42 protein-coding genes and 3 pseudogenes are annotated in these 49630 nt (G+C 73.0%); 21 read left to right on the plus strand and 24 right to left on the minus strand.

The genetic code is table 11. The features are described 5' to 3' along the window. Positions 1-287: 287 nt before the first annotated feature. A complete protein-coding gene (locus ACFXI4_RS40160; protein WP_385001271.1) occupies positions 288-914 on the minus strand; it encodes a hypothetical protein in 627 nt (208 codons plus the stop codon). A 795-nt stretch (positions 915-1709) separates the two neighbouring features. On the opposite strand from ACFXI4_RS40160, the gene ACFXI4_RS40165 reads away from it, so the two are divergent. Beyond that, complete coding sequence (locus ACFXI4_RS40165) at positions 1710-2168, plus strand: Crp/Fnr family transcriptional regulator (RefSeq protein WP_385001274.1); 459 nt, start codon at positions 1710-1712, stop codon at positions 2166-2168. 72 nt (positions 2169-2240) lie between these two features. Here ACFXI4_RS40165 and ACFXI4_RS40170 read toward each other — a convergent pair whose 3' ends face one another. Genes ACFXI4_RS40170 through ACFXI4_RS40195 form a run of 6 tightly spaced genes read right to left on the minus strand, consistent with a single transcriptional unit; the run spans position 2241 to position 7719 of the window. Next, on the minus strand, positions 2241-2720 hold the full coding sequence (locus ACFXI4_RS40170) for a hydrogenase maturation protease (RefSeq protein WP_385001277.1): 480 nt from the start codon (positions 2718-2720) through the stop codon (positions 2241-2243). Then, complete coding sequence (locus tag ACFXI4_RS40175; protein WP_385001280.1) at positions 2717-4048, minus strand: Ni/Fe hydrogenase subunit alpha; 1332 nt, start codon at positions 4046-4048, stop codon at positions 2717-2719. The genes ACFXI4_RS40170 and ACFXI4_RS40175 overlap by 4 nt, the downstream gene beginning before the upstream one ends. After that, positions 4045-4926 carry an oxidoreductase gene (locus tag ACFXI4_RS40180; RefSeq protein WP_385001283.1) on the minus strand — a complete coding sequence of 294 codons (882 nt, stop codon included), beginning with the start codon at positions 4924-4926 and terminating at the stop codon, positions 4045-4047. Before ACFXI4_RS40180 ends, ACFXI4_RS40175 begins: the two co-directional genes overlap by 4 nt. Positions 4927-4928: 2 nt before the next feature. Continuing rightward, entirely contained in the window at positions 4929-5744 is an 816-nt protein-coding gene (locus ACFXI4_RS40185) for an FAD/NAD(P)-binding protein (RefSeq protein ID WP_385001286.1), read from the minus strand. Next, complete coding sequence (locus tag ACFXI4_RS40190; RefSeq protein WP_385001289.1) at positions 5741-6919, minus strand: 4Fe-4S dicluster domain-containing protein; 1179 nt, start codon at positions 6917-6919, stop codon at positions 5741-5743. Before ACFXI4_RS40190 ends, ACFXI4_RS40185 begins: the two co-directional genes overlap by 4 nt. After that, positions 6916-7719 (minus strand): hypothetical protein, encoded by an 804-nt coding sequence (locus ACFXI4_RS40195; protein ID WP_385001292.1) that lies wholly within the window; start codon positions 7717-7719, stop codon positions 6916-6918. Before ACFXI4_RS40195 ends, ACFXI4_RS40190 begins: the two co-directional genes overlap by 4 nt. 320 nt (positions 7720-8039) lie before the next feature. On the opposite strand from ACFXI4_RS40195, the gene ACFXI4_RS40200 reads away from it, so the two are divergent. The 6 genes from ACFXI4_RS40200 (at position 8040) to ACFXI4_RS40225 (ending at position 15377) form a co-directional block, all read left to right on the plus strand. Then, complete coding sequence (locus ACFXI4_RS40200; RefSeq protein WP_385001295.1) at positions 8040-9554, plus strand: DUF1254 domain-containing protein; 1515 nt, start codon at positions 8040-8042, stop codon at positions 9552-9554. Between the two features lie 121 nt (positions 9555-9675). Then, the gene (gene acsA / locus ACFXI4_RS40205; RefSeq protein WP_385001298.1) at positions 9676-11532 is read left to right on the plus strand and encodes an acetate--CoA ligase; all 1857 of its coding nucleotides are present in this window, start codon (positions 9676-9678) and stop codon (positions 11530-11532) included. Continuing rightward, entirely contained in the window at positions 11529-12530 is a 1002-nt protein-coding gene (pdhA, locus tag ACFXI4_RS40210; RefSeq protein WP_385001301.1) for a pyruvate dehydrogenase (acetyl-transferring) E1 component subunit alpha, read from the plus strand. Before acsA ends, pdhA begins: the two co-directional genes overlap by 4 nt. Continuing rightward, entirely contained in the window at positions 12527-13579 is a 1053-nt protein-coding gene (locus ACFXI4_RS40215) for an alpha-ketoacid dehydrogenase subunit beta (RefSeq protein ID WP_385001304.1), read from the plus strand. The genes pdhA and ACFXI4_RS40215 overlap by 4 nt, the downstream gene beginning before the upstream one ends. Then, on the plus strand, positions 13576-15096 hold the full coding sequence (locus ACFXI4_RS40220; RefSeq protein ID WP_385001307.1) for a 2-oxo acid dehydrogenase subunit E2: 1521 nt from the start codon (positions 13576-13578) through the stop codon (positions 15094-15096). The genes ACFXI4_RS40215 and ACFXI4_RS40220 overlap by 4 nt, the downstream gene beginning before the upstream one ends. 5 nt (positions 15097-15101) lie before the next feature. Further along, positions 15102-15377 (plus strand): acyl carrier protein, encoded by a 276-nt coding sequence (locus tag ACFXI4_RS40225; RefSeq protein ID WP_385001310.1) that lies wholly within the window; start codon positions 15102-15104, stop codon positions 15375-15377. A gap of 20 nt (positions 15378-15397) precedes the next feature. Here ACFXI4_RS40225 and ACFXI4_RS40230 read toward each other — a convergent pair whose 3' ends face one another. Both ACFXI4_RS40230 and ACFXI4_RS40235 read right to left on the minus strand, forming a co-directional pair. Next, the gene (locus ACFXI4_RS40230) at positions 15398-16072 is read right to left on the minus strand and encodes a CBS domain-containing protein (protein ID WP_385001313.1); all 675 of its coding nucleotides are present in this window, start codon (positions 16070-16072) and stop codon (positions 15398-15400) included. 190 nt (positions 16073-16262) lie between these two features. Beyond that, a complete protein-coding gene (locus ACFXI4_RS40235; RefSeq protein ID WP_385001386.1) occupies positions 16263-17138 on the minus strand; it encodes a universal stress protein in 876 nt (291 codons plus the stop codon). A gap of 718 nt (positions 17139-17856) precedes the next feature. Between ACFXI4_RS40235 and ACFXI4_RS40240 the strand changes: the two genes are divergently transcribed. Both ACFXI4_RS40240 and ACFXI4_RS40245 read left to right on the plus strand, forming a co-directional pair. Next, the gene (locus ACFXI4_RS40240; protein ID WP_385001316.1) at positions 17857-18330 is read left to right on the plus strand and encodes a hypothetical protein; all 474 of its coding nucleotides are present in this window, start codon (positions 17857-17859) and stop codon (positions 18328-18330) included. A gap of 280 nt (positions 18331-18610) precedes the next feature. Continuing rightward, positions 18611-19015 (plus strand): Hsp20/alpha crystallin family protein, encoded by a 405-nt coding sequence (locus tag ACFXI4_RS40245; protein WP_385001319.1) that lies wholly within the window; start codon positions 18611-18613, stop codon positions 19013-19015. Between the two features lie 67 nt (positions 19016-19082). Here the strand turns inward: ACFXI4_RS40245 and ACFXI4_RS40250 are convergent, their stop codons facing one another. The 9 genes from ACFXI4_RS40250 to ACFXI4_RS40290 all read right to left on the minus strand — a co-directional run bounded on the left by ACFXI4_RS40250 (position 19083) and on the right by ACFXI4_RS40290 (position 26925). Further along, entirely contained in the window at positions 19083-19703 is a 621-nt protein-coding gene (locus tag ACFXI4_RS40250; RefSeq protein WP_385001322.1) for a V-type ATP synthase subunit D, read from the minus strand. Next, positions 19700-21163 carry a V-type ATP synthase subunit B gene (locus ACFXI4_RS40255; RefSeq protein ID WP_385001325.1) on the minus strand — a complete coding sequence of 488 codons (1464 nt, stop codon included), beginning with the start codon at positions 21161-21163 and terminating at the stop codon, positions 19700-19702. The genes ACFXI4_RS40250 and ACFXI4_RS40255 overlap by 4 nt, the downstream gene beginning before the upstream one ends. Beyond that, entirely contained in the window at positions 21160-22881 is a 1722-nt protein-coding gene (locus ACFXI4_RS40260) for a V-type ATP synthase subunit A (RefSeq protein WP_385001328.1), read from the minus strand. Before ACFXI4_RS40260 ends, ACFXI4_RS40255 begins: the two co-directional genes overlap by 4 nt. Further along, entirely contained in the window at positions 22878-23387 is a 510-nt protein-coding gene (locus tag ACFXI4_RS40265; protein ID WP_385001330.1) for a hypothetical protein, read from the minus strand. Before ACFXI4_RS40265 ends, ACFXI4_RS40260 begins: the two co-directional genes overlap by 4 nt. Next, complete coding sequence (locus tag ACFXI4_RS40270; RefSeq protein ID WP_385001333.1) at positions 23384-23617, minus strand: V-type ATP synthase subunit F; 234 nt, start codon at positions 23615-23617, stop codon at positions 23384-23386. Before ACFXI4_RS40270 ends, ACFXI4_RS40265 begins: the two co-directional genes overlap by 4 nt. Then, the gene (locus tag ACFXI4_RS40275; RefSeq protein ID WP_385001336.1) at positions 23614-24030 is read right to left on the minus strand and encodes an ATP synthase subunit C; all 417 of its coding nucleotides are present in this window, start codon (positions 24028-24030) and stop codon (positions 23614-23616) included. Before ACFXI4_RS40275 ends, ACFXI4_RS40270 begins: the two co-directional genes overlap by 4 nt. A gap of 4 nt (positions 24031-24034) precedes the next feature. Beyond that, complete coding sequence (locus tag ACFXI4_RS40280) at positions 24035-25453, minus strand: V-type ATPase 116kDa subunit family protein (protein ID WP_385001338.1); 1419 nt, start codon at positions 25451-25453, stop codon at positions 24035-24037. Then, positions 25440-26372 carry a hypothetical protein gene (locus ACFXI4_RS40285; RefSeq protein WP_385001341.1) on the minus strand — a complete coding sequence of 311 codons (933 nt, stop codon included), beginning with the start codon at positions 26370-26372 and terminating at the stop codon, positions 25440-25442. Before ACFXI4_RS40285 ends, ACFXI4_RS40280 begins: the two co-directional genes overlap by 14 nt. 115 nt (positions 26373-26487) lie before the next feature. Further along, positions 26488-26925, minus strand: coding sequence for a hypothetical protein (locus ACFXI4_RS40290; RefSeq protein ID WP_385001344.1), 438 nt, complete (start codon positions 26923-26925; stop codon positions 26488-26490). A 167-nt stretch (positions 26926-27092) separates the two neighbouring features. On the opposite strand from ACFXI4_RS40290, the gene ACFXI4_RS40295 reads away from it, so the two are divergent. Both ACFXI4_RS40295 and ACFXI4_RS40300 read left to right on the plus strand, forming a co-directional pair. Next, positions 27093-27938, plus strand: coding sequence for a CBS domain-containing protein (locus ACFXI4_RS40295; RefSeq protein WP_385001347.1), 846 nt, complete (start codon positions 27093-27095; stop codon positions 27936-27938). A 17-nt stretch (positions 27939-27955) separates the two neighbouring features. Further along, on the plus strand, positions 27956-28882 hold the full coding sequence (locus ACFXI4_RS40300) for a universal stress protein (protein ID WP_385001350.1): 927 nt from the start codon (positions 27956-27958) through the stop codon (positions 28880-28882). A 52-nt stretch (positions 28883-28934) separates the two neighbouring features. Here the strand turns inward: ACFXI4_RS40300 and ACFXI4_RS40305 are convergent, their stop codons facing one another. After that, positions 28935-30119, minus strand: a complete 1185-nt coding sequence (locus tag ACFXI4_RS40305) for a site-2 protease family protein (protein ID WP_385001353.1) — start codon at positions 30117-30119, stop codon at positions 28935-28937. A gap of 228 nt (positions 30120-30347) precedes the next feature. Between ACFXI4_RS40305 and ACFXI4_RS40310 the strand changes: the two genes are divergently transcribed. After that, positions 30348-31031, plus strand: a complete 684-nt coding sequence (locus tag ACFXI4_RS40310; RefSeq protein ID WP_385001356.1) for a CBS domain-containing protein — start codon at positions 30348-30350, stop codon at positions 31029-31031. Positions 31032-31082: 51 nt separating this feature from the next. Here the strand turns inward: ACFXI4_RS40310 and pflA are convergent, their stop codons facing one another. From pflA to ACFXI4_RS40325, 3 genes are all read right to left on the minus strand, one after another. Next, a complete protein-coding gene (gene pflA, locus ACFXI4_RS40315) occupies positions 31083-31820 on the minus strand; it encodes a pyruvate formate-lyase-activating protein (protein WP_362727478.1) in 738 nt (245 codons plus the stop codon). After that, complete coding sequence (gene pflB, locus ACFXI4_RS40320) at positions 31817-34078, minus strand: formate C-acetyltransferase (protein ID WP_385001359.1); 2262 nt, start codon at positions 34076-34078, stop codon at positions 31817-31819. The genes pflA and pflB overlap by 4 nt, the downstream gene beginning before the upstream one ends. A 104-nt stretch (positions 34079-34182) precedes the next feature. After that, entirely contained in the window at positions 34183-35106 is a 924-nt protein-coding gene (locus ACFXI4_RS40325; protein ID WP_385001362.1) for a carbamate kinase, read from the minus strand. A gap of 451 nt (positions 35107-35557) precedes the next feature. Between ACFXI4_RS40325 and ACFXI4_RS40330 the strand changes: the two genes are divergently transcribed. From ACFXI4_RS40330 to ACFXI4_RS40370, 9 genes and pseudogenes are all read left to right on the plus strand, one after another. After that, entirely contained in the window at positions 35558-36022 is a 465-nt protein-coding gene (locus ACFXI4_RS40330) for a cyclic nucleotide-binding domain-containing protein (RefSeq protein ID WP_362729657.1), read from the plus strand. A gap of 40 nt (positions 36023-36062) precedes the next feature. Further along, positions 36063-36743: a CBS domain-containing protein gene (locus ACFXI4_RS40335; protein WP_385001365.1), complete on the plus strand. Its 681-nt coding sequence runs from the start codon at positions 36063-36065 to the stop codon at positions 36741-36743. A 78-nt stretch (positions 36744-36821) separates the two neighbouring features. Further along, positions 36822-37523 carry a response regulator gene (locus ACFXI4_RS40340; protein WP_385001368.1) on the plus strand — a complete coding sequence of 234 codons (702 nt, stop codon included), beginning with the start codon at positions 36822-36824 and terminating at the stop codon, positions 37521-37523. Between the two features lie 937 nt (positions 37524-38460). Then, positions 38461-40083, plus strand: a complete 1623-nt coding sequence (locus ACFXI4_RS40345; protein ID WP_385001371.1) for an oleate hydratase — start codon at positions 38461-38463, stop codon at positions 40081-40083. 314 nt (positions 40084-40397) lie between these two features. Beyond that, positions 40398-43082, plus strand: a complete 2685-nt coding sequence (gene ppdK / locus ACFXI4_RS40350; RefSeq protein WP_385001374.1) for a pyruvate, phosphate dikinase — start codon at positions 40398-40400, stop codon at positions 43080-43082. 53 nt (positions 43083-43135) lie between these two features. Then, the gene (locus ACFXI4_RS40355) at positions 43136-43828 is read left to right on the plus strand and encodes a CBS domain-containing protein (protein ID WP_385001377.1); all 693 of its coding nucleotides are present in this window, start codon (positions 43136-43138) and stop codon (positions 43826-43828) included. 732 nt (positions 43829-44560) lie between these two features. Further along, positions 44561-46657 carry a SpoIIE family protein phosphatase gene (locus ACFXI4_RS40360; RefSeq protein WP_385001380.1) on the plus strand — a complete coding sequence of 699 codons (2097 nt, stop codon included), beginning with the start codon at positions 44561-44563 and terminating at the stop codon, positions 46655-46657. Positions 46658-46898: 241 nt separating this feature from the next. Further along, a pseudogene (locus ACFXI4_RS40365) lies at positions 46899-47096 on the plus strand (IS5/IS1182 family transposase); the annotation flags it as partial. 127 nt (positions 47097-47223) lie between these two features. After that, complete coding sequence (locus tag ACFXI4_RS40370) at positions 47224-47673, plus strand: pyridoxamine 5'-phosphate oxidase family protein (RefSeq protein WP_385001383.1); 450 nt, start codon at positions 47224-47226, stop codon at positions 47671-47673. A 703-nt stretch (positions 47674-48376) separates the two neighbouring features. Here the strand turns inward: ACFXI4_RS40370 and ACFXI4_RS40375 are convergent. Both ACFXI4_RS40375 and ACFXI4_RS40380 read right to left on the minus strand, forming a co-directional pair. Then, positions 48377-49268 (minus strand): annotated as a pseudogene (locus tag ACFXI4_RS40375) (SDR family oxidoreductase). 178 nt (positions 49269-49446) lie between these two features. Further along, positions 49447-49630: pseudogene (locus ACFXI4_RS40380) on the minus strand (hypothetical protein); the annotation flags it as partial.

Consider the following 49630-nt stretch of genomic DNA (forward strand, 5'->3'; position numbering starts at 1 on the left):
GTCGCAGCGCTCCTCGATCACCAAGGGCTCCCCGAACCGTCGTACGACCGCTGCCTTCATGGTGGTCCTCTCCTCTGTTCCTGGTCAGCCGTGGGAAGCGACGGCTGCGGGTGCGGTGGCGTGGTGCAGGACGGGGTGGGTGACGGGCCCGACGTACCGGCCCGTTCCCAGCCTCGGGTCGGGGGGCCTGCGCGGGCAGGGGCCACAGGTCCCGCGCAGGGACCGTTGGACCCCCAGGAACGGCTCCGGGGGCGGCACCGGCGGCGGTCCCGCCCCCCGGTGGGCCTTCAGCGCAGCCACCCGTTGGTACGGACGAACGGCAGCCGGGCCCACACCCGCCCCAGGCCGAGGGCGTCGCCGGCGGCCGTCAGGGCCAGGACGATCAGGACCACGGCGTAGACGAGGTGGTAGTCGGCGAACGGGTTGGTGGACATGCTCGCGGAGCCGTCCGAGAGGTGCTTGGCGGGTGGCCACTCGGCCGTCCACATCAGCGCCATCATCACGGTGCCCGCGACGGCGGCGAGCCGCAGTGCGACCCCCGCGACCAGAGCGAGGCCGACGCCGAGCAGGCCGAGCATGAACAGCCAGTCGGCCCAGGTGTCCCCGGCCCAGGAGTGGAAGGTGGACTCCAGCGGGCCGGCGGCGACACCGCTGAGGAAGCCCTTGGTCGGCGAGCCACCGTCGATCCAGCCCTTGCCGGCGGGGGTGGCGTAGCCGAAGCCGAAGGTCTTGTCGAGGAAGGCCCACAGGAAGACGAACCCGGTGAGCAACCGCAGGGAGGCGAGGGCGTAGGCCCGCGCGGCCCGGATGTCGGTCGTCGCCGCCGCTGACTCGGAGGCGGAGGCGGTCCGGGGCCGGCGGAAGGACGGCAGGTGGAAGCCGGAGCCACGGTGAGGGTGCTCGTGCACGGCCATGGTGGTGATCCCTTCAGGGAGTCGGGGGACGGTCCGTTCGCTGTCTGACGCCCATCACTCTCATGGTCCGCGAACGGCCACGCCGGATGCCGAACGTCCGCACCCGTTGGGCTGAACGGCCCCGTCCGCCGGGACTGATCGGCATGTGCACGGCGTCTGGTGGTCGGTGGTGAGGTCTGCGGACACCGCGCCGTGCACGCCGTCCTTCCTGAACGCCGGGTCGCGGGGGGACCCCACGGCACCGTGAACTTGCCCGGTGCACGGCCTGGGCGAAGCCCTCGCTCACCTTCCGCGGTCACGGGTCCGACTGCTCCGACCCTTCGTATCGGCCTCGTCCCTCTCTTCCATCGCCGCCGCCCGCTCCGGCGCGTCGGCGCCGGCGTTCCTTCCTCCCCTCGCGGACGCGCTGCGCTGCACGCGGGCGCCCGGACCCCGGGGCTCTCCCGCGCCGGAACCCGCGGACCGTCGGGTATGCCGCCCGGCCGTCGCCGCGCTCCTCTCGTCCCGTGCCGCATCAGGGCCGATCGGCCCTGGTGAGGGAGGGCGTGATGTGCTGTGCTGGTAGTGGCGGGAAGGACCGTGGAGGACGCGGAGAAGCGGTCGGGAACCGTGCACCGCGCAATCCGGATCCGCGAGAAGTGGAAGCCCTTCCCGCCCCTGGCATGCCTGCCGGAGGCGGGTAGCGCACGTCCGGCGCCCCGCGCGTGACCCGGAGAGTCGCCTCCCGGCCGCTGGCGCCGGGACGCGGATGCGGCCAGGCTGGAAGGAGACGCCCCGCCGAAGGGAGCCTGCGCGATGGCCGCCGCGACCACGACCACGAGGGCTCTGGAGCCCGAGCACCGCGAGCGGCTGATGCGGCTCGCCCGTGAGGTCTCGTTCGCGGCCGGGACCCGGCTGTTCGAGGAGGGCCTGCGTGCCGACCGCTTCTGGGTGGTACGCACCGGGGCCGTCGCCCTCGACCTGCATGCGCCCGGCCACCGCCCCGCCGTCATCGAGACTGTCGGGCAGGGGGAACTCGTCGGCTGGGCCTGGCACTTCCCTCCGTACCTGTGGCATCTGGGCGCCGAGGCGATGAGCCCCGTGCGGGCCTGGGAGTTCGATGCGGGCCCGGTCCTGGAGACCTGTGCCCAGGACGCCGGGTTCGGCCAAGCGATCGCGACCTGGCTCGGGCAGGTGCTCGCCCAGCGATTGCAGGCCTCCCGGATCCGTCTCCTCGACCTGTACGCCCCCTACGGAGGCGGCGGGCTGACCTGACCCCCGGGGCTGGGTCACCGGCCGGCCGCACACTCCCCCGCGTTCCGGCCCGGGCCGGAAGACCCGCCGCCCCTACGGCTCCTGGCACCGCTCGTACGCCTCTCGCACGGAGGTCATCACGCGGTCGGTGAGATCGGGGAGGGCGGAGCGCACGGCCGCGCTCAGCCGTGCGCCGAGTCGGACGTCGGCGACCTCCACGGCGTGCACCACGAACCTCGGCGGCACGCGGCCGAGGGCCTCCGCCAGCGCGAGGCAGTCGCCCAGACCGAAGGCGTGCGTGCTCGCCCGGGCCCGTGAGTGCCCGGCGGCCTCCGCCGCTGTCAGCGTGTGCACCGCACCGGGCCGCGCCGGCTGGGTACGGAGGGCCTCCACGATGATCACGGCATCCGCGTTCCGCCACAGGTCGAGGAGTCTCGCGGGCTCGCCGTCGCTGACCGCCAGCACGGTGCCGTCGGGAACCCGGCCCCGCAGTGCCTCCACGACCGCCGGGCCGATCCCGTCGTCACCGCGCAGCGGGTTGCCGACGCCGGCCACCACGACCCGGCCGGTCATACGCGGTCCACGGTCACGTCGAGGAAGTGGGCGGCGCAGGAGATGCAGGGGTCGTGGTTGCGGATGGCCCGCTCGCACAGGTGGGTGAGTTCCTCGTCGTCGGCCGTGGGTCCGCCCCGGTCCAGGCGGGACTGCACCGCCCTGCGGACGTCCTCCTCGATGGCCGTCTGGTTCTGGGCGGTCGGCGGGATGATGCGGGCCCCGGTGAGCGTTCCGTCCCCGGTGAGGGCGTAGCGGTGGTACAGCAGGCCCCTGGGCGCCTCGGTGGCTCCCACGCCGACGGCCTCCCGCGGCGGGACCTCGACCGCCGGGCGGGGAGGCCGCTCGTATCCGTCGATGATCCGCCGGGCTTCCTCGACCGCCTGTACGATCTCGACCGCGCGTACGACGATGCTCCGGAACGGGTTGTCGCAGACCACGCCCGCGGCCGGATCGCCCAGCCCGGCGTCCCGTGCCGCACCGGCCGCCACGGGATGCAGCCAACGGCCGTTGATCGCGTACCTGGCCAGTGGGCCGGTCAGGAACCGGCGGCCGTCCAGGGTGGCGGTGAGGGCCGTGGAGTGCGGGACCTGCTCCTCCCGGACGTGCTCCTCGAAGTCGGATAGGGGGAACTCGCGCGGCGCCGGGTCCATCACCGTGGGCGTCCCGGAGTCGATGGCGTAGCGGCCGGGATTGCTCAGCGCGAACAGGGCGTGGTCGCACACGGCGTCGGGAAAGTCGAACGCCGCCACCCAGCGGACGGTCTCCAGCGCGTCCTGCAGGGCCTGCCGCAGCCGGTCCGCCAGGGGCCGGAGTTCCTCCGGTGCGGGGGTCCGGTAGAAACCGCCGATCCGGACGTTCACCGGATGGACAGGGCGGCCGCCGAGCTGTTCGATGATCGCGTTGCCGGTCTGTTTGATCCGCAGGCCGCGCTCGACGGCCGCGCGATGGTCACGGGCGAGTTCCACCACGTCCGCGCGACCGAGGAAGTCCGGTGCGTGCAGGAGGTGGATGTGCAGGGCGTGACTCTCGATCCACTCGCCGCAGTACAGCAGGCGGCGCAGATCGGCGAGGGGCCCGTCCACCGTCACTCCGCAGGCGTTCTCGATCGCCTGGCAGGCGCTCATCTGGTAGGCGACCGGGCAGATGCCGCAGATTCGGGAGGTGATGTCGGGGGGCTCGGCATGGCCCCGTCCGGTCAGGAGGGCCTCGAAGAAGCGCGGCGGTTCGTAGATGCGCAGCCTCGTCCCGGTGACCGAACCGTCCTGGACGTGGAGGTGGAGGGCCGCTTCGCCCTCCACCCTGGCCAGCGCGTCCAGCCGCAGGACGCGGGTTCCGCGAGGGTTCATGCGGGCCTTTCGGGGCGGGTTTCCGAGCCGGTCCGTGAGCCGTGCCGCTCCCCGGCCGCGAGTTCGGGTACGCAGGCATGTTCCGGCGCCGTGGCGTTGAAGGTGTGGAAGACACGCTGGATGTCCCGCTCGCTCATCCCGTCGCGGTGCAACTGGGCGACCATGGACCGCAGATTCGGCTGTTCCGCCGGTCCGAAGCAGCCGTAGCAGCCGCGTCCGTAGGCGGGGCAGATCGCGCCGCAGCCCGCATGCGTGACCGGGCCCAGACAGGGGGTGCCGTGCGCCACCGTGACGCACGTGGTGCCGCGCCTCTTGCACTCGAAGCAGACGCTGTGGCTCGGGATCCCGGGTCTGCGTCCGGCCAGGTAGGCGGTGATGACTTCGAGGAGCTGGCGGCGGTCGATGGGGCAGCCGCGCAGCTCGAAGTCGACCGGGACGTGAGCCGAGACCGGCGTGGAGGTCCCGAGCGTGGAGATGTACTCCGGGCGGGCGTAGACCGCGGCGAGGAACTCGTCGATGTCGGCGAAGTCGCGCAGGGCCTGGATGCCCCCGGCGGTGGCGCACGCTCCGATGGTCACCAGGTACCGGGAGACACTGCGGACGTGCCGGATCCGCTCGGCGTCCTCGGCGGTGGTGATCGACCCTTCGACCAGGGAGAGGTCATACGGCCCCCGGCCAGCCAGCCGGGCGTGCTCCCCGCCGGTGCCGCCCTCGGCGGAGGTCATCTCCAGGAAGTGGTCGATCCGTATCCGGTCGGCGAGGCCGAGCAGCTCGTCCTCGCAGTCGAGCAGGGTCAGCTGACAGCCGTCGCAGGAGGCGAACTTCCACACGGCGAGCGTGGGCCGGGGGCGGGGGGCAGGTCCGGGTCCGGTGACCATGTTCACAACTCCCTTACCAGGAGCAGGTGCTCCGCGCGGTCGTAGCCGACGACGGGCCCGTCCCGGCACAGCAGGAGCGGGCCGAGCTGGCAGTGGCCGCAATGGCCGGTGGCGCAGCGCATGTTCCGTTCCAGGGAGACCTGGACGCGGTCCGGGGCCAGGCCCCGGGCCACGAGGTCGCGGGCTGTGTGGCGCATCATCACCTCGGGCCCGCACACCAGCGCGCGGGTCCGTTCGGGGCGCAGGTCGAGGCGGCCCAGGAGCGTGGTGACCACGCCGACCGCCACGTGCCGGCCGGGACCTGGGCGGTCGACCGTCACGGCCACCTCCGCCGGGCCGCGCCAGCTCTCGATCTCGTCCCGGTAGACCAGGTCGGCCGGGGTACGGGCGCCCACCAGGACCGTGAGCCGACCGTAGCCGTCCCGCCGTTCCAGGACGGCGCGCACGACCGGCCGCAACGGGGCCAGTCCGATTCCTCCGGCGATCACCAGCAGGTCCTGCCCGGCCGCCGCCAGGTCCCAGCCGACGCCGAACGGCCCCCTGAGGCCGACGGAGTCACCCGGGCGCAGCCGGTACAGAGCCGCGGAGACCGCGCCCACGGCGCGCACGGTGTACACGAGGCCGCCCCGGGGGCCGTGCAGCGCGCTGACGGAGACGGGCACCTCACCGACCCCGAAGGCGTAGATCATCGCGAACTGTCCCGGCGCGAACGGCGGGAGACCGCGCCCGGTCGGCACCAGCTCGATCGAACGGGTGTCGGCGGTCTCCGCCCGCGAGCCGACGACCCGGTACGGCAGTGGTGGCGCCACGCCGGTCACGATGACTCCGCCGCCGGTCCCCCGGACCGTGTCCAGTCGTGCAGGGCGGCGGCCTCCTCGGTGATGTCGATCCCGACCGGGCACCAGACGATGCAGCGGCCGCAGCCCACACAGCCGGACGAGCCGAACTGGTCGTACCAGGTGCCGAGTTTGTGGGTCATCCACTGCCGGTAGCGGCTGCGCGGGGAGGCACGGACCGGGCCGCCGTGCAGCTGGGAGAAGTCCAGGTCGAAGCACGAGTCCCACAACCGCCAGCGCTCCGCGTGGTCGCCGGTGAGGTCGGTGACGTCCTCGGTGGTGGTGCAGAAGCAGGTGGGGCACACCATGGTGCAGTTGCCGCAGGTCAGACACCGTCCGGCGACGTCGTCCCAGCGAGGCGCGTCGAGCGTCGCGGCCATCAGCTCCCGCAGGTCGGCCTCGGGCATGGTGCGGCCCATGCGGTCCGCGGCGGCCGCGACACCCGCGCGGGCCGTCTCACGGGTGTCCGGATCGGCTCGACGGGTCGGCAGTTCGGCCAGGATCCCGGCGCCTTCCGCGCTGCCGCTGCGGATCCAGAACCGGTGCCCGTCCTCGTCCACCACCTCGGTCATGACCAGGTCGTAGCCGGGACCGGCGGCGGGACCGGTGCCCATCGAGACGCAGAAGCAGGTGGCACCCGGCTCCGTGCACTCAACCACGATCAGCAGTGCTCCGCCGCGCCGTCCCTCGTAGCCGGGGTCCCGGTGCGCCCCACCGGTCAGCACCCGGTCCTGGACGGCGATGGCCCGCAGGTCGCAGGGGCGCACGCCCAGGAAGGCGTAGCGCGGCGGCACGGGCCGGTCGGCCGTGACGACCAGTCCGTCCGGCGACCGGTCGGCGCTCCACTCCCGCACCCGGGGCGGGTGCAGGAACGGCTTCCAGGCCTGCGGGCCCGCGGCGTGCGCGAAGGCAGCGCCGTCGGGCCGCTCACGCAGCCGATAGCGCCCGGCCTCCAGCTCGACGCCCCAGCCGTACGGCAGTTCACTGGCCGACCGCAGCTCGGCCAGGACGATCGCACCGTCCCGGACCGTAGGCCCCACCACCGTGAAGCCGCGTCCGATCAGCACGTCGACCAGCACTGCCATGCCGTCCTTGGTCAGGACAGAGCCGTCGGGCGCGGGGGCCGGGGAGGCGTTGGCATCGGCGTCGGCGGTCATGACCGGCCTCCTTCGGCAGCCTGGGTGCCTGCCCGTCCTGGCGAACGCAGCAGCGGGTGCGGCCGTGCGGCTCGTGCGAGGAGCCGGACGACGTCGCCCCTCGGCAACCCTTCCCCGGTCATCGTCTCAAGCGCCCGGCAGCCGTGCCACCGTGGCGTCGGGCCGTGCGGGACCGAGTCCCCGCCGCGGCGGCAGCCGTCCGGCCTCGCGGAACCGGACGGCTCCAGGCGCTGGAACCCACGCCCGGCGGGCAGGCGTACGAGGCGTCCGGGCGGCATTCCGGCCGCCTGCTCGCCGGGACGCGGGTCAGCCGTGGCGCTGGTAGTTGTTCTCGTACTCGTCGAGGAGGAGACGACTTCGTGGATCTCACGGCCCTTCAGGAAGACCCACCCGGTGGTACGCCCCACGGTGAGCCGTGTGCAGGCCGGCCGCCGGGTGCTGAGGAACGTCCGCAGGTCGGGAACGTGGACATCGGCCACGGAGTGCATGGCGATGCCCGCCACGGAGGTGACGCGTCCTGCGTCCCGGAGCTGCGCGGTGGCTGCGTCCATGAGTGCCCGACGCGGCCCGTTCATCCACACGGCGTCTCCGTGGAACTCCGCCGCCGGCGCCGCGGGGTCGAGGGCGCGGAACTGCTCCTCGGTGAAGGCGACCGGGAGGCCGAGCGTGTTGTGGACGTCCCCGGTCGCTCCGGGTCCGTCGGCGTCCTTCGTGAAGACGACGATCTCGGCATGGGGCACGCCGTGGAGATTCTCGTACGTCCTGGTCACCGGATCCTGGCGGGCCGGTGTCGAAGGCATGGGGCCACTCGCTTTCGGCGATACGGCGCCTCCGGGTGATCCGCGTGCCCCTGACGCCGAGTGGCGCCGGAGGCCGACGGTCTCGCCCCGTTTCCGAGAACGTAACCACCTGTCCGCCTTCCCGCCCCCGACGGCTGCACCGTACGGCCGGACGAGTGACGTTCACGCCCCCGCGGGAAGGCCGGCCACTCGGGTGGGGTGGCCGGACTTCTCCGGCTGCGCCGACCGCCGGAACGGGGGAAGATGGCCGCCTGGGGAGCGACAACACGGCCGGGGTCCGAGACCCTGCCCTCGACGCGGTTGAGCGAAGTGGTGCCGATATGCCCGAGACATCGCAGAACCCGGCCTGGCGCCGGATCTCCGAGGACGTGGCCGGCGCAGCCGTCACGGTGGCACGGGCCGCCGGGCACGCGGCCCTTCATCCGAGGTCCGCGATCGCGCACGCCCGGCGTCTGCCCGACATCGTGCCCGTCCTCGGTCAGGCGGTGAAGCCTGTCCTGACCGGGCGCGTGGACGACTGGCGTGGCGAGTACGCCTACACACTGGGACAGCAGGCGTTCGTCTACGGGTTTCCGTACATCTACAACGCCAGGCTGAGGCACGACTGGGTGACGCGACCACGCAACCCCGCGACGGTTCCGTACGCGGCCGTCGACCATTTCTGGCACGCCGAGCGGCTGCTTGACGCGACCTACCGCGACGGCGGATGCCCCAACAACGACACCCTGTACTCGACGGCCTGGGTGAACCTCGGCTCTGAGCCCGTCGTCCTCTCCCACCCGGACATGGGTGACCGGTACTTCACCTTCGAGCTGGTGGGGATCACGTCCGACAACTTCGACTACGTCGGCCAGCGCACCACCGGATCGGACGCGGGCAGCTTCGCCCTGGTCGGTCCGCAGTGGCAGGGAAGTCTTCCCGCCGGGGTACGCCGCCTGAAGGAGGCCCCCAGCCCCTGGGTCCTCGTCCTCGGGCGCACCCTCGTCAACGGCCCCGACGACGTGCCACGCGTCCGGGAACTCCAGGAGCAGTACCGGCTGACCCCGCTCAGCCTGTACGGCAGACCGGACGCGGAGGTCCCGGAGAGCCGTGACGTCCTGACGCCGGTCCTGGCGGAGGACGATCCCCTCGGACCCTGGAAGACGCTGAACGCGATGCTGGACGAGAACCCTCCGCCGTCTCACCACCAGGTGCTTCTCGAGCAGTTCGCCCAGATCGGCATCGGTCCCGGCCTCGACGTCGAGGCCCAGCCCGACGCGGTGAGACGAAGCCTGATCCGGGCCGCCACCGTCGGCGTGCCCCTGCTCAGACAACAGATCCTCAGCGGTGACTGGGCCCACCTCGTCCACGGCTGGCGCTACCCTCCCCCGCAGATGGGGCGCTTCGGCGACGACTTCCTCAAACGCGCCGCCGACCAGTCACTCGTCGGCGTCGCCGCCAACGACCCCGCCGAGGCCGTCTACCTGCTCAACTTCGACGACGCGAACGGCGCCAAGCTGGCCCCCGAGGGCCGGTACGAGCTGCATTTTCCCGGCGACGCCCTGCCACCGGTCGACGCGTTCTGGTCGCTGAGCGCCTACGGGGAGGACATGAACCTCATCGCCAACCCGGCCGACCGCTACTCGGTGGGCGACCGCAGCGCCGGCCTGCGATGGGACGATGACGGCGGACTGACGCTCCACCTGCAGAGCGAGCCGCCCGGACCGGGCAGGGAGGCCAACTGGCTGCCCACCGCGAAGAAGGGTGCCTGGTTCGTGGCCCTCCGCATGTACCGGCCCCGCCCCGAGGTGATCGACGCGACCTGGGAGTGTCCCCCGCTGACCCGCGTCGCCTGACGACTCGGCCCGCGCGCCCGCGAGGCTCTCGGGGGACCCCCGAGAGCTCGGTTGTCCCCCCGGTGCGGGAGAGGGCGGCCGGACGGATGATCGAAGGAGGCCCGAAGGAAGGAGGGGCCGCATGCGCGGGGAGACCGTCCGGAAGGACACACCGCCCCGGGTCGCCCCCAACCTGCTCGACTACGAAGCGGAGTGCGCGGGCTTCTCGTGGTCGCGGGCACGGGACGCACTGCGTGGGCTGCCCGGCGGACGAGGGCTGAACATCGCTTACGAGGCCGTGGACCGGCACGCGGCGACGGAACGCGCGGCGGCGGTCGCGCTGCGCTGTGTCGGCCGGGACGACTCCGTGACGTGCGTGACCTACGGGGAACTGGCCCGTGCCACGGCCCGGTTCGCCCATGTGCTCCGACGGCTCGGGACCGGTCGGGGCGAGCGGGTGGTCACGCTGCTCGGGCGGTGTCCCGAGCTGTACACGGTGGTCCTGGGGACGCTGAAGAACTCCAGCGTCGTGTGCCCGCTGTTCTCCGCATTCGGTCCGGACCCGGTCGCGCAGCGGCTGCGGCTGAGCGATGCCCGGGTCCTGGTCACCACGGCGGAGCTGTACCGCAGGAAGGTCTCGGGCCAGCGCGACGCCCTGCCCGGTCTGCGGCACGTGCTGATCGTCGGGGGCGGCGCGGACACCGCGGACGGCACGCTCTCCTTCGACGCCCTCATGGCCGACACGGACGACACCTTCGTCATCGCGCCCACCTCCCCGGACGACATGGCCCTGCTGCACTTCACCAGCGGCACCACGGGTACCCCGAAGGGCGCGGTGCACGTGCACGAGGCCGCCGTCGCGCACTACGTGACCGCGCGGTACGCCCTCGACCTGCATCCGGACGACGTGTACTGGTGCACCGCCGACCCCGGCTGGGTCACGGGTATGTCCTACGGGATCGTCGCCCCGCTCATGCACGGGGTGACGGTCGTCGTGGACGAGGGCGAGTACGACGCCCGCCGCTGGTACCGGATCCTCGCCGAGCAGCGGGTGAACGTCTGGTACACGGCGCCGACGGCACTGCGCATGCTGATGCGGACGACACCCCGCACCGGGCCGTACGACCTGCCCCGCTCGTTCGACCTGAGCGCGCTGCGGTTCATCGCCTCGGTCGGCGAGCCCCTCAACCCTGAGGCCGTGCTGTGGGGGCGGGACGTGCTCGGGCTGCCGGTGCACGACAACTGGTGGCAGACCGAGACCGGCGCCATCATGATCGCCAACTTCGCCGCCTGCGACATCCGCCCCGGCTCGATGGGACGTCCGCTGCCGGGCGTGGAGGCGGCCGTACTGCGGCGCGGCCAGGACGGCCGGGCCGAGGTGACGGACGGGCGCGTCACCGTGCTGGTGGAGCCCGGCGTGGAGGGCGAGCTGGCGTTGCGGCCCGGCTGGCCGTCCATGTTCCGGGGATATCTGCATGACGAGCGGCGCACCGCGGCGGCCTTCGCGGACGGCTGGTATCTGACCGGTGACCTGGTGCGGCGCGACGCGGACGGCTGGTACTGGTTCGTTGGACGGGCCGACGACGTCATCAAGTCGGCGGGCCATCTCATCGGGCCGTTCGAGGTCGAGAGCGCCCTGATGGAGCATCCGGCGGTCGCCGAGGCCGGGGTCATCGGCCGGCCCGACCCCGTCGCCGGGAACATCGTCAAGGCATTCGTCGCGCTGCGCCCCGGCTGCGACCCGACCACGGCCATGCAACAGGACCTGCTCGCCTTCTCCCGCCGCCGGCTGGGCCCGGCGGTCGCGCCCCGCGAGATCGCCTTCGACCAGCACCTGCCGCACACCCGCAGCGGCAAGGTGATGCGCCGCCTGCTGCGGGCCCGTGAACTCGGCCTGCCCGAGGGTGACGTCTCCACCCTGGAGGACTCCGCCCACGGCGCCTCCGTCCCGCAGGAGACCCCACAGCGGCCCACGCAGAGGACGGAGCGGTCCGCATGAGCACCACCCGCACCCGGCCCGACCGTCAGGCCGCGCACCGGCTGGCCCTGCTGGAGTCGATGCTGCGCGTCCGCCGCTTCGAGGAACGCTGCGTGGAGCTGTACAGCGCGGCGCGCATCCGGGGCTTCATGCACCTGTACATCGGTGAGGAGGCCGTGGCCGTCGGCGTCAACGAGGCCCTCACGGACGACGACGCGGTCGTGTCGACCTACCGCGAGCACGGCCACGCGCTGGCCCGCGGGGTGCCGACCGAGGCGATCATGGCGGAGATGTTCGGCAAGGCGACCGGCTGCAGCCATGGGCGTGGCGGCTCGATGCACCTCTTCGACGCCGGCCGCCGCTTCTACGGCGGCAACGCCATCGTCGGCGGCGGGCTGCCGCTCGCGGCCGGCCTCGCCCTGGCCGACCGTATGACCGGCCGGGCCCGGATCACCTGCTGTTTCTTCGGCGACGGCGCCTTCGCCGAGGGAGAGTTCCACGAGACCGCCAACCTCGCCGCGCTCTGGGGACTGCCCCTGCTGCTGGTCTGCGAGAACAACCTGTACGCGATGGGCACGGCGCTGGCCCGGCACCAGGCCCAGACCGACCTCGCGCTGCGTGCCGCCGGATACGGCATGGCCTCCTGGGCCGTCGACGGCATGGACGTCCTCGCCGTCGAGGACGCCACCCTGCGGGCCGCCGAAGGGGTACGCGGCGGCGGCGGACCGCACTTCCTGGAGATGCGCACGTACCGCTTCCGCGCCCACTCCATGTACGACTCCGACCGCTATCGCGACAAGGCCGAGATCGAACACTGGAAGGAACGCGATCCGGTCGAGGGCTTCGCCCGGCGGCTGCGGGAGGCGAAGGAACTGTCCGACAGGGCCCGCACCGACCTGGAGGACCGCCTGACCGCCGAGATCGACGCGGCCGTGGAGGCAGCCGAGCAGGCGCCCGAGGAGTCCGTCGAGGATCTGCTGAAGTACGTCACCAGCCCGGTGGAGGCGAGCCCGCCATGACCGCGACCCGCACCCGTACCCCGAAGTCCGCCATCTCCTCCGACCTGAGGACGACCTACCGGGAGGCGCTGCGCGAAGCGCTGCGCGAGGCGCTGCGCACCGACGACCGGGTGTTCCTGATGGGCGAGGACGTGGGCCGGTACGGTGGCTGCTTCGGCGTCAGCCTCGGTCTGCTGGAGGAGTTCGGGCCCGACCGGATCCGGGACGCCCCGCTCTCGGAATCCGCGTTCGTCGGCGCCGGCATCGGCGCGGCCCTCGCGGGGCTGCGGCCGGTCGTGGAGATCATGACGGTCAACTTCAGCCTGCTCGCCATGGACCAGATTCTCAACAACGCGGCGACCCTGCTGCACATGTCGGGCGGCCAGCTGCCGGTCCCGATCGTGATCCGGATGACCACCGGTGCGGGCCGCCAGCTCGCGGCCCAGCACTCGCACAGCCTGGAGGGATGGTACGCGCACATCCCCGGCCTGCGGGTCCTGGCCCCGGCCACCCTCACCGACGCCCGCCACATGCTGGCGCCCGCGCTCGCCGACCCCGACCCCGTGCTGGTCTTCGAGCACGGCAGCCTGTACAACGTCTCCGGCGAGCTGCCCGCCGACGCGGGCCCCGTCGACCTCGACCACGCGGCCGTCCGCCGGCCCGGCACGGACGTCTCCCTGATCACCTACGGCGGCTCGCTGCCCAAAGCACTGGCCGCCGCCGACGACCTCGCGAGCGGCGGCATCAGTGCCGAGGTCGTCGACCTGCGCACCCTGCGCCCGCTGGACGACGCCACGGTCGGCGACTCGGTCGCCCGCACCCACCGGGCCGTGGTCGTCGACGAGGGCTGGCGCACCGGCAGCCTCGCCGCCGAGATCTCCGCCCGCCTCACCGAACAGCATTTCTACGACCTCGACGCCCCCGTCGAACGGGTGTGCAGCGCAGAGGTGCCGATGCCGTACGCGCGCCGGCTGGAGGCGGCCGCGCTCCCCCAGCCCGACAAGATCGTGGCGGCCGCCCGGCGCACTGTCGGCGAGCCCGCGCCGGCCACCGGGGGGCCGGACCGATGACCGACTTCACCATGCCCTCACTCGGCGCGGACATGGACGAGGGAGTCCTCCAGGAGTGGCTCGTGGCCCCCGGCGACCAGGTACGCAAAGGCGATGTCGTGGCGGTCGTGGAGACCGACAAGGCGGCTGTCGAGGTCGAGTGCTTCGAGTCGGGGACCGTGGGACGGCTCCTTGTCCCGGCGGGCACCCGGGTGCCGGTGGGGACCGCGCTCGCGGTGATCGAGGGCTCGGCCGGGGCGGGGACGCGGGCGGGCGCCCCCGCGCCTCCGACGACGGCCGCAGCCACGGCGGTCCGGCCCACGGCCGCCGAGCCGACGACGCGAAAGGCGCCCGTAGGCGCGCCGACCGGACGGAAACCGGCCGTCGCACCGCACGAACGCCCGAAGTCCCGGCGCGAGCCGGTGCGCAAGCCGGTGCACAGCCAGAAGAAGCAGGCCACGCAGCCCGTACCCACGACGGCCCGACCCGCACAGCCCCCGCCGTCCGAACCCGACGCGGCCACCCCGGCTCTCGGCGCCGGACCGCTGGTCAGGCACCTGGCCGAGCTGCGGGGCATCGACCTGACGACACTGCACGGCACCGGCCCCGGCGGACGGATCACCCGCGCCGACGTGGCACGCGCCCCGTCACCCCGCCCCCCGAGGGTGCGGTCGACGCCGTACGCGCGACGGCTCGCCCACGACCTCCACGTCGACCTGGCGGACGTGCGGGGCAGCGGGGACGGCGGGGCCGTGCGTGCGGCCGACGTGCGTGCCCACGCCGGGGAAGACGAGCGGGAGCGGGAGCGGCCCCGGCGCAACGGCGGACGGCGCGCGCCCGTGGCCGCAGCCGCCGCGGACCGCCCGGAACAGCGTAGGGACGCGATGCGCCGGGTGATCGCCGAGCTCATGAGCCGCTCCAAGCGGGAGATCCCGCACTACTACCTCTCCACCACCGTCGACCTCACCGCCGCTGCGGCCTGGCTGCGGCGGGTCAACCGAGGCCGTACGCCCGCCGACCGGCTGGTGCCCGCGGCCCTGCTGCTCAGGGCCGCCGCGCTGGCCGCGCGCGAGGTGCCGAGCGTCAACGGCTACTGGCAGGACGACGGGCTGGTCCCCGCGTCCGAGGTCAACCTGGGCGTCGCGGTCTCGCTTCGGCAGGGCGGGCTGCTCGCACCGGTGATCCGCGACGCCGACGCCCTTGCGCCCGACGCCCTCATGCGCCGTCTCAAGGACCTCGTCGAGCGAACCCGCCGGGGAAGGCTGCGCGGCAGCGAGATGTCCGGCGCCACGCTCACCGTCACCAGCCTCGGCGACCAGGGTGTGGAGTGCGTGTACGGCGTCATCCATCCGCCCCAGGTGGCCCTGGTCGGATTCGGCGCGGTCGTCGAACGGCCCTGGGCGGCCGACGGCATGCTCGGCGTGCGCCCGGTGGTGACCGCGACCCTGGCCGCCGACCACCGGGCCACGGACGGCGCCGTGGGAGCGCGCTACCTCACGGCGGTCGACCGACTGCTGCAACAACCGGAGGAGCTGTGAGTGCTGTGAAGCCCCTGACCGACGCGGAGGCCACGGCTGTGGTCAAGGAGTCGATCACGCGGATCGTTCCCGACGCCGACTTCACCCTGGTCCGGCCGGACGACAGGTTCCGTGACGTGCTCGAACTCGACTCGCTCGACTTCCTCAGCCTGGTGGAGCTGCTGGCCGAACGCACGGGCGTCCGTATCGAGGAGGACGACTATCCGGAACTCACCACGCTGGCGGATGCCACCCGGTTCCTGGTCGGCAGATCGGGGGACGTGGCAGGTTCCGCACCGTGAGGCCCGCGTAGGACGTCCCCTCAGGAACCGGAGGAAGCGGCCCGGGCGTCGTCCCTCCGCCAGGCCACGTGTCCGGTGACCGAGACCACGCCGTCCACGCCACGGCACAGCTGTTCCACGACGGGAACCAGGCTCCGGTACTCCACGGTGCCGCTGAGTTCGACCCGCCCGTCACGCACCTCCACGGCCACGTCCGCCGGTTCGAGCCCCAGTGTGCGGTGCAGCACGTCCCTGGTGATCTCCTCACGGATGGCCTCGTCACCGCGCAGGAAGACCCGCAGCAGATCACCGCGGCTGACGATGCCCAGCAGCCGGTCCGCCTCGTCGACCACGGGCAGCCGTTTGACGTGCTGGATCTCCATGAGGCGGGCCGCCTCCACCACACTCCAGTCCGGACGCGCGCACACCGCGGGAGCCGACATGAGTTCCTCGGCCCGGGCTCCCTCCGCCTTCGCCCGTTCCCAGGCTTCCAGATGCGGGACGGGGGTCCTGCCCGACGGGTCGGCCTGATCGGCGCTCTTGCGCAGCAGGTCGGCCTCGGACACCACCCCCATGGGGCGCCCCAGGTCGTCCACCACGGGCAGGGCGGTGACGTCGTTCTCCGCCAGCAGCCGGACCAGCTCCTTGAACGGGGTGTCCCGCCGTGCCTGGACGACGGGCCGCGTCATGAGTTCCTCGACCGTTCGGTGGTGCATTGATGCCTCCCGGATACGAGCCGCCCGCCTCGCGGCCGGCGGCGCTCTTCACCCGTGCGGCAGCGGGTCCCGCGTGGCAGGTCTGGTACAGCACCATTCTGCGGAGCGGACGGCGGTCGTGCGAACTCACCACCACGACCGGCCCGTCGTCGAGAGTCCGGCGAGGAAGCGGTCCCTGACCGTGTCGGCCTCATCCCCGGCCGGGCACGACGGCCACCGGGCACGGCGAATGGTGCAGCAGGGTGTGCGCGACTCTGCCTAGCTGGAGCCCGAAGTGGCCGTGCCGGCGCCGGGCTCCGACGACGATCAGGTCGGCACCGGCCGCCGCTTCCAGCAGGACGCGATGCGCGGAGCCCTCGACGATCTGACGGCGCACATCGACCCCCGGGTACTCCCCTGCGGCCCTCTGAATCGCCTCGCCGAGCGCGACCGATGCCCGTTCTTCGCGCAGCCGGGCGGCGTCGTCGGCGATCAGCATGTGGTCCACCGGTTCCTGGGACGGGATCCGCCACGCCCGCACGGCCGTCAGGGCGCAGCCACGCGCATCGGCCTCACGCAGGGCGAAGCGCAGGGCGCCGGTCTCCTCGGCATTGTCACCGACCGCCACCACGACGCCGCCGGGGGCACCCTCGCGGTCGCGCTCCTCTCCGCGGACCACGACGACCGGGCAGACGGCACGCGCGGCCACCGCGAGGCCCACGGACCCCAGCAGCATGCCGGACACCTGCCCGCGTCCCCGGCAGCCCATGACCAGCGCGAACGCATCCGGCCCAGTCCGCAGCAGCGCCGTCACGGCGTCCTCGGGCAGTACCTCCGCAGACGCCTTGACCTCCGCGTCGCGCACCCGGGCACGCTCCACGCAGGAGGAGATGATGTGCTCCGCCATCGCCTTCTCGGTCGGCCTGTCGGTGCCGAAGGACGGCAGGGTCCTCTCGTATCTCTCCCACAGGGAGGCGTGGACCAGACGCAGCGGGAGCCCGTGCCGGGCCGCCTCGTCCACCGCCCAGTCCACCGCCACGAGGCTGGAGTCCGACCCGTCGACACCCACGACCACGGGGAGTTCCATCGCCGTCACCGCCTTCTCGTGCAGTTCCCGAGACCCTGTGAACACCGTCGCACCGCCCACGGCCCGCCGCGACACACCGGCGGTCCTGCGGCCGCCGTGTTCAGCCGAACAGACTCCGCACCCGGATCGTCTCGACATGGCGCCACGTCCCGCCGGTCAGCAGCACCCAGTCGTTGTCGTGGTCCTTCCCACCCCGGCGGACAGAAGCGGCCACCGGGCCCACAGCCCGCGACCGAGCCGTCCCCGTCGACGGCAACCGGGCGCCACAGCGGGCACGCGGGGCACGCCGGGCATCACGAGTGCGTTCGCTCATCGTCTCTCCGTCCGTCCGCAGAACCGTCCCCGCGCGCCCTGCCGTGTCACGCAACCGCCCGCTCCGACGGGTCCAGTCGGTCCGCGCGGCCAGGACGGTCGGCGACACGGTCCAGCATCCCTCCCCAGGTGCCCCGTCCGATGGGGTCGAACGGCTCTCGCGTGGACCGGGTGGCCCCTGCTCGCCGGCGCCACGGCGGAGGACTGTGGGACCTACGACGAATCCGCGGCGGAGGGTCGGGCCATGTGGACACCGCGTCTTCCCGGTTACCGGCGCCCTCCCCGCCTGCCGGGGCCGCCCGGCGGGCGGGGAGGGCGGGCAGGCGATGCCGGCCCGAGCACGCTGGAACGGCCGGTCGACCGTCTGGAACGCCGGCTCCGGGTCCTCCTGGCGGTCGTAGCCCTGATGGCGGTGCCGCTCCTGGCCGGGGGCGTCGGACAGGCCGTGTACGGCCATTTCACGCTGGTGAGGCACACGGGGCTGGCGCGACTGCACCCGGTGACGGCGACCCTGCTGACGCCGGCGCGGTCGAGCGACGACCGCGCCGGAGCGCAGTCCGGCTTCCACGCGCTGGTGCGCTGGAGCGACCGGAACGGCGGCCACACGGATGTCGTGCCGGTGCGGGCCTGGCTCCAGCGCGGAGCCCACGCGACCGTGTGGCTGGACGCGCGAGGAGATGTCGCCGCGCCGCCCCCGGACCGGGACTTCCCGGCGACCGCCGGTGTGGCCATGGGATGCGCGACCGTGTTCGCCGGCGTGGCCGTCGCCTTCGGCGTGCGGTGGGCCCTCGACAGGAGCTTCGACCGCCGCCGTCTCGCCCAGTGGGCGCGTGCGTGGGAGCGCGTGGAGCCCGACTGGGTGACGCGCTACGGACTCTGAGCTCGGTCGGGGGAAGGGACCGAGGGCGGCCCTGTCCCGCACGCCGTCCCGGAGGCGGGCCAGCGCCGTGGCCGCTTCGTGCGGACCGGTGGCAGTGGCATCGGATGTGGCGAACGCCGCGGGATGCGGTGGTCCCGAGCCTGCCGGTCCGAGCGCGAACGACGGGCGAAACAGGGACTTCCGGGACCTTTACCTGGGCTGTTCGGCCCCAGCCGGGGCGGGATCGGCGAGGTGGACTGGAGGGGTCGGCAGACACGACGACCGCTGAGGAGGCAGGACGATGGCCACACTGACACGCAGGCAGAAGTTCCCGTTCCCGGAGATCCCGGACTGGTTCGAGACCTTTCCCAGCAAGCTGACGGTGCCCGCGGTCCGGATCGAGGACTACACGGAGGACGGCCGCTATGTGATGCGTGCCGAACTCCCCGGCATGGACGCCGAGGACATCGACGTCGTCATCAACGACGGAGTGCTGACGGTCGAGGCCGAACGCACCGAACGGGACATCGACAAGAGCCACAGCGAGTTCCGGTACGGCGCGATGAGCCGTAGCGTGGCCCTGCCGTCCGGCGCGAACGAGGACGACATCAAGGCCGACTACACCGACGGCATGCTGACCGTCAGCGTGGGCCTGGGTGCCGAGAAAGCGGAGGCCAGGCACATCGCGATCCACCACGGTGGCTGACGGGACGCGTTCCCCCTTTCCGGCGGGCCCCGGGCGGGCCCGCCGTCCCGTGCGTCCCGGTTCCCGGTCAGCCTGAGCCGCGTGCGGCGGCCCAGCGCCGTCGTACCGCCTCTTCGTGCTCGGCCTCCTCCAGGGCCAGTTCCACCGCCGCGAGTTCGTCTCGCAGCCGGGGGATCCAGTGCCGGTGCAGGGCGCGGACCCGCTGCCGGGTGCGTACCGCCTCGGCGGCGAGCAGGTCCGCGGCGGCCTGGTGGGCGGCGTGCTCGGCGGCGGCCCGGACCGCCGCGCGGTACGCCGTCCCGGCGTGGGCGAGTGCGGTGCCGGGCGGGCTCGGCTCCCCGGGTGAGCGCACGGGATCCGTCCAGGAGACGGTCGAGGGATGGCGTACGCCCATGAGCGAGGCCCATCCGACGTCGACCCGGGCACGGTCCGCCGGAACCGCCTCGGCCAGCGCCGCCTCACCGCCGAGCAGTACTCCGCGCACCAGCCAGGTGTCCGCCTCGGCAAGGCGCTGCCGCCACACCTCCCCGGCCTCCTCCGCCGCGCGGCGTGCCACCCGCTCCCGGTCGAGCAGCAGCCGGAGTTTACGTTCGAGCAGCTCCGCTCCGCGCAGCGCGGTGGCGAGGCTGCGGCGCAGCCGCAGCCGACCCGCCCGGCCCGGCGGCACCCTGCCGCCGTGCCCGTTCACTGCGGCCCCTCGTGCGGGGCGTGGTGGGCGTCGAGCAGCTCCGCCGGGATCATGCCGAGCTGACTGCGCGGAAGCGTCAGCAGGACGTCCCAGGCGCGGTCCAGGGAGTCGTCCAGCGTGCGGTTCTCGTCCGTGGCCTGGGCGAGGAACCGCTGCTCGAAGGCGTCGTCGAGGTCCAGGTGGCGCAGGTCGACGGGACTGAGCGCGGGCCGGCCGATCAGGTCCGCGAGCTCCCGCACCTGCCGCGCCCGGGCCAGCGCGGCGAGCAGCTGCGCGGCCACGTCCGGGTGGTCGGCGCGGGTCCGCCCCCTCCCGGCGCCGTGCCGCATCAGCCTGGACAGCGAGGCCAGCGGGTCGACGGGCGGGTACACACCGGCCGCGTGCACCTCGGCGGAGAGCACGATCTGACCCTCCGTGATGTAGCCGGTCAGGTCGGGGACCGGGTGGGTGATGTCGCCCGCCGGCATGGTGAGCACCGGCAGGACGGTCACCGATCCGGGGCGGCCCCTGATCCGGCCGCAGCGCTCGTAGAGGGAGGCGAGATCGCTGTAGAGGTAGCCCGGGTAGGCCCGGCGGGCCGGGATCTCGCCACGCGCGGCCGACACCTCGCGCAGCGCCTCGGCGTAGGCCGTCATGTCCGTCATCACCACCAGGACGTGCCGGCCCCCGGTGAACGCCAGGTCCTCGGCGATCGTCAGGGCGAGCCGTGGGGTCAGCAGCCGTTCGATGACCGGGTCGTCGGCGGTGTTGAGGAGCAGGACCAGCTCCCGGGCGGCTGAGCGCTCCGCCAGGCCGGCGCGGACGAACGCGGCGTCGGCGTGGGTGAGCCCCATGCCCGCGAAGACCACGGCGAACGCCTCGCCGCCGCAGACCGCCTGGGCCGCGATCTGCACCGCGAGTTCCAGGTGCGGCAGCCCGGCCGCGGAGAACACCGGGAGCTTCTGGCCGCGTACCAGTGTGGTGAGGACGTCCACGGCGGTGACGCCGGTCAGGACCGCCTCGTTCGGGGGCTCCCGGCGCACCGGGTTGATCGGGGCACCGCCCACCGCCGCCCAGGTGGCGCCCAGCACCGGCGGCCCGCCGTCGGCCGGTTCGCCCCGCCCGTTGCACACCCGGCCCAGCCAGCCGGAGCCGACGGGGATGCGCAGGGGGGAGCCGGAGAAGGCGACGCGGGTGCCGCCGCGGTCCATGCCGGCGGTGTCCTCCAGGACCTGCACCACGGCGAGGTCCCGGTCCGCCTCCAGCACCAGGCCGTGCCGTCGTTCACCCGAGTCGAGGGTGATGGTGGCGGACTCGTCCCAGCCGACCCCGCGCACCCCCTCCAGGACCACCAGCGGGCCACGCAGCTCCCGTACCGCGGTGTACTCGATGGCCACCGGGGCGACCGGGTCCACGGGAGGGACGGGGGCGGCGGCGTCCGCGGGAGTCTCGGCGCCGGCCCGGTCCGCGGGCCCGCTCATGCCGCCGCCTCCGCCAGCCCGGCCAGCACCGTGTCGCGGGCGGCCGCCACCGGCGCGGTCTCCGCCGGGCCGGCGGCCTCGCGGGCGCGCAGCAACGGGGTGAAGTCGACCGCCTCGACGGCGTCCGCGGCGGTGCCGGAGTCCACCAGGTCCAGGCAGCGGTCGACCACCGTCAGGGCGGCCGCCACCAGCGCCGCCGTCTTCTCGGGCGCGCTGTAGGCGTCGGCCTCGGACAGCGCGTTCTGCTGGATCACGGACTCGCGCAGCAGCCGTCCGGCGAGCACGCTGATCCGCTCGCGTGGGGGCAGGGCCGTGATGCCCACCAGTTCGACCAGGTCGGCCAGCCGGTCCGCCTCGGCGAGCAGCCGCGCCACCCGGGCCCGTCGGTCCGCCCAGTCCGGGTCCCCGGCCCTCGCGTGGGCCGCGGCCAGGGCCGGGGCGTCCCGGGAGAAGGAGTCCGTCCAGGAGACGGCCGGGTAGTGGCGGGCGTAGGCGAGGTCGCGGTCCAGGCTCCACAGGCACCGTACGAACCGTTCGCTGTGGGCGGTCACCGGCTCGGTGCGGTCTCCGCCCGGCGGGGAGACCGCACCGAGTACCGTGACCGACCCGGTGGCGCCGCCGAGCGTGCGCACGGCCGCGGCCCGTTCGTAGAACGCCGCCAGTTGCGAGGCGAGCCCGGCCGGATAGCCCTCCTCGGCGGGGAGTTCGCCCATCCGCGACGCGAACTCCCGCAGCGCCTCCGCCCAGCGGGACGTCGAGTCGGCGATGACGACGACGTCGAGGCCCATGTCGCGGAAGTACTCGGCGACCGTGGCCCCCGTGTGCACGCTCGCCTCCCGCGCCATCATCGGCATGTTGGAGGTGTTCGCGATCGTCACCGTGCGCTCCGACAGCCGGCCCCCGGTGCGCGGGTCGGACAGCTCCGCCAGTTCCTCGATGACGTCGGCCATCTCGTTGCCGCGCTCACCGCAGCCGACGTAGACGATGACGTCGGCGTCGCACCACTTGGCGATCTGCTGGAGCAGCATGGTCTTGCCGGTCCCGAAGCCGCCGGGGACGGCGACGGTGCTCCCCCGGGCCACCGGGAAGAGCAGGTCCACGGCGCGCTGCCCGGTGTGCAGCGGCAGCACGGCGGGCAGCCGCTCCGCGACCGGGCGCGGCCTGCGCACCGGCCAGGTCTGTGCCATGCGCACCTCGTGCCCGCCCACCGTGGCGAGCACGGCGTCGGCGGCGTACTCGCCCGCCGCCGCGACGGCGCCGACCGCGCCCGAAAGGCCGGGCGGCACCAGCAGCCGCAGCGGCACGGCCGCGGTGACCTCGCCGAGGGTGTCACCGGCCGCCACCCGCGTTCCGTCGGCGGCCTTCGGCGTGTACGGCCAGGTGCGCCGGTCCGCGATGGTCCGGGGTCCGCCGGCCGGAAGCAGGTCGCCGGCTCCGGACAGCGGCCGCAGCAGGCCGTCGAAGACACCTCCGAGCAGGCCCGGGCCCAGCCGCACCGACAACGGGTGGCCCTGCGGTTCGGCGGGGTGCCCCGGCGCCAGGCCGCCCGTGTACTCGTACGCCTGGACGGTGGCCGTGTCTCCCCGGACCGCGACCACCTCGCCCGGCAGCCGGGCGGCTCCCAGCAGCACCAGGTCCTGCATGGCCACGGAGGCCGGGCACGCCATCTCCACCAGCGGCCCGGCGACCCGCAGGATTCGTGCGGACGCGACGGTCATGGCTCGCCCCACAGGCTCTCGATCCGGGCCCCCAGCTGTTCCAGGGCACGGTCGGCGAGGGTGTCCGCGCGGAGGTCGAGACGGCGTCCGGGCACCTCGGCGACAACACCGCCGCACGGTGGGGCCGTGATCAGCGCGTTCTCGCCCAGCAGCCCGCGGGCGGTCCGGGCGAGACGGCCGGGCGGGACGGCTCCCCCGGCCAGCGCCCGCCGTACGCCGCAACGGACCGCCGCCCCCAGGTCCGCGTAGACCTCGGCGCGGGCCGCCAGTTCCCGGTTCCAGGCGTCCTCGGCGGCACGCACCCGCTCCCGGGCGGCCTCGGCCTGTCCGTCCCCGGCGCCCTGTTCCCGCGCCTGGGCCAGTACCCGCCCGGCGTCGGCGTGCGCGGCACGCAGGGTCTGCGCCGCGTCCGCGCGCGCCCGCGCCACGGCGGCCTCGGCGTCCGCACGGGCGGCCCGCAGCAGTTCGGCACGGACCGGGTCCAGTTCGTCCACGGTGGCCGTCATCGGGGCATCACCACCGTCAGCGGCCGCGCCTGATCCGGCTCCGTGGCCTCGGCTCCGAGTGTGTCGGCGGCAGCCGCGGTCAGGATCACCAGGGTGACGGAGCCGGGGAGTTCCCGCCAGGCGCGCCGCACCTCGTCGGGACACTCCGCCGCCAGCACCTCGACCCCGGCCAGGGCCAGACCGCCCACACTCGTCCCGGCACCGATGGCGGCCACCGTTCCCATGGTCATGCCTTTCCGATCAGCAGGATCGCGACCACCAGCCCGTACACCGCGATGCCTTCCGCCAGCCCGACGATCACCATGGCCCGGCCGAACATCTCCGGGCGCTCGCTCAGCGCGGCGAGGGCGGCGGCTCCCGTGTAGGCGACCGCGATGGCGGCGCCGATCGAGGCTCCGGCCACCGCGACGGCCGCCCCGATCAGGGCGGAGCCGTTGGTGCCGGAGCCCCCGGCCGCGGCCTGCGCGGAGGCCTGGGCCGGGCCCGAGAGCGCGGTGGCCAGGACGGCACCGGCGCCCGCCAGCAGGACCAGGTTCGTCGCCAGGAGCCAGCGGAAGGCGTGTCTGGTCCGGCGCCGCCAAAGCAGCCGTACGGCACCGAGCACCGCCACCAGGACCGGCAGCACGATCAGCCAGGCGAGCATGTGATCACCTTCGCAGGAGCACGTCGGCGGGTTCCGCCGGAGGGACGTGCCAGGGACGGAACGGACGGCCCTCGGTCTCGAAGAGCCGGGAGAAGATCTCGTAGAACTCCAGCCGCAGGGCCTGCACCCCGGCCACCAGGGCCTCCAGGCCGAAGGAGAGGGCCGTGCCGACCGCGAACAGCAGGGCGGCACCGGCCCACCAGGCTGGTCCGCGGGCCGCCAGGCCCGTGGTACCGCGCCAGACCAGGTCGGCGAGCGCGGCGTGGGTGAGGCCGAAGGCCGCGAGCCGGGCGAAGGACAAGGTGTTGGTGCCGGTGCGTACGACGACGTCGAAGAGCCGCACCCCCGTCTCCGCGAGGCCGGCGCCGCCGCCCGCGGTGGCCCGGAACAGCCCCAGCGCCACCAGCGCCAGCCCGGCGCAGGCGAGCACCGCCCCGGCCAGGGCGGCCGGCACCACGTGCAGGACGAGTCCCGCGGCCGCCGACGCGAGCCCCAGGTAGAACAGCAGCCCGGCCACGCCGGACGCCGCGTACAGCCCCGCGGCCCAGCCGCCCTCACGCACCCGGTTCACCGCGCCCGCGGCGTGCGCGAGGGCCAGCAGCGCGGCCCCGGTCACCACCGCGGCCGCCAGCAGCCGGGCCGGGCTCCGCAGGGGCGCCAGCCACAGCACCGGCAGCAGGCCGGTCGGCCCGAAGAACTCGCCGTAGGCGGCGCCCGCGAGCATGGCGGCGAGCCCGGCGCCGGCGAGGAACGGCCAGAGACGTTGCAACGGGGCGAGCCGCCGGGGCCGCCCGAAGCGCAGGGCCAGCGCACCGAGCAGGAGCATGGCCCCGTGCCCGACGTCGCCGAACATGATCCCGAACATCGCGACGTAGGCGAGACCCGCCGGCCACGACGGGTCGAGGTCCGCGTACGACGGAGTGCCGTACGTCGTCACAAGAGGCGTGAACGAGACCTCCCCGGTGCTGCGCAGCAGCGTCGGGGGATCGGTGCCGCGCGGAGCCGGCAGCACCAGCAGCGCGCCGCCCGCCGCCGCGAGCCGCTCGGTCACCCGGGGCACTTCGGCCGCCGGGCACCACCCGGCGAGCGCCGACACCTCGCCCTGCCGCACGGCACCCTCCGCGCGTTCCTCCAGTTCGGCCTCCCCGGCCAGCAGGCCCGTCTCCCGCCGGTCCTCGAGACGGTCCAGGTCGGGTGCGGCGACGGCCAGGGCGGCGGTCCTGCCCACCTTCCGCGGGGCGCTATGGCCCGCCAGCCGCCTCAGCCGCAGTGCCGCGGGGCCCGGGACCGTCTCCTCCGCGCGGTCCAGTTCCACACAGCCCGCCTCGGCGATCCGCACCAGCGCGTCCCGCAGCGCCGCGCGCGGCACGACCACCGCCACGCGCCGCATCCGGACCGGTGTCATCGCCTCAGGCCAGGGCATCGAACGCCTCCCCGAGCGAGCCGCCGCGGGCCGCTGACTCCAGGGCGGCCCGCATCCGCCAGGCGTCCACGGAGAGCAGCGCTACCGCGCCGACGACGACGCCGGGCCCGGGGCTGCCGTCGCGCAGCAGAGCCACTCCGTCGTCCCGCACCACGCGCCACCAGCGGACCTCCGCGCGCCACAGTCCGGCCGGCTCCTCGACGTCCGCCAGCAGCCGCCGGGCCGAACCGGGAAGTCCCTCGCGGAACTCCCGGTACGAGGCGGCGTCCGGTGCACGTCCCCCGAGCAGCCGGGCCGCGTCCCGCCGGACCGGCTCCGGCAGGGAGCGGGCGTGCACGAACAGTTCACGCGCCGTCAGCAGGGCCGCGCGTGCGACGGCCCACTTCCGCGCCTGCGGGACGTTGAGGGCGGTGCGCCGCACGGCGGCCATCCGCATGCCCGTGACCATCGCCCACGGCGTGTCGCCCCCTGGATCACCCCATGCGGACGCGGCGAGCGCGGCACGCAGTTCGGCCGGGGTACCGGTCTCGGCGAGGCGCCGCCAGGCCGTCTCCAGCGCTCCGAGCCGGTACGGCGGCCCCGCCGTACCGGTGCCGGGTCCGTTCGGTGAGGCCAGCCGGGCGACGACGTTGGCGACCTCGAATCCCGAGACGAGGGGCACGAGCAGCCGGGCCCCGCCCCGCGGCAGCCAGCCCGCCAGTACCCTCAGATGCCACAGCAGCGTCGCGGCCACCGCGTGCTGGGCCCCGGCCAGCCCGGCCGTCTCTCTCGTGTACCTGACGTACGGTGTCCCGGCCAGCCTTCGCAGCGCCTCGTCGAGCGACGGGCACATCGCGATCTCGCGCGCCCCGGCGGCACCCGGATACCGGTCGGCCATGGCCCGCGCCCGGACCGCTCCGGCCACCCATCCGGCGCTCATGGTGCCGCGTCCGTCCAGAGCACCGGCCGCGGTGCCTTCGACACCGTGCCTCCCGGCCGGGAAGGCCGGCCTGCTCGGACGCGCACCCGAGCCGCCCGGGCCGTGCACCGGGCGCTCACGGTGCCGCGCCCGAAGCCGTGACCGACCGCAGCGCCTGGGCCACCGCGCCCTCCACCAGGGCGGGCAGCCCGGCCCGTCCTCGCTCCCGCACCGCGTCGGCGGCCAGGTCCCCGGCGGCGCGAACGGCCTCGGCCTCCCGCAGCGCGTCCCGTACGAACGGTTCGGCAGCCTGACGCCGTGTCTCCGGAGCCTGCTCCCGGGCGGCCGCCACGATGCCCGCGGCCTCTCGTCCGGCCTCCCGCCGGATCGTCTCCGCGGCCTCTTCCCCGGCCGCCCGGATCCGGGCGGCCTCCTGCTGTACGGCCGTCAGCCGGGCCAGGGCGGGGGCCAGCTCGGCCGCGCGTTCCGCTCCCCGGTCGGGGGGCACGCCGCTGACGGCCGCCCCCGGTGTCCCGGTCGGGCGGAACCGTTCCAGGAAGTCCCGCAGGCTCATGTCCCGGCCTCCTGCCGGTCGGCTGCTTTCCAGTTTCACCGTCCTCGTCCGCGTCCGCACCGGATAGGGCCTTCACGCCGTTCCATCAGGGCCGTTCGGCTCTGGACGGCCGGAGGCGGAGCATGAGACTGGAACGGTAGGCAACCCGAATGACTCCGGAGGCCACAGTGAACCAGCACGAGAACTTCTCCACCGGGGCCGAGGCACGACGTTCCCTGCCTTCCCGGCCCTGGAGCCCCGGCGAGGGCACCCGCCAGGACATGTTGGTGCGCTACCTGGGCGCCGTGGCCGCCGCGGCGGCCGAACACGCGGAGCCGGTGGGACAGCCGTCGCCTCCCCCGGTGAAGACCCCGCCCGAACCCGCGACCGGCTCCGGGGCGCCGTTGGTACGGGACGTGATGGAGGTGCCCGCCGTCTCCCTGCACGACGACCTGCGGTACCGGGAGATCGCCCGGCTGCTCGCGCGCGAGCACGTCGGTGCCCTGCCGGTCGTGGACGCACAGGACCGCGTGGTGGGCGTCGTCTCCGAGTCGGACCTGCTGGCGAAGGTGGCCATGGAGGCTTCCGGCCGCCGTCCCCGGCCGGTCGACAGGCTGCGCGAACGGCGGCTGCACGACAAGGCCCGGGGCGAGACCGCGGCCGACCTGATGACCAGTCCGGCGATCACCGTGCTGCCGGGTGCCACCGTCGCGGAGGCCGCATGGCTCGCCTCGCTGTCCCGGCTGAAGCGGATCCCGGTCACCGACCACGAGGGCCGGCTGGTCGGCGCCGTGGGCCGCGACGCACTCCTGCAGACCCTGATCAGGGACGACTCCGGGATACAGGCCGAGGTCGAGGACAGGATCCGGGCCGTCTGCCCTCCGGGCGACCGGACGTCGGTGGCGGTGACCGTGCACGACGGCATCGTGGAACTGTCGGGCCGGCTGCCGATGGCGACCGGGGCCCGGCTGGTGGCCGAGACCGAGGCGATCGCCGACGTGGTCGAGGTGAAGAACCTCCTGACCGCGGTCTGAGCCCCGGGGCCGCCATCATGTCCCGCACGGTCACCGTCGGTTTCGACGGTTCGCCGCAGAGCCGCGCCGCAGCCGACTGGGCGGCCCGTGAGGCGGGCCTGCGCGCCCTGCCCCTGAAGGTCCTGCACGTCCGCTACCCGGTGCCCGGGAACCGTGCGGCGCCGTCCGGCGCGGAGAGCGGGCACGAGCGGACCCACCGGGATCCGGCCGGGGACGCGGCGGAGCAGCTGCGCATGCGCCACCCCGGCGTGGAGGTGACCGCCGACCGGGTCACCGGTGACCCGGCCCTCGCCTTGGCCGAGGCCGCGGACGCCGCTGAGTTGCTGGTCCTGGGATCACGCGGCCTCGGCGGCCTCGGCGGGTTTCTCGTCGGCTCGGTCAGCCTCTTCGTCATCGCCCACACGGTCCGGCCCCTGACGCTGGTCAGGGCGGAAGGGCAGGCCACCTGGGACGACCGGGAAACGTCCGCCGAAGTCGACGGCCCGTCCGCCCCGGCCCCCTCCAGACCCGTGGTGGTCGGTCTGGACATCGGCGACGCGGACGGGACGCTGCTGGGGTTCGCCTTCGACGCCGCCGCGCGCCGGGGCGCGGTCCTGAGGGCCGTGCACGTCTGGACCGAGCCGCCCGGCGACTTCCGCCGCTTCGACGGCGTGCGGTTGCATGCCTCGCTCGCACGGCGGCAGGCCACCGCCCTGACCGACGCACTGCGTCCCTGGCGGCGGAAGTTCCCCGGCGTCGAGCGGAAGTTCCCCGGCGTCGAGGTGATCGAGACGAGCCGCTGCGGCAGCGCGGCCCAGGTGCTCGTCGACGCTTCCCGCGACGCTTGCCTGGCCGTCGTGGGCCGCCGGATCCGCACCAGCCCCCTCGGCACCCACATCGGCCACGTCACCCACGCCGTTCTCCATCACGTGGTCGCGCCGGTCGCCGTGGTCGCGCACGGCTGATGAGACACAGCGGCTGCGGGCTACGGGGCTGATGAGGCACAGCGGCTACGGGCTACGGGTGGGAAGCCGGCACGCCCCGGTCTTCCCGCGGGGCCGGCCAGGCCAGGGCCCGGGTGATGTCGGCGAGGGTGAGGATACCGACGAGACGGCCCTGGTCGAGGACGAGGGCGCGGCGCGCGGGGCTCTCCTGGAGCCGGGGCAGCAGGTCGACCACGGGCTCGTCCGACGTGGCGGTCACGACGTCGCCGAGGGGCCGCATGACGTCGCCGGCCGTCGTGTGCGTTCGCGCCTGCGCCGGCACGGTCTGCACACCGCGCAGGGTGAGGAGGCCGGTGACCGAACCGTCCGCGGCCAGGACCGGGTAGGCCGAATGCCGGTAGGGGCCGAAGGGGCCCTCGGCCAGGAAGTCGGAGAGGATCACCGTCTCGGGGACGACGACCGGGGCCGGCGTCATGACGCGGCGGACGGGGACGCCCTCCAGGACTCCCCGGATCTGCGCCTGGCGGGACTCGGCCGTGGCGGCGGCGATGAGGAACCAGCCGATCAGCGCGGGCCACAGGCCGGCCAGGTCCCCGGCGAACAGCACGTCCGCGAACCCGGTCAGCACCATGAACCAGCCCAGCGCCCGGCCCGCCGCCGAGGCCCCCCGGGTGGCGCGCAGCCGGTCCCCGGTGCGGTGCCACAGGTACGCCCGCAGCAGCCGGCCGCCGTCCAGCGGAGCGGCGGGCAGCGCGTTGAAGACGGCCAGCAGGATGTTGATCGCGCCCAGCCACGCGACCGCCTCGACCACCAGTCCGGTCACGTGCAACGCGTCCAGTCCCACGGCGGCTCCGGTCAGGACACCTCCGGCCAGCAGACTGGTGAGGGGACCCACACCCGCGATCCGCAGCTCGGCGGCCGGTGACGGGGCCTCACCCCGCAGCCGGGCCGCGCCGCCCAGCATCCACAGCGTGATGCCCTCCACCTCGACGCCGTTGCGCCGGGCGACCACGGCGTGCGCCAGTTCGTGCGCGAGCAACGAGAGGAGGAACACGACGGCGGTCAGCACGGCGAGACCCCAGTACGCGACCGGGGAGTGACCGGGGTGGGCGGCCGGCAACCGGCCGTGCGCCAGTGCCACGGTGATCAGCGCGACGATGACCAGGACGCTCCAGTGCAGACCGACCCGGACACCGGCGATCCGGCCGAGGGACAGCGACTCGTCCATGAACCTCGCCTCGCCTTCCGGCTCCCGCACGGTGCGGATCGCACCCGCGGCACCTACAGCGTGCGACGGCGGTGGCCGGCCCCGGAGGGGCCGACCGGCTCTCGTCGGGGACACTCGGCCCCCTGCCCGGGGCCCGGAGCCCGCCGGCCACGAGCCGGCGGGGGAAGCAGACCGGGACCACTCGGCCCAAGACCCGATAGGTCCGAAGCCGCAGTCTGGAGGTGTCCCGTCGCGTCGGCAGAGCCCTTGGAGGACGCCATGAACGGCACCCCGACCGTCGTGAGCGACATGATGACCCGTCAGGTCGTCGCCCTGCGCACCGGCGCGGTCTTCAAGGACATCGTGAAGGTCATGCACGAGTGGCGGGTCAGCGCCCTCCCCGTGCTGGACGAGACCGGTGCGGTCGTCGGCGTCGTCTCCGAGGCGGACCTGCTGCCCAAGGAGGAGTACGGCGACGGAGACATCGGCCGCTACGGGCGGGTCCGGTACCCCGCCGACGTCCGCAAGGCGGACGCGATGTCCGCGGCCGAGCTGATGACCACCCCGGCCGTCACCGTGCGGCCTGACGCCACCCTCGCCCACGCCGCCCGTCTCATGGCCCGCCACCGGGTCAAGCGACTCCCGGTCGTCGGCCGCGACGGCGCCCTGAACGGTATCGTCAGCCGCGCCGACCTGCTGAAGGTCTTCCTCCGGCAGGACCGGGACATCGCCGGGGAGGTGCGGCACAAGGTCGTCGCACGGCTCTTCGGCACGCACACCGACGCGATCCGGGTGGACGTGCACGACGGTGTCGTCACCATCGCCGGGCAGGTCGACGAGAGCGCCCTGATCCCCCTCGCCGCACGGCTCGCACGCGCCGTCCCCGGTGTGGTCGAGGTGAACTGCGCACTCACCGGGCCGCCGCGCCGCCCGGCCCCCGACGGGCGGTCAGGTACGCCCTGATCGGGCGGCACGGTCCACCGGTACGGAGCACTTCCCCGGTGGCCCGGTCCGTCAGTAGGCCTCGACCCCCTGCCTGCGGAACTGCCCCAGCACCCGCTCGACCAGTTCGGGTGACGGAACGGGGGTGTCGCGCAGCGGAAAGGGAACGCCGAGAGCCGTGTACTTCGAGGCCCCCAGTTTGTGGAAGGGGAGGACGTCGACCCGCTGCACCGCGGGGAGTCCGGCGACGAAACGGGCCAGGCCGTCGACGGGCTCCGGGGTGTCGGTCCAGCCCGGGACCAGGACGTAGCGGATCCACATCGGGACGCCGAGGCGGTCGAGGCGGGTCGCGAAGTCCAGGGTGGGCGTGAGTTCGCCGCCGGTGAGGGCGCGGTAGGTGGGGACGTCGAAGGACTTGATGTCCAGCAGGACCAGGTCGGTGTCGGCGAGGAGTTCGTCGTCGGCGCGGGCGCCGAGGAAGCCGGAGGTGTCCAGGGCGGTGTGCAGACCGGCCTCCTTGCAGCGGCGCAGTACCGCGCCCGCGAAGGCCGGCTGGAGGAGGGGCTCACCGCCGGTGAGAGTGACCCCGCCGCCGGCCGTGGTCACCAGGGCGTGGTATCTCTCGATCTCGGCCATCACCTCGTCCACCGTCGACTCGCGCCCGTCGCGCATGTGCCAGGTGTCCGGGTTGGCGCAGTACAGGCAGCGCAGCGGGCAGCCGCTGAGGAAGAGGACGAACCGGGTCCCGGGACCGTCCACGCCGGTGGACAGGTCCCAGGAGTGGATCCGGCCGCGCCGCACGGTGCTCACAGCGATCCGTGGAAGGTGCGGCTGATGACGTCGAGCTGCTGCTCGCGGGTCAGGCGGACGAAGTTGACGGCGTATCCGGAGACGCGGATCGTCAGGTCCGGGTACTTCTCGGGGTGTTCCATCGCGTCCTCCAGCGTCGTGCGGTCGAGGACGTTGACGTTCATGTGGAAGCCGCCGGCTGCCGTGTAGGCGTCGAGGATGCCCACCAGATTGCCCGCGCGCTCCGCCGGGTTGTGGCCCAGACCCTCGGGCGTGATGGTCGTGGTCAGGGAGATGCCGTCGCGGGCCTGTTCGTACGGCAGCTTGGCCACCGAGAGGGCCGAGGCGGCGACGCCGTGACGGTCGCGGCCGTTCATCGGGTTGGCACCGGGGGCGAAGGGCTGTCCGGCGAGGCGGCCGTCGGGAGTGTCGCCGGTGTGCTTGCCGTAGACGACGTTGGAGGTGATGGTGAGGACCGACTGGGTGTGTTCGGCGTTGCGGTACGTGGGGTACTGGCGGACCTTCGCCATGAAGGTCTCCACCAGGCCGACGGCGATGTCGTCCGCGCGGTCGTCGTTGTTGCCGTACGCCGGGAAGTCGCCCTCGGTCCGGAAGCCGACGGCGAGTCCGGCGGCGTCCCGGAACACCTTCACCCGCGCGTACTTGACGGCGGACAGGCTGTCGGCGGCGACCGAGAGGCCGGCGATGCCGCACGCCATGAAGCGGTGCACCGGGTAGTCGTGCAGGGCCATCTCGACGCGCTCGTAGGCGTACTTGTCGTGCATGTAGTGGATGACGTTGAGGGCGTTGACGTAGGTCCGGGCCAGCCAGTCCAGGACGTGGTCGTAGGCCTCCGAGAGTTCCTCGTGGTCGAGGTACTCGCCGGTCAGCGGGGGTGCCGAGGGGGCGATCTGTTCGCCGGTCATCTCGTCGCGGCCGCCGTTGATCGCGTACAGCAGGGCCTTGGCCAGGTTGACCCGGGCGCCGAAGAACTGCATCTGCCGGCCGACCTGCATCGCCGACACGCAGCAGGCGATCGCGGTGTCGTCGCCGGTGCGCGGGCGCATCAGCTCGTCGGACTCGTACTGGACGGCGCTGGTGTCGATGGAGACTCCCGCGCAGAACTCCTTGAAGGCGGCGGGCAGCCGGGACGACCAGAGGACGGTCAGGTTGGGCTCGGGGGCGGGGCCGAGGTTGTAAAGGGTCTGCAGGAAGCGGAAGGAGGTGCGGGTGACCAGGGTGCGGCCGTCCGCGCCCATGCCGCCGATGGACTCCGTGACCCAGGTCGGGTCGCCGGAGAACAGGGCGTCGTACTCAGGGGTACGCAGGAACCGCACGATCCGCAGCTTGATCACGAAGTCGTCGATCAGCTCCTGGGCGCGCGTCTCGTCGAGGACGCCGTCGGCCAGGTCCCGCTGGAGATAGACGTCGAGGAAGGTGGAGGTGCGGCCGAGCGACATCGCGGCGCCGTTCTGCTCCTTCACGGCGGCCAGGTAGCCGAGGTAGAGCCACTGCACCGCCTCGTGTGCCGTGGTGGCGGGGCGGGAGACGTCACAGCCGTAGCCGGCCGCCATCCGGGTCAGTTCGCCCAGCGCCCTTATCTGTTCGGCGAGTTCCTCCCGGTCGCGGATGACGTCGGAGCCGGACCCGCAGGCGTCGAGCTTGGCCCGGTCGGCTTTCTTGGCCTCCACCAGCCGACTGGTGCCGTAGAGCGCGACTCGCCGGTAGTCGCCGATGATCCGGCCACGTCCGTACGCGTCCGGGAGGCCGGTGATGACGCCCGCCCTGCGCGCGGCACGCATCTCGGGCGTGTAGGCGTCGAAGACGCCGTCGTTGTGGGTCTTGCGGTACGTGCCGAAGACGCGGGTCACGAAGGGATCGGGCTCGTAGCCGTACGCGCGCAGCCCGTTCTCCACCATGCGCAGGCCGCCGTTGGGCATGATCGCGCGCTTGAGGGGGGCGTCGGTCTGGAGGCCGACGATCAGTTCGCGGTCGCGGTCGATGTAGCCGGGGGCGTGGGAGGTGATCGTGGAGGGGGTGGCCGTGTCGACGTCGAGGATGCCCCGGCGACGCTCCTCGGGGAAGAGCGAGCTGACCTTCGCCCAGACCGTTCGGGTGCGGTCGGTGGGGCCGCTCAGGAACTCCGGGCCGCCCTCGTACGGTGTGTAGTTGGCCTGGATGAAATCGCGTACGTCGATCTGTTCGCGCCAGCGGGTGCCTGCGAAGCTTCGCCAGGCGTCCGTCGCCGTGCGGTCGCCGGTTGTCGTGGTTGCGGTCATCGTGGTTCCTCTCCCCTTCGCTCACCTGGGATGCTCGTCGCCCGCCGCGCGCGGCGGGAGTGCCGTCCGGTCCCCACGGCGGGGCCGGACGGCCCTGGGACCCGTCACCCGCCGTCGAGGTCCGGCCGGACGAGCGTGCCCGAGCGGGCATGGACGATCTCGTACGCCGCGTCCAGGGCGCCGATGGCGGCCAGCCCTCCGGTGCGCTCCACGAAACGGGCGGCCGCCTCCGCCTTGGGTCCCATGGAGCCCTCGGGGTATCCCGCGCCGCGCAGCCGGGCCGGGGTGGCGTCGAGCACCGGCCGCTGGTCCGGGGTGCCGTAGTCCGCGTACACGCAGGGGACGTCCGTGAGGATGAGCAGGAAGTCGGCCTTCAGTTCCTCGGCGAGCAGGGCGGCGGTGAGGTCCTTGTCGACGACCGCCTCGACGCCGGTGAGAGCCCCCGAGACACGGTCGGCGGTGACGGGGACGCCTCCGCCGCCGGCGCATATCACCAGCGTGCCGGCGGCGAGGAGTTCGCGGATTGTCTCGATCTCGACGATGCCCCGCGGCGACGGAGAGGGCACGACGCGGCGCCAGCCCCCGCCGTCCGGCCCCGTTCGCCAGCCGCGGCGCCGTGCGAGTGCCTTGGCGACGTCCTGGCCGTAGACCTGGCCGACGAACTTGGCGGGGTGCTCGAAGGCCGGGTCGTCGGCCCGGACCAGGGTATGCGTGACCAGGGTGGCGACACGGCGGCCGGGCAGGGCGTTGTGCAGGGCTCGGGCCAGCAGGGCGCCGATCAGGCCCTGGGTCTCGGCACCCAGCATGTCGAGCGGGTAGGCGATGGTGAGGGCGGGGTCGGCAGCGCTCTCCATGGCGAGCAGGCCGATCTGCGGTCCGTTGCCGTGCGTGATGACCAGTTCGTGGTCGTGGGCGAGCGCGGCGAGGGCGGTGACGACCCGGTCGACGTTCTCCTGCTGCACGGCCGCTTCGGGGCGGTCGCCCCGGCGCAGCAGGGCGTTGCCGCCGAGGGCGACGACGATACGCATGGCTCAGTCCTCCAGGGTGGCGACGAGTACGGCCTTGATCGTGTGCAGCCGGTTCCCCGCCTGGCCGAGGGCGATCGGCGCAGGGCGACGAGAGGACCTCGTCGTCGCCCTCCGGGCCGTCCAGGCCGTGGGCGGAACGCGGGTCCCGGCCCAGGCAGGTGCCGCGGTCGTGCAGGCAGGCAGGCCGTGCATGGACCTCACGTCGGGACTGCCGGTGCCGGCCGGCGTCATATCGGGATCCTGGACATGGCCGTGCTCCTTGTGCGTGGCGCCGTGGACGAATCGATGCGAAACCGATCGTTCGCGCCACGGAGGGGTGTGAGGAGTGGCCTTACGGGTTCAGGGACGTACTGAAGGTCCCCGGCTGCCGGGACCGTTCGGCCCATGTCCGGTCCGGGATGTCCGCCGCACGCTGGCAGTACCAGTCAGTACGCCCTGCCGGGAGGTAACCATGCTCACCACACCGACGCCCACGATGCTGCGTGCGCTTCCCGCCGAACACCGGGAACGGCTGATGCGCGTCGCCCGGGAGGTCTCGTTCCCTCAGGGGGCCCGGCTCTTCGAGGAAGGCGCTCGCGCCGACCGGTTCTGGATCATCCGTTCCGGCCGGGTCGGACTGGACATGCACGTTCCCGGCCGCCGGGCGGCCGTCGTCGAGGACCTCGGCCACGACGAGCTGATCGGCTGGTCCTGGCTGTTCGCACCCCATGTGTGGCACCTGGGCGCCGAGGCCACCACACCGGTGCGGGCCTACGAGTTCGACGCCGTCGCCGTCCGCTCCATGTGCCAGGACGACCCGGCACTGGGGAACACCGTGAGCCAGTGGGTGGGCCAGGTGCTCGCACACCGTCTGCGTGCCGCCCGTACCAGCCTGCTGGACCTGTACGCACCGTACGGCGCCGACGCCGGCGTCTGAGGACGTGTCCCCGCACCTTCGGTTCTCCCTGGGAGTGACCATGCACGGCACACCGCACATCGTGAGCGACGTCATGACGCAGACCGTCGTCAGCGTCGGACCGCAGGCGCCTTTCAAGGAACTCGTGCGGCTCATGCGGGACTGGCAGGTCAGCGCCCTGCCGGTCGTCGAGGGCGAGGGCCGCGTCGTCGGCGTCGTCTCCGAGGCGGACCTCCTGCTCAAGGAGGAGTTCCGGGACGGCGACCCGGACCTCCCCCCGTCTCGGCCGCGCCGGACGGCCGGCCTGACGAAGGCCGGCGCGGTGACGGCGGAACAGCTGATGACCTCCCCCGCGCTCACCACCCGCCCGGACGCCACCCTCGCCGACGCCGCCCGCACCATGGCACGGTCCAAGGTCAAGCGTCTCCCCGTGGTGGACCAGTTCGGTCTGCTCCAGGGCGTGGTCAGCCGGGCCGACCTACTCAAGGTCTTCCTGCGCGAGGACGAGGAGATCGCCGAGGAGGTACGGCGCGAGGTGGTCTCCTATCTCTTCCCGCCGCCCTCCTCGGTGCTGCACGTCGACGTCCACGAAGGGGTGGTGAAGCTCGTCGGCCGGATCCGGGACAACGCTCTCGTGCCTGTCGCGGCGCGGCTGGTGCGGGCGGTCGAAGGAGTGGTGGACGTCGAATTCGAGCTGACGGGCAACCGTCCGGAGGAGGCAAGTGGGGCCGGTCGGCCCTAGTACGACCGGCCCGGGCGGGCGATGATCGACCCGGGCGGTACGCAGTCCGCCCTTCAGTCGGGGAACAAGGGGACCTCAATGACACAGCCGCGCACCTTCTCGGAACAGGACCCGATCCGCGTGTTCCTGCTGGACGACCACGAGGTCGTCCGGCGCGGCATCACCGACCTCCTGGACGCGGAATCCGACATCGCGGTCGTCGGCGACGCCGGCACCGTCCAGCACGCGCTCGCCCGCGGCCCGGCACTGCGCCCGCACGTCGCCGTCCTGGACGTCCGCCTGCCCGACGGCGACGGCATCACGGTCTGCCGGGAGCTGCGCGACCAGATGCCGGAGCTGGCCTGCCTCATGCTGACCTCGTTCGACGACGAGGACGCCCTCCTCGACGCGATCATGGCCGGGGCCTCCGGCTACGTCCTCAAGCAGATCAAGGGCTCCGACCTGGTCTCCGCGGTTCGCACCGTCGCCTCGGGCCAGTCGATGCTGGACCCCGCGACCACGGCCCGCCTCATGCGCTCCCTGCGCGCCGACCCCGCCGAGACCCCGTCCGTGGCACCCGAGCTGGCGGGCCTCTCGCCCCGCGAGCGGGACATCCTCGCCCTCATCGGCGACGGCCTGACCAACCGCGAGATCGGCAAGAAGCTCTACCTCTCCGAGAAGACCGTCAAGAACCACATCTCCCGACTCCTCGCCAAGCTGGGCGTCCAGCGCCGCGTCCAGGCCGCCGTGCTCGCCTCCCACCTGGACCAGCCGGAGACCGGGGACCGGCCGGCGAGGTGAGCCGAACGGAGAGCCGGGTGGGCCGAACGGCCCCTGCCGCCGCCCGAGACGCTGGGCAGCCGCCGCCCCACCCGTCCCACGACGTCGCGGGGCGGCCCGGTCGGGGAGGGAGGCGCCATGCCCGCCACGGCTCCCGACGCGTTCACCCTGGAGAAACTGGTCGCAGCCGTTGCCGCGCCGTCGGTCGTCCACAACACTCAGCCGTGGCGCTTGCGTCTGCGCCTCGGCACGCTCACCCTCCAGATACGGGCCGCCACCGACCGCGCGATGCGCCACATCGACCCGACCGGCAGGGCCCTGCACGTCTCGGTCGGCTGCGCCCTCTTCGATCTCAGGGCCGCGGCCGCCCACTTCGGCTGGGAGCCGGTGTACCGGCTGCTGCCCTGCCCGGAGCAACCGGACCTGCTGGCCACGGTGCGTCTGGCCGGTGCGAGCAGGACGTCGGTATCCCCGGCCCCGCACGAAGCGGTGTGGCGGCGCCACAGCAGCCGTTTCCCCTTCTCTGACCGCGCGCTGCCCGCCACCGTGGTCACGGAACTCCGCGACGCCGCACGTGCCGACGATGCCGATCTCCACCCCGTGTCGCCCACGGACGTGAGTCCCCTTCTCCGGCTGGTCAGTGAGGCCGGACATCATCGGCGTCCGGGCGCGCTGACCGCGGTCCCGCGGCAGGCTCTCGGACACGTCCTGCTGGCTGTCACCGTGCAGGAAATGCGGGCCTCGCTGCTCCACCAGGCGCTGGAGTGGCCCGATCTGCGGGACCGGCTGCTCCCGCCGGCGAACGGGCGGCGTCGCCCCGCTCAGATGGTGATACGTGCCGGACACGGCCCGGAGGGACCCGCGTCGCCGCGTCTGCCGGTGCCGCCGGTCCGCCCGGGCCGTCCGGACCCGTCCGGTGACCCATGGCCCAGTGACCGCGCCCCTCGCGCGGGAAAACGTGGGAGGTGCGGTTTCCGAAGCACGGGCGCGAGCGACGAGGAGCGTTCTGATGGCGAAGGCATATCTGGTGGGCAGCGGGATCGCGGCGCTCGCCGCGGCGGCGTTCCTGATCCGCGACGGCGGCTTCGAGGGTCCGGACATCCACCTCTTCGAGGAGCAGATGGGCATTGGGGGCAGCCTGGACGCGGGCGGCACCGCCGAGGCCGGCTACACCATGCGCGGCGGGCGGATGTTCGAGGCCGAGTTCCGCTGCACGTACGACCTGTTGTCCGGCATTCCCACGCTGGACGATGCCTCGGTGTCGGTGACGCAGGAGATCATGGCCGGGCACGAGGCGTTCGCCTGGGACGACATCGCCCGGCTGGTCGACGGTGACGGGAAGATCGTCGACACCCGATCGATGGGGTTCTCCGAGCGCGACCGGCTGGACCTGGTCCGGTGTCTGGCCGCTCCAGAGGCTCACCTGGACGACAGGCGGATCAACGACTGCTTCGGCGAGCACTTCTTCACCACGAACTTCTGGTTCATGTGGTGCACCACGTTCGCCTTCCAGCCCTGGCACAGCGTGATCGAGTTCCGCCGGTACCTGCGCCGCTTCATCCACCTGTTCCCGCAGCTCGGCTCCATGTCCGGCATCCACCGGACCCGGTACAACCAGTACGACTCGATCGTGTGCCCCCTGGCGGCCTGGCTGCGCGGGCGCGGCGTGACCATCCACCCCGGATGCACGGTCACCGACCTCGACTTCGCCCCCGGGGAGGACGGCAGGACGGTGCGGGCCGTCCGCGTGTCCCGGGCCGACCACGAGGAGCGGATCGCCGTAGCCCCCGAGGACCTGGTCCTGGTGACCAACGGCTCCATGACCGACGCCTCCAGCCGCGGCACGCACACCTCTCCACCGCCGCCGCCTCCCCAGCGCTCGGACGCCTGGCTGCTCTGGCACCGGCTGGCCCGGGGCCACCGTGACTTCGGGAACCCCGACGCCTTCGACAGGCACGTGAAGGAGTCCCGCTGGGAGTCCTTCACCGTCACCGCCACGGACCCCGCCTTTCTCGACGCCCTGGCCGAGTTCAGCGGGCGGGCCACCGGCAGGGGCGGGCTGATGACGTTCACCGACTCCAACTGGCTGCTCACCATCGTCGCCAACCGCCAGCCCGTCTACCGCGACCAGCCGGACGGCGTCTGGGTCTGGTGGGGCTACGGCCTCTTCCCCGGCCGCGCCGGCAACCACACGCCCAAGCCCATGACCATGTGCTCGGGCCGGGAGATCCTCGAAGAGGTCCTGCACCACCTGCACTTCGGCGAACGCACCAGCGCCCGTGTCCTCGAGACGTCCACGGTCATCCCGTGCGTGATGCCCTACATCACCAGCCAGTTCCTGAACCGCCGCCGTGACGACCGCCCCGCCGTCGTGCCCGAGGGCTCGGTCAACCTCGCCTTCATCGGACAGTTCGCCGAGGTGCCGGACGACGTCGTCTTCACCGTCGAGTACTCCGTACGCACGGCGTGGACCGCGGTGTCCCGGCTGCTGCACCTCGACCGGCAGCCGCCTGCCGTCTACAAGGGCCACCACGATCCCCGCGTCCTGGCGGCCGCACTGGAGACCATGCACCACCGCTGAAGCACGCCCCCGGGGCGGGGCACACGGGCCGACCGGGACCTCGGGAGCCGGGCCGACCGCCGGACGGCGCATCGTGGACTCTGTGCGCCGCCGCTGACCGTGACAGAGACCTCGCAGCGGGCCGTGGGCGCTGCTCACGCACGATGCCGCCGCCTTCGGGCCCGCCGCCGGCCGGACCCTGCTCGAACGGCGGCGACGGTCACGATGGGGCCGACCGGCCCATCGCAGGGGACCGCCAGCACCTGGCCAGCGGGCTTCGGCGGGCGTTCGCTGGAGGAGCATCCAGCCGAAGCCCGACGGAGGAGACCGAGATCATGGTCCGTTACGTGTACGACTTCGCAGAAGGCGGCCGCGACCAGGCCGGACTGCTCGGCGGCAAAGGGGCGAACCTGGCCGAGATGACCAGGCTGGGGCTGCCGGTGCCGCCCGGTTTCACCGTGACCACCGAGGCCTGCCGGACGTTTCTGAGCGCCGGGAACGAGCCGTGCGGGCTGGCCGAGGAGATCTCCGAGCACCTGGCGGCTGTGGAGAACACGGCCGGCCGGAGGCTGGGGCAGGCCGACGACCCGCTGCTGCTGTCCGTCCGCTCCGGTGCACGCTTCTCCATGCCCGGCATGATGGAGACGATCCTGGACATCGGCCTCGGCGACGACTCCGTGCTCGGTCTGGCGAAGGTGTCGGGGAACGAGCGCTTCGCCTGGGATTCCTACCGCCGCCTGGTGCAGATGTTCGGCAGCACGGTGATGGGCGTCGACAGCAACGTGTTCGAGAGCGCCCTGTCCGACCTCAAACGTTCCCGGGGCGCGGCCGACGATCTGGGCCTGGACGCCGCCGACCTGGCCGAACTCGTCGAGACGTACAAGACCCTGATCCGCAGGGAGACCGGCGAGGACTTCCCGCAGTCCCCGGACGAGCAACTGCGGCGGGCGGTGCTCGCCGTCTTCGAGTCCTGGAACGGCGAGCGGGCCCGCGTCTACCGGCGCCGCGAACGCATCCCGGACGACCTCGGCACGGCGGTGAACGTGCAGACCATGGTCTTCGGCAATCTCGGCGCCGACTCGGGCAGCGGTGTCGCCTTCACACGCGATCCCGCCACCGGGCGCCCCGGACTGTACGGCGACTACCTGCCGAACGCCCAGGGCGAGGACGTCGTGGCCGGCATCCGCAACACCGTCTCCCTGGCGGACCTGGAGAAGCTCGATCCCGTCTCGTACGCGCAGCTGCGCGGTCACATGGAGACCCTGGAGACGCACTACCGGGATCTGTGCGACATCGAGTTCACCATCGAGCGCGGCCGGCTGTGGATGCTTCAGACCCGGGTCGGCAAGCGAACGGCCGAGGCCTCGTTCGCCATCGCCTCCGAGCTGGTGGACGAGGGACTGATCAGCCCGGCCGAGGCGCTGGGACGGGTCGCCGGGGAAGGCCTGGCCCGGCTGATGTTCCCCCGTTTCGACACCTCCGCCGTCGGCGAGGCGCTCGCGCACGGCCTTCCGGCCTCACCGGGCGCGGCCGTGGGTCAGGCCGTCTTCGACTCCGCCGAGGCCGTCCGCCGCGCCGCGGCCGGCGACCAGGTGGTACTCGTCCGCCAGGAAACCGCCCCCGACGACCTGCCGGGCATGATCGCCGCCCAGGCGGTGCTCACCAGCCGCGGCGGCAAGACGAGCCATGCGGCCGTGGTCGCCCGTGGCATGGGCACGGTGTGCGTCTGCGGCGCCGAGGAGATCACCGTGGACACCGCGTCGCGTCGCTTCACGGTGGGTGACGTGACCGTCGAGGAGGGCACGGTCATCTCCGTCGACGGCTCCGAGGGGGCCGTGTATCTGGGCTCGGCTCCGCTGGTGGACTCCGCCGTGATGCGGTACTTCGAGTCGGGCGAGCGGTCGGCCGGGCTGGTCGACTCCGTGGCCCGTGCCATGGAACAGGCCGATCGCGTCGCCCGGCTGGAGGTGCGGGCGAACGCCGACACCCCGGAGGACGCGGCCCGCGCCCGGCGGTTCGGCGCACGGGGCATCGGGCTGTGCCGTACCGAGCACATGTTCCTCGGCGACCGGCGCAAGCTGGTCGAGGCGATGATCCTGGCCCGCGACGAGAACGAGCGCAAGGACGCGCTCGGCGCGTTGCTGCCGCTCCAGCGCCAGGACTTCATCGGCATCCTGGAGGCGATGGACGGCCTGCCGGTCACCATACGGCTCATCGATCCGCCCCTGCACGAGTTCCTGCCCGACCGCACCGACCTCGCCGTACGGATCGCCGCCGCCGAGGCCCGGGGCGAACAGCCGGACCCGCACGAAGTCGAGTTGCTGGCCGCGGTCAGCCGGATGCACGAGGAGAACCCGATGCTCGGCCTGCGCGGCGTGCGCCTGGGCCTGGTGGTGCCCGGTCTGGTCGCCATGCAGGTACGGGCGATCGCCGAGGCCGTCGTGGCGCGCACGCGTGCCGGGGGCGCCCCGGAGGCGGAGATCATGGTGCCGTTGGTGGGCGCCGTCGAGGAACTGCGCATCGAGCGGGCCGAGGTGGAGCGGGTGCTCGCCGAGGTGTCCGAGGAGACCGGCGTGCCCGTGCACTGCCCGATCGGCACCATGATCGAGCTGCCCCGTGCCGCGCTCACCGCGGGCCCGATCGCCGGGGAGGCGGAGTTCTTCTCCTTCGGCACGAACGACCTGACCCAGACCACCTGGGGTTTCTCCCGCGACGACGTCGAGGCGGCGTTCTTCTCCGCCTACCTGGACAAGGGCATCTTCGCCACCTCTCCCTTCGAGACCCTCGACCGCGACGGGGTGGGCCGGCTGGTCCGGATCGCCGTCGACGAGGGCCGCGCCGCCCGCCCCGACCTGAAGATCGGCGTCTGCGGCGAGCACGGCGGCGACCCCGGCTCCGTCCACTTCTTCCACCAGGCCGGGCTGGACTACGTCTCCTGCTCGCCCTTCCGTGTCCCGGTCGCCCTGCTGGAGGCCGGACGGGCCGCGCTGTCCGGGACGGCGGCGAGCGACAGCAGGTGAGCGCCGGGCCGGGGCTCGCGTCCCCGAGCCCCGGCAGAAAGGAGGTGGGTGCCATGCCCCGTATCGTCGGTGAGGTCATGACCTCCGATGTCGTCGAAGCGCACCCGGAGACGTCGTTCAAGGACGTCGTCCGGCTGCTGGACCGGCACCGGATCAGCGGCCTGCCCGTCGTGGACCGCGACGACAAGGTCGTGGGTGTCGTCTCGCAGACGGACCTGATCCGTCACCAGGTGACCCGGTCCCCGGACGACCGCACCCGGCGGGCACGGAGACAGCCGTCCACCCGCCTCAGGCATCCTCGCTCCGGTGCCGTCGCCCACGCTCTCACGGCACGGGAACTGATGTCGACGCCCGCGATCACCGTCCATCCGGAACAACGCATAGCGGATGCCGCACGGGTGATGGAGCGGCACGGCGTCGAGCGTCTTCCCGTCGTGGACGAGGAGGACCGGCTGATCGGCATCGCCACGCGGCGGGACCTGCTGCGGGTCTTCCTGCGTACGGACGACGAGATCGGTCAGGAGGTCCGCGACGACGTACTGGACCGCGCGCTCGGTCTCCCGGCAGGCAGCGTGACCGTCTCGGTCAGGGAGGGCATGGTCACGCTGACGGGAGCCGTACCGCACCACGGCGACGTTCCGAACGCGATCCGGTTGACGTACCGGGTGGACGGAGTGGTCGGTGTCGTCAACAGCCTGGCCCTCCGCGCCGACGACGCGGCTTCCTCCGGAGTGCGCCACGACTAGGCCGGACGTCGGGAGACCCGGCTCCCGGGGCCCTGGGCCGATCAGTGCCCGCCGGAGCCAGACGGGACCGGGGTGCCACACGTCTCGGTGACCCGCCCGGTGACCAGCGGGCTCAAGGCCCTCGCCGACCACGAGGGGCTCGGGCAGGAGCTCCTGCGGCGGCCCGAGAACCGTCGTCTGGTCGTGGCCGCATGCCTTTGCCGACCTTCCAGGGGCTGGACGTGCCCGGACGCTCCCGCACGACGCGTGGGGGCTGCAACGAACGACGGAAGTGACGCGCGGGAGCGGGTGCGGAACGATAGAAGCGAGGTACGGGATCGACGTGGCGAGACCGGGCACCTCGGGTCCATGGCCTTCGTGGCCTTCGTCCGGGGCCACGGTGGACGAGCCGGCAGGACGGGCGGTGACCGACATGCGCGATGCCATCCCATTCAGCGGAAGCCCGGGCACACCGCCCGATCCGGTGGGCCCGGCCACGGCGGTCGTCGACGACCGGGGAGTCGTGACGGGTTGGAGTCCCGGTGCCCGGCTCGTGCTCGCCCACGCGTGTCAGGAGACCCTCGGCAGTCCCCTCGACCGTCGGATCGCCTCGGAAGCGAGGAGCGAGGAGTCCCTTACGGCCACCGTCGCGCACGTCCGCGAGGCTCTGGGCCGGGACAGCCGGTCCCTGGAGGCGCAGGGGCGGCTGAATCCGTCGGTCAATCGCAGAGCCGCTCCCAGCGGGTCCTCATCGTGACGCCACCGCACCAGTCACGACCGGACCTGGCGACGGCCTACGAGGCGTTCACGCAGTGTCAGCTACCGGTGATGGTGTACGACGACGAGCTGCGAGCGGTGCGAGCGAGCGCCGGCGCCGCACGTGAGCTCGGGCTGAGTGAGAAATGGATGCGGGGCCAACGCGTCACCGAGATCCTCCCGCACCACCTCTGCAACCGGGTCGAAGACGGCATGGAACGGGTGCTCATGTCGGGCGAGACCGAGCACTTCCATGTGCGGGGCAGAGCCCGGCCGGATGTATCGGAGAAGGTCTACTCCGTCACCGTGTCCCCGCTCGTCACACCGGCGGGCCAGATACGACACGTGGAGGTCTCCGCGCTCGACGTCAGCGAACAGTACCTGGCCAGAGAACGGCTCGCACTGCTGAACGAAGTCAGCACACAGGTGGGGAGCAGCCTGGACGTGATGCGCACGGCCCAGGAAATGGCCGACTTCGCGGTGGGCCGGCTCGCGGACTTCGTCACCATCGACCTGCTCGACTCCCTGTTCCGCGGCGTCGAACCGAAGCCTTCCGCAACGGGTGCGGTCCCGCTGCGCCGTGCGGCACAGCAGTCGGTCCTTCCCGGTGTGCCCGAAGCGTTGATCAAACCGGGAGACGTGGACGACTACCCCGCCTCCGCACCCCCCGGCCGCTGCCTGGCCACCGGCAGATCCTCACTGCACAGCATCGAGGACGACGCGACCAGAGGCTGGATACGGGCCGATCCCGGGCGGGCGGCCGTGGTCCGCAGGTTCGGCATCCACTCCCTCATGGTCATTCCGCTGCGCGCCCGCGGCATCACCCTCGGCCTGGCGGTCCTCGTCCGGCACCGACGCGGGGACCCGTTCACCCGCGACGACCTGCTGCTCGCCGAGGAGATCGCCGCGCGCGCCGCGGTGGCCGTGGACAACGCCCGCCGCTACACGCTCGAACGCGGCACCGCGCTCGCCCTCCAGCGCAGCCTCCTGCCCCGGCGCATCTCGGCCCAGGACGCGGTAGAGGTGGCCCACCGCTACCTCCCGGCCCGTACCCGGGCCGGGTTGGGCGGCGACTGGTTCGACGTGATCCCGCTCTCCGGCGCGAGGGTCGCGCTGGTAGCGGGCGACGTGGTGGGCCACGGACTACGCGCGTCGGCCACCATGGGACGGCTGCGGACCGCTGTGCGCACGCTGGCCGACGTCGAGCTTCCCGCCGACGAACTGCTCACCCATCTCGACGACCTGGTCATCCTTCTGGCCTCGGAGGAGGAGGGCAGCGCGGACCACGAGTCGGACCTTCCCATCGCCGCCGACGTCATCGCCACCTGCCTGTACGTGGTCTACGACCCGGTATCCCGTCGGTGCACGGCTGCCAGCGCGGGCCACCCGCCCCCCGCCGTCGCCAAGCCGGACGGCCCGGCGGAGTTCGTCGACGTGCCGCCCGGCCCACCGCTAGGTGTGGGAGGGCTGCCCTTCGAGGCGGTCGAGTGGGAGCTGCCACCGGGCAGCCTCCTGACGCTGTACACAGACGGACTGATCCAGGGCCCCGAGCACGACCTGGCCAAGGGACAGGCTCGGCTGCTCCGATGTCTTGAGCAGCCCGTCCCCCAGCTTCTGGAACCCCTCTGCGACGAGGTGGTAGGGCGTCTGCTGCCCGCACAGCCCGAGGACGACGTCGCGCTGCTCGTCGCCCGTACCCGGGTGCTCGACGCTGACCGAGTCGCCACCTGGGACCTGCCTCCCGACCCGGCCCTCGTCGCCGACGCCCGCGCCCGGGTGCTGGACCGGCTGGAGGCCTGGCACCTGTCGGACGCAGCCTTCACGGCCGAGCTGGTGGTCAGCGAACTGGTCACGAACGCCATCCGCTACGGACAGCCGCCCATCCAGCTCCGGCTGATCCGGGGGACCACACTGCTCTGCGAGGTCTCCGACGCCAGCGGCACCGCCCCGCACCTGCGGCGCGCCCGCACCTACGACGAGGGCGGTCGCGGCCTGCTGCTCATCGCCCAGCTCGCTCGCCGCTGGGGCACCCGCCACCAGCCCCCCGGAAAGACCATCTGGGCCGAGATCGAGCTGACGGAGCCAGACACCTGACCACCGACGTGTGGCCACCGACTGACTCTGACGAAAGCTGTTGATCACGGGACCGCAGGCTTGTCTGCTCGCTGGTGCGGTCGGGGGAAACGTCAGCCGCAGCCCGACCGTGTCGGATGAACTGTGGGCGCTGATCCAACCGTTGCTGCCCGTGCCGGCGCCGAAGCTGGTCGAGGACAGACCTCCGGCATCGTGTTCGTGCCGCGCACCGGCATCCCCACCTCATCACCCACCTCCTGTCCTGCCCGACAAGATCCCGCCTGTCGACGGACGAGTCGGCAGGCCGCGTCGGCACCCCGGTGCACTGCCGGCCGATCCCGGCGGCGACCACGACACGTACCGGCGCTTGCTCTGGGTCCGCGGGATCCGACCGGTCATCGCGAAGCGGGGCGAGCCCCACGGCACCGGCCTGGGCCTCTTCCGCCACGTCGTCGAGCGCACGTGCCGCGCCTCGCGACAGCGCGGCGGACGCCCCCTGAGCACCGGGCCGAACAACCCCCGGCCGGCTCCCACGATAGGGCCGGTCGGCCCTACGACCATGCCCGCGGTACGAGGAGGATGACCAGATGTCCCGGGACAACGACTTTCGCGCACTCGACCGCCTGGAGTGTCTACGCCTGCTCGCCAAGGTGCCGGTCGGTCGCGTGGTCTACACCCGGCACGCGCTGCCTGCAGTACTTCCTGTCAACTTCTCGCTGGACGCCGATTCCTCGGTGCTCTTGTGCACCGCCCCGAATTCGGAACTGGTCCGTGCCGTCGAAGGCGTCGTGGTCGCCTTCGAGGCGGATGAATTCGATGCAGAGAACCGGTCCGGCTGGAGTGTGGTCGTCACCGGACGGGCCACCGTGGTGAGCAGCTCCGCGGAACGCGCGCGGCTGTCACAGACAGGCCCCCGCTCATGGATGCCGACACCGGAGCCGGTGTTCGTCCGGATCGATTGCGAGATGATCACCGGGCGCGAACTAGGGCATCGACAGCGTCCTGAGGTCCCACCGGAGCAGCCACCGGACGGCTGACACAGGCCAGGCCGTCCGAGGCCGGAGTCGTCAGCCGGACGTCACCACCTCCGCGCCCCGCCGGTCCAGCCGAGTTGTCCGCAACCACGCGCCAGTTCTGCGAGGGGTCTCGTCGGTCAGACTCGTGCGCATGTGCTCGGACGATAACCGAGAGCAGGACGCGGCGGTGCCTGGCCGACAGGCGAACGGTCTTCCCGCCGATGGTGACGTGACGCTCGGACCACAGTGCCGACGGCCGGGAACGGGCGGACCGCCGGACGTCAGGCGTCGGTGTCCGACCCGCGGGGTCGGGCCGTCCAGGAGACACCGCGCCCGGTTCAGATCCGAACCCACCACCGACGAACTCCCCGACACCGTCGCCCACGCCCTTTGGGTACGGAGCCGCCACGCTTCCCGTCGTTCGTCCACCGCTGACGTCGGCTCGTCGTCGGTCCCCACGGACGGGCGGCGCCCGGGAAGTCCAGCACGGACGAACAGTCCGTCGACGAGGCGGTAGCTGGAGCTCGGGGAGAGACAACGACACTGTGCCGGGATGAGGCGGTGTCACGGTGGGCACCGAGGCGAGCGGAGCCCGGCCCTGACGGGCAGGCCGGCGGTCGCCGTCGTCGCGGTGGTCGCCGGTTTCGCCACGGCGGTCGCAGGAGGGTCTCAGCAGATCTCCACCACGAACAGGCCGTGGTTGTCGCGCGGGGCCGCGGCGTCACTATCCGGCCTGGGCGGGATAGTCACCGGCGGCCAGGTCCGCCATCAGGCTCGGGTGGGTGGGCTCCCAGCCGAACCGCTTCTGGGTCAGCGCACTCGAGGATGGCATGTCGAGGGCGAACAGCCGGCCTATGAGGCCGAGGTTGTCCGGTGACGTCGACTCGACCGGCACCGCGAGCACGTCGCCGATCGCCTCGGCCAGCCACCGCATGGTGTCGCCCTCGTCGGCAACCGCGTGCAGGACCGTGCCGGGTGCAGCGTCCTCGAGGGCGATGCGGAACAGCCGGGCGGCATCGAGGCGGTTGACCGCCGGCCAGCGTTGAGTGCCGTCGCCCACGTACATGGACACGCCTGTTTTCCGCGCGGCGGCAATGAGTACCGAACAGAAGCCGTAGTGCGTCGCGCGTTGATGCACGGAGCGCGGCAGCCGTACGACGGAGGAGCGGACCCCCTGGTCGGCCAGGTTCAGCACTGTCTGTGAGTTGCGACCGCGGCCACCGACGGGGCCGTCGGTGGTGTCGGGGTCATCCTCGGTGGAGATGTGGCCCGGTTCCATCGGTGTGAGGCCGGCGTGCACGAAGGGTTTCCCGCTGCCTGCGAGTGCGTCGGCGAGGGTCTGGATGGCTTCGGTCTCGGCTTCGATGCACGGCTGCAAGTTGCTCCAGTCGTTTCCAAAGGCCAGGTTGATGACGCCATCTGCCTGGGCGGCGCCTGCCCCGGAGCCTGTCCAGGTCGGTGAGGTCGCCGCGGAGGGGCGTCGCGCCGGCGGTGGAGACGGCCGTAGCCGCAGCGTCGGAACGAACGAGGCCCAGGACTTCGTGGCCGGCAGCGATGAGTTCGGGAACTACAACTGAGCCAATGCTGCCGCTGGCTCCTGTGACGAACACGCGCATGGGAGGCTCCGGATTGCTGATGCGACGCTGTGTCGCGGAAAAGGAAGTGACGGCCGAATCGCGGGCCGACGGTGCTCGCCTCCGAATTCCCCCGACGAGGCGACTGCCTTTCCCCGGTCCGACTCGGCATTTCGGCAACGCATACCTACTGTTATGCGGTATTGAGCCTTTTCCATCTTCACCCTGAGCAGGTCAGACGAAGGGTGAGTACGGCCTGGACGAGGCTGGTGATTCGGGTGGTCGAGCACCGCAGTTTGCTGAGGAGCCGCCAGGATTTGAGGGCGGTGGGGGCGGCGGGGGGGGGGGCGCGGGGCCGGGGGCCGCCCCCCCCCCCCCCGCCGGGCCGGCGGCAGGGGCAGCGG

The sequence above is a fragment of the Streptomyces sp. NPDC059224 genome (assembly GCF_042754285.1).
Lineage (GTDB): Bacteria > Actinomycetota > Actinomycetes > Streptomycetales > Streptomycetaceae > Streptomyces.

Excerpts from the sequence above, each read along its gene's own strand:
- ACFXI4_RS40335 (WP_385001365.1), top strand. The coding sequence starts at position 36,063 with ATGCACGGCACACCGCACATCGTGAGCGACGTCATGACGCAGACCGTC.
- ACFXI4_RS40280 (WP_385001338.1), bottom strand. The coding sequence starts at position 25,453 with ATGCCCTGGCCTGAGGCGATGACACCGGTCCGGATGCGGCGCGTGGCG.
- ACFXI4_RS40370 (WP_385001383.1), top strand. The coding sequence starts at position 47,224 with ATGTCCCGGGACAACGACTTTCGCGCACTCGACCGCCTGGAGTGTCTA.
- ACFXI4_RS40220 (WP_385001307.1), top strand. The coding sequence starts at position 13,576 with ATGACCGACTTCACCATGCCCTCACTCGGCGCGGACATGGACGAGGGA.
- ACFXI4_RS40200 (WP_385001295.1), top strand. The coding sequence starts at position 8,040 with ATGCCCGAGACATCGCAGAACCCGGCCTGGCGCCGGATCTCCGAGGAC.
- ACFXI4_RS40260 (WP_385001328.1), bottom strand. The coding sequence starts at position 22,881 with ATGACCGTCGCGTCCGCACGAATCCTGCGGGTCGCCGGGCCGCTGGTG.
- acsA (WP_385001298.1), top strand. The coding sequence starts at position 9,676 with ATGCGCGGGGAGACCGTCCGGAAGGACACACCGCCCCGGGTCGCCCCC.
- pflB (WP_385001359.1), bottom strand. The coding sequence starts at position 34,078 with ATGACCGCAACCACGACAACCGGCGACCGCACGGCGACGGACGCCTGG.
- ACFXI4_RS40235 (WP_385001386.1), bottom strand. The coding sequence starts at position 17,138 with ATGGAACTCCCCGTGGTCGTGGGTGTCGACGGGTCGGACTCCAGCCTC.
- ACFXI4_RS40310 (WP_385001356.1), top strand. The coding sequence starts at position 30,348 with ATGAACGGCACCCCGACCGTCGTGAGCGACATGATGACCCGTCAGGTC.
- ACFXI4_RS40245 (WP_385001319.1), top strand. The coding sequence starts at position 18,611 with ATGGCCACACTGACACGCAGGCAGAAGTTCCCGTTCCCGGAGATCCCG.
- ACFXI4_RS40230 (WP_385001313.1), bottom strand. The coding sequence starts at position 16,072 with ATGCACCACCGAACGGTCGAGGAACTCATGACGCGGCCCGTCGTCCAG.
- ACFXI4_RS40285 (WP_385001341.1), bottom strand. The coding sequence starts at position 26,372 with ATGAGCGCCGGATGGGTGGCCGGAGCGGTCCGGGCGCGGGCCATGGCC.
- ACFXI4_RS40190 (WP_385001289.1), bottom strand. The coding sequence starts at position 6,919 with ATGACCGCCGACGCCGATGCCAACGCCTCCCCGGCCCCCGCGCCCGAC.
- ACFXI4_RS40290 (WP_385001344.1), bottom strand. The coding sequence starts at position 26,925 with ATGAGCCTGCGGGACTTCCTGGAACGGTTCCGCCCGACCGGGACACCG.
- ACFXI4_RS40180 (WP_385001283.1), bottom strand. The coding sequence starts at position 4,926 with ATGGTCACCGGACCCGGACCTGCCCCCCGCCCCCGGCCCACGCTCGCC.
- ACFXI4_RS40215 (WP_385001304.1), top strand. The coding sequence starts at position 12,527 with ATGACCGCGACCCGCACCCGTACCCCGAAGTCCGCCATCTCCTCCGAC.
- ACFXI4_RS40325 (WP_385001362.1), bottom strand. The coding sequence starts at position 35,106 with ATGCGTATCGTCGTCGCCCTCGGCGGCAACGCCCTGCTGCGCCGGGGC.
- pdhA (WP_385001301.1), top strand. The coding sequence starts at position 11,529 with ATGAGCACCACCCGCACCCGGCCCGACCGTCAGGCCGCGCACCGGCTG.
- ACFXI4_RS40355 (WP_385001377.1), top strand. The coding sequence starts at position 43,136 with ATGCCCCGTATCGTCGGTGAGGTCATGACCTCCGATGTCGTCGAAGCG.
- ACFXI4_RS40175 (WP_385001280.1), bottom strand. The coding sequence starts at position 4,048 with ATGAACCCTCGCGGAACCCGCGTCCTGCGGCTGGACGCGCTGGCCAGG.
- ACFXI4_RS40300 (WP_385001350.1), top strand. The coding sequence starts at position 27,956 with ATGTCCCGCACGGTCACCGTCGGTTTCGACGGTTCGCCGCAGAGCCGC.
- ACFXI4_RS40255 (WP_385001325.1), bottom strand. The coding sequence starts at position 21,163 with ATGAGCGGGCCCGCGGACCGGGCCGGCGCCGAGACTCCCGCGGACGCC.
- ACFXI4_RS40160 (WP_385001271.1), bottom strand. The coding sequence starts at position 914 with ATGGCCGTGCACGAGCACCCTCACCGTGGCTCCGGCTTCCACCTGCCG.
- ACFXI4_RS40275 (WP_385001336.1), bottom strand. The coding sequence starts at position 24,030 with ATGCTCGCCTGGCTGATCGTGCTGCCGGTCCTGGTGGCGGTGCTCGGT.
- ACFXI4_RS40265 (WP_385001330.1), bottom strand. The coding sequence starts at position 23,387 with ATGACGGCCACCGTGGACGAACTGGACCCGGTCCGTGCCGAACTGCTG.
- ACFXI4_RS40340 (WP_385001368.1), top strand. The coding sequence starts at position 36,822 with ATGACACAGCCGCGCACCTTCTCGGAACAGGACCCGATCCGCGTGTTC.
- ACFXI4_RS40170 (WP_385001277.1), bottom strand. The coding sequence starts at position 2,720 with ATGACCGGCCGGGTCGTGGTGGCCGGCGTCGGCAACCCGCTGCGCGGT.
- ppdK (WP_385001374.1), top strand. The coding sequence starts at position 40,398 with ATGGTCCGTTACGTGTACGACTTCGCAGAAGGCGGCCGCGACCAGGCC.
- ACFXI4_RS40240 (WP_385001316.1), top strand. The coding sequence starts at position 17,857 with ATGGCGGTGCCGCTCCTGGCCGGGGGCGTCGGACAGGCCGTGTACGGC.
- ACFXI4_RS40165 (WP_385001274.1), top strand. The coding sequence starts at position 1,710 with ATGGCCGCCGCGACCACGACCACGAGGGCTCTGGAGCCCGAGCACCGC.
- ACFXI4_RS40195 (WP_385001292.1), bottom strand. The coding sequence starts at position 7,719 with ATGCCTTCGACACCGGCCCGCCAGGATCCGGTGACCAGGACGTACGAG.
- ACFXI4_RS40270 (WP_385001333.1), bottom strand. The coding sequence starts at position 23,617 with ATGACCATGGGAACGGTGGCCGCCATCGGTGCCGGGACGAGTGTGGGC.
- ACFXI4_RS40330 (WP_362729657.1), top strand. The coding sequence starts at position 35,558 with ATGCTCACCACACCGACGCCCACGATGCTGCGTGCGCTTCCCGCCGAA.